Below are 55,573 nucleotides of genomic sequence, written 5' to 3' on the forward strand. Positions count from 1 at the left end.
TCCAGAACCACGGCAGCCGTGATATGGACCCGCAAGACTCCCCTCGGCTCCACCAGGCGCCCGCCTGAAATGATAGAGATTTCAGGACCTTAGTGTGCAGCTCATGGTGCCGTCCTAAGGCTCGTCCTAAAGGCTAAATTTATTAGCCGGTTTCGCCGAGATCGACGCCTGGCAGCTTCTTGATCGTCGAAAGGAATCGCCTTCACGCGCGCGCCTGTGCGTGCGTGCGTGCGTGCGTGCGCGGGGACGGCTTAAGGTGTCATTTCTCAGGCTTCCGGTGGGGATGGCGGCGCGGGATAGAAACCGCAGATCGCGCCAGATATCGTGCTCATTAGGGCCACCTCCGGACGCCTTGGGTCGTAGGGCCTGTCGTCAGTGAAATAGAGGGGCAGCGCTTGTCCATCCGGCAGAGAACTCAGCAAGCCAGTGAGCCAAGCCGCATAGCGCGCATCGTTTCCGGCTCCCTTCGCAGCGATACAGGGGAAGCGATCAATGAACTTCATCGCCAGCGCCCTCGCATCGTCATGGCTGGCGTCCGTCCAGCCGAAACAAGATGCGCCCGAGGCAGTCGAATAGACCGCGCAACTATCCAACCCGTCCTGCGCCACCATGACCCCGTGCCCGTCAAACACGTCAGAGGGACCAATCGCGACCCGCCAGGCCAGCGGGTGCAGATAGGGCATTGCCCGTATCCGCGTCAGGCCTCCGGCATGTAGCACCGAGACCATTTCCAGAACCCGGACCGATTGCCGCCAGCGGTGACAGGACCCCTCGGTCACTAACTCCATCCCTTCCCGGTCACTTCATCCGGCTATAGGCGCGGACCAGATAGACGGCAGCGGTGACGCCAACGATCAACAGCACCGTCAGCCAGAACTGTGGGTCTCGAAGAATGACTCCAAGGAGTCCGCCGAAAGCAGGGGCCACTCCCACAGCGACGCCCAGCGCCAGCAGACCAATAAAGGCGAGCAGGATCCCGCCGGCGACTCCGAGTGCAATCTTGATGCTGCTCACAAACCCCTCCGTTCGTTGGAAGGCCTCATTCTGCACCAGACTATTTCTGTTGGCTATATCCCGTGGTTTAAATCCGCGCTTCCGGCCCTGTTGGGCCCATGCGTGCCCGCGAACTTTTGGCCTGGAATCTGCGACGACTCCGCTCGGACCGGGGGCAGTCTCAGGAGCGTCTTGCGGCCGATACCGGCATTGATCGCGCCTACCTGAGCGAGTTGGAGCGGGGTCAGGGAAATGCGACACTCGACATTATCGATCGGCTGGCGGCACATCTTGGGGTCGAGCCGGTCGAGTTTTTGGCTCCCCAGGATCCCTCATCGCCGATGCCAGAAAACCTCAAACCAGGACGCAAGGCGCGGACATAGTCTGGTTCTGACTCTAAGCTGACCTTCGGAAGGTCCGGACAAAGGGCTCGTCGGCGGCTTAAGCGGGTACACCACTAACCGCGAGCCGTTATATCCGCACCGGCATGTGGCTGGCGTCCAGCCGGCGATGGATCAGCGAAACGACGCTTAGGATGTCTTCTGCATCGGCTTTGGACATCGGCCAATGAATGCGGGCTTCGTGCGCCGTCGGATTCCGAAACATCCCAAAGGCGCCCTTCACGAGGTTCGCAAACCCGCTTTGCTCGCTTCTTTCGCTAACCGTCGAGCGCGGATTGATTGCCAACATCGGTGGTTCGCCACACAGAACGCGATCGACCAGCGCCCCACCATCATCTGTCAGACCTGTTCTTTCCCGCATCTTGCTCGCGACGCTTTTGACCGCCTCTTGCACGGCGTGAAAATAGTCCTCAGCGAGCAGCTCCGCTCTGCAAAATTCGAGCACGTCCGGGTGCACGCCGCGAGCCTCAAGATCGCTGCGCAGCTCGCGAGCACGTCGCTGTGCTTCGGGCAAAGTCTGCGCAGCCTCAACCGGTGTGAGTTTGCCGGTCTGATCGACGACCAGGCCGCAGAATGCCAAGGCCTGATTCGTCAGCGCCCGCATCGGCTCGTACCGATGAGGGTCTCTGGAGTAGCGCGCTGGCCTCATCGCTAGGCGAATGAACTCGAGGATATGGGTGCGATTCTGCCGGGTGTTCTGGCTTTCCGCGAAGGCGTTGTAGATCCGATGGCGCTTCGTCATCGGCCCAGGATCGACCATCTTGGCCGCCTCGATCAGGAAGGCAATCTCCGGGTTTGTCAGGCCTCTTTCGGTATCACCCAGAGCGCCCGCGATTGCTTCGAGTTGATCCTGTGCAAACACTTTCGCCATGGTGTTTCCCCTCTACCCGCTCTGAGTTGGCTGTGGGCCGCAGGTCGGTCAACCCGGGCTGGCAAATGGTGAGCTCTCGACACCTCCTGAAATGCGTCGGTTTCATCTCAGGGTCGGCCGGCCAACTTCGTGAATCGAGGCGAGCCGTCTGCCTCCTTGCCTTCGGCAAGCCAAGCCACGCCGCATCCTTGGCAAGTTGTTGAGGCTCGGCCTTTGAGGAGTAGGGGCGTCATCGCGACACTCATCTCGCCTCGGCAGTTGGGGCATTGATATCCGAAACGCACGCCCAGGCGACAAAACCACAACGGGCACGTCCCAGCTCCCATTAACCCATCCCCTTGCGGTGGGGAGCGGTCCCCAACCACCGCCTTTTTGGAACACCTCATAGTCATGGTCGGGTATGGCGGGTCCCCCGAACTCCAAATGAACCGAGTTCATGAAGTCAGCGGTTGTCCAGATCTCTTCCCGCCAACTCATCTGGCGAATGTCCAGGAAGCGGTATCGCGTGCTGCTGCAGTGCCGATACAGCCACTGCTCTGCGATCTGAGGGTGAAAGTGGTCGATCAAAGCGCGGTTGCGGTCTGACCACGCCTCGAACCCCTCAGTTTCGAAGCCGCCGTCACCTACTGGTCGCAAGGCTTCGGGCCAGACGTCCTGATTTCTGTTTCTCAGATCCAGCATTGCCACGCTCCCACGCCGCGACCTCAGCCAGCGGGACAACCCCTCAACTGGCCTTCGGAAGGCAAAGGGGCTTGAATTTAGATGAAAAGTGCAGATTCCGACCAGGCGCCGGTGTCCGGTCACACCCCGTACTACCTTATCCGCGCTTCCCGGTTATCCGGATTCCCGGTCGTTCTACTTCTGTCAGGACGTTGACGTCCAGTTCAGGAGCGGACATACACGTCCTGTCAAACCGGACAATTCTGTCCGGTCGGCTGACCTTGAAGCCCTCGTTTCGGGAGCACATTGTCCCGACCGACGAGGAGTACTCCGATGAGCGAAGACACTACCACGATTGAAGAAGAAGTCACCCCGAAGCCTGCCGGGAAGGCGAAAGCCACCCGGTCGTCAGAGAGCAAATGGGGCGCCGAAGTTATGGCGCTGGGCTTCTGCGTCCTGCCGTCGCTGATCTTCCGCGCCCAAGCGCGTCTGGGCCTCAGTCCGACGCAACTGGCGGTGCTGCTCCAACTGGCCGACTTTTGGTGGGATTCGGGTCGCAAGCCGTTCCCGAAGAAGGCTGACCTTGCCGAACGCCTCAATCTCAGCGACCGCCAGGTCCAGCGCCACATCGCGGATCTTGAGCTCGCCGGGTTTGTGAAGCGTATCGAGCGCACCTATGGGCGCCGCGGTAAAATCTCGAATGAATATGACCTGTCGGGTCTTGTGGCGAAGCTGAAGGCGCTGGAGCCGCAGTATCGCGAGGTCGCGGACGAGGCCAAGGCCCGCAAGAAGGCTGTGTCGAAGCCCGGCTATGATCCCAAGAAGATCAAGGCCAAGGGGCGCGCCGCGTGACCGCCGCTCTGAATAAGAAGGTGCTGTGCCTCGTCGATGAATATGGGTCCGCCGGGGACGCCGAGTTCTCGCTCGGTGCGGTGCTGGTGCTCGCGCGAGATGCCGGGCGCGTTGATCGCCGGTTCACCGGTTTGCTTGAGCCCAACGCGAACGAAATCCACGCCGTGAACCTCGACGATGGCTATCTCCAAGGACTCCTCGCGCGCTTTGGCGCTGAGGCCCCGGCGGATCGGCTGGTGATGATCAATCAGAAGATCGGGGCTCGGGCCGGCTCCGGTCCGGTGATCTATGCCCAAGCGCTCGTGGAGACGGTGAAGATTGGCTTGAAGCGTTTCCAGAAGGATGTTTTGGGGCGCGAAACCATAGGAAACGTGGACGTGATCGTCGATCATAACCACCACAACAACCACGCGGACTTCCGGCGGGAAATCGAGCGGTCGCAAGGGCACGATGGCCGTTTCAAGGGGGTGAATCGCGTGGTCACGCTGGACTCGGCTGCGTCGCGGTTACTGCAGTTGGCCGACGTGGTGGCCTACTCGCGTAAGTGGGTCGATGATGGATCGTATGGCGCCAAGGCGCTTCGCGATCAGTTTGGGATCCACATCCCCTAACGAAGAAGGGCCGCCCGAAGGCGGCCCTTTAAAAGAAGAGGAAGTCTGTGGTCGGCAACCGCAGCTTTTGGCTTTGGGTAACCACGGCGCTTGCCAAACACGCGGCCGGACAAGTCGCCTGCAGGACTTCCTGCAAGGCGGAAGATAACGATGCGGCCCTAACAATTCAAGAAGGGCATGAGACACCTGTGTCCAGTGGCTTCCTTCTGTAATGCCCCGGCACTGGTGCGGGTTCAGTTGAGAATCTCACCTCGGGCCAGACGGATCTCGCGCTCGAGCAGTGGCGAGAAGCCAAAGGTCTCGATCGGCGCTGTCTGCAGCCAGGCCCGCGCCTGATCCACATCCATGTCACGGTTGTCCGCCTTGGGGGTCAAGCGGACGGCTACGACACGAGACAGGTTCATCGCCATCAGGCTCAGGGTCGTGCGATCGGATGCGCCGAGTTCGAGATATAGCGAAATCGAAGGCAGGCGTGAGAGAGCCTCCTCGTGGCCAAGGTTGCGCAGTACTTCGACCAGCACGGAACTGTAGCAACTGAACAGTCGCAAGCATTGATATCGGACCCGGTTCTCCACCAGCTTGAGCGTGTCTCGCACGACATCGCGCTCGTCGTCCTCTGCGCGTTTTCGCCGTAGTTGGTTCTGAACGATCATCGGCAAGGGCCGGCCCCGCATCCAGAACAGGCAAATCAGGGCCAGGAAACGGTGGGACCCGTTCGTGGACGGCAGGCCCAGAATGATCTGATGACAGAGCTCCAGAATGTCACGATATGAGCCGTAGGCCTCGCCGTGTCTGGGGTGCAGAGGGATCAGTTTGAGCGCGGCGTCCTTGGAGACGCTCCCCCGGTCGCACAGCGCGTCATAGAGATCCTGCTGTTTATGGGGCGAGATATTCGGGCTCCCCCGCAAGACGCTGGATGGGAGTGTTATGTCCTTGGCGGCCTTCGAGACAGCTTCGATCAAGCGCGTAGATGTCTCAAGGTCGGGATCGAAGCCCGGCACGCGTGCCAGGGTTTGCGCCAGATTGCCGTGCAGCCGGTCGTCGAGCAGGCGACCGAAAACCGCCTCAAGTGCATCGTTCTCCGTCCTGTAACCCGGGGCTCGTTCGACCAGCCCGATGAGGGCGTTAGTCTTTTGAAGAAGCCCGACATCCACGGCCGGCGTGATGGCCGCATCGCGAGGCTTGTCCAGTGGCTTCTGGCGCCAGTTCTCGTAGTCGATCAGGAAGATGTTGCCCTGAAACTCCTTCAGCAGACGCCCGGCGCGGCCCGCGAGGTTCCAGAAGTCGACCGACTCCAAAGGGATTCTCTCACCCTTGTAGGGCTTGCAGATGAAGAGGTTTTTGGCTGGAAGATTGACCCCTTGCAGTAGCGTCGTCGTACAGACCAGGTAATCGATCACGCCGCTGCGCACAGCATCCTCGATTGCCTGACGTACAGGCGTCGGCATGTTCGAATAGTGGAAGGCGACGCCCTTCCTGACGCATTTCACCAAGATGTAAGATCGATGGACGTTCTCGGCCGCGAGACGAGCAAGGGCTTCCCGTTCCGAGGTGACTTCGCGCTCCAACCGATCTGCGATCTGTTCCGCTAGGGTTTCGGCGTCTCCAGCCCCGTCGGCATAAATGATGTTCGAGGCGCCACGCCCGAGCGATGTGGAGAGGGAGACCAGTCGCTCGACACGCGTTACGCATCGTCGTCGCAAGGACACCGTGCCGACGTCGATCGTCCGCTGCTCGTCCACGGCCTGAATCAGAACATCTCCGACGTCCCCGTCTTCGATTTTCGCCTTGAGAAAGTTCTGCGCAACGGTGGGCTCGGCGCTGGGAAGACGCTCCACATCCTCGAGCCCGAACATGTCGCCGAACACATCCAGATTTCGAACGCCCGGGCTGGCGAACATCAGTTGCGCGAGTGGCCGCCGGCGCAGCAGATCATCAATCACCCATTGCAACAGCACGCCCCGCGCGCCGTCAGCGACCGAATGGGCCTCATCGACGATCACAATCTCCGCTGCGAACCCCGGGTGGGCGGACAGCATCATTCGGACGCGTTCTTGCGTCATGACGTAGACCACACGATCCGGAAGCGGATCGCCCGGCTCGATCGGCACACTGCGCACTTCGACGCTGGTCACATCGCCCTTCTCAGGTCGCCCCAACACCTTGCGCAGATCGGCGGAGACCTGAGCGATGAGCGCTCGTGTCGGTACGAGGTAGACCACGCTCATGGGCGCGGCGGCCTCAAATCGGGCGCCCAGGAAGTTTTGGAGTACGAAGGACTTGCCCGCCGAGGTCGGGGCAGCCACGGCCAAACGACGGCCAGCGGCGAGCCGCCTCCATAGTTTGTACTGGAAGTCGGTCAGAACCAGCTTTCGCTCTCGCGCCGTGACTGTGCGGAGATCGGACACAACGAGTTCTTCGGCCAGAAGGCTCACCGGCAAGTCGACGACAGCCGTGTCGATCTCACGGCGGGTCCGCATGGCGGGGAAGTTGCCTAATCGAGCCAGGACAACCCGTGCGGCTTCTGCAAGGGGGAGATGCACTGAGCCGTGAAGTTCGAAGGCGGAGGTTGCGATTCTGTAGGCGCTCTCCCGATGTGTGCGAGTTCGGGAACACGCCAAGATGGCTGAGGCCTGAACCACCTTCTGAAGCTCGGCCGGTTCCTGCGCTGTGAACGGAAGACCGAGCTCCCGACAGAGCCAGTTCTTGCGCAGACGGTCGGCCGCTTCGTGGAAGGCTGGTGTACTCCACACGCTCTCGAACAGCTCGTCCATCAAGCCTCCGTCCAGCCGATGCGGTTCTGGAACAGGGTTCGAAAGATGGCGGTGGACGGTAGGGGGAAGAGAAACAGCTCAACCTGTCGCCCTCCGAGACCCGCGTCGGTCAGGGCCTTGGCAATCGCCGGTCCCACCTTCGCCACAGCTTTCCGGGCCTCCACGGCGAACGCGACTTCTGGGTCAAGATCATTTGCCGCTGTCCCGATGGTCTCAAACGCCTCAAAGTCGAAGGCGATCAAGCACGTCACGGCCTCGACCCTCGCGTTGGACGATGTTCCGTAAGGGTTCAAATATTCCAGCAGGGCCGACTTTGCGGCGTCGTCCATGCCGGTGAAGTCGATGTGACGCTTGACGAGGCTGAGCTCGTGCGACATCTGCTCGGCGTTCAGCGCGTTGCCAATCGACTCCACTGCCGAACTGATCGCTTTGCCAAGAGACTTCTGAAGTTTGGCCTCGCCAGAGAAAATCACCAGCTTGCCGGTGGGCGCATCGTACCGAACGTGAACCCCATCCGACCCATGCGCGGGGACCTGCCGGTTCGTTTTGAGCGACATCTTGGCGATGATCTGCGGTGCGCTCAGGATCCACTCTGTCATCAGATATAGCAGCAGCTCTCCGCCCTCGCCGTTTCGATTGGACAGGCGGTTGCCGCGGATGAACAGGCTGGCGGCCTCGTGGTCGAGGCGGGTCAGTTCGAGATGGTAGTCGTCATCATCGAGCGTGGCTTTCTTCGCGTATGTCTCAGCGAGCTGCTTTCTCGGCAGACAAAAACGCGCCATGTATTTCGAGATGACTTCGACCAGATCGTTGACGGTCGATTCTCGCTCCCGGAACGCCGGAAAGTGGAGCCGCAGCGTCAACTGAGAGCACGGCGTCGTAACGTCGTGTTCAACCGTCTTGATACGAACAGCTAAGGGCTGCCAGTTGCGCTGCAGACCGGCGAGCGCCGTTTCGAGATCGTTCTGGCTCAAGTTTGCTCGCCACCGCCTTAGCTAGCACGCCATCGATCCGTGCCTTAACCGTCTAGAACACTGATAGATAATCCTGCGGCAATCCACCCCTAGGTTACCGGAGCCCATGCGGCCGCAACTCGCGCGCTAGGTTCTAACAGGAATGTCGACATCCTGATCTGGCATTGCGGGCCGCTATTGGTGCGGCTGAAGTGTCACCAGGCAGAGGTGCTTCAGCGAGGCCACTGCGGCACCGCGGCGGCTATTGGCTGCGCTTGAGCGTCTCATCTCGCCAGCTCGGCTGGTCGAGAATTTCGCCGGCTATCAGATCAACTAGATTGGCCGGCGGGGCATCAGCGCTGTGGCTGCCGACTGACGCCATAGCTCGCCATTGCAGCATCTCTTCTATCGTGGTGTGGGGAATGTCCGGTTTCTGGAGACCAGCGATAGTCCGCTCTTGGCGCTTAGTGGAAATCCCGAGACCCCGGCAGGATGCGCAAGGTTCTGGGGTGCTGCAGATGCACGAACTCATCCGCGCCGGACAGTTCGATGACCGGCTCGTGGTCTGACGAAAGGCCGTTCAATTCGACAGACCGATCAAACAATCGCTGGACCATTAGATGGACCACGCCTTCCGGACTCTTCTCAACCACGCCCTCCACGCTTAGCAGACGCGCGCTCATGACGATGCGGCGGTGGGCCTCGAACACGGGAACCCACAGGACCAGATTGGTGATGCCGGTCTCGTCTTCCAGCGTGATGAAAATGGCCTTGCCGTTGCCGGGGCGCTGACGGACCAGAACGACGCCGGCGGTGCGGACGCGCGAACCTGAACGACGCGCCTCGACCTGGGCGCAGGTCAGCAGCCCCTCGGCGTCGAAGGCCGGACGCAGGATGGCCATGGGATGGGCCTTCAGCGACAGGCGGGTGGTCTGATAGTCGGCGGCGACATGTTCGCCCAAGGCCATGCGCGGCAGGTCGGCGTCCGGCTCCTGGCCCAGCTCGCGCGCATTCGCGGCGGCGAACAGAGGCAGGGCGTCGTCGTCGGGCAGGCGGCGCGCCTCCCACAGGGCCTCGCGCCGGTCCAGGCCCAGCGAGCGGAAGGCGTCGGCCTCGGCCAGCTTGCGGATGGCGCCAACCGGCAGTCGGGCGCGGCGCATCAGGCCTTCGATACTGTCGAACGGCCGGGTGCGGGCCAGGACGATGTCGTCGGCCCAGTCCTCGCGGAAACCGTCGATCTGGCGCAGACCCAGCCGCAGGGCCAGGGCGCCCGCCGTGCCTTCCAGGGTGTTGTCCCAATACGAGTGGTTCACGTCGATGGGCCTTGCCTCCACCCCATGCGCCTGAGCATCGCGCACGATCTGGGCGGGCGCATAGAACCCCATTGGCTGGCTGTTCAGCAGGGCGCAGGCGAAGGCGGCCGGGTGGCGGCATTTGATATAGCCGGACACATAGACCAGCCGGGCGAAGCTGGCGGCGTGGCTTTCGGGAAAGCCATAGGAGCCGAAGCCCTTGATCTGTTCGAAACAGCGCCGGGCGAAATCGGGATCATAGCCGCGTTCGATCATCCGCCCGACCATGCGGTCTTCATAGGTGTGCAGCGTGCCATCGCCGCGGAAGGTGCCCATCGCCTTCCTCAGACCGTTGGCCTCCTTGTCCGTGAACTCGGCCGCGACCATGGCGACCTTCATCGCCTGCTCCTGAAACAGCGGCACGCCCAGGGTGCGTTTCAGCACCTTCTTCAGCTCGTCGGGATCATGCGGAGGGCCGGGCCGGGCCCAGGTCACCTCCTCCTGCCTGTTTCGCCGGCGCAGATAGGGATGCACCATGTCGCCCTGGATCGGGCCGGGCCGCACGATCGCCACCTGGATCACCAGATCGTAGAAGGTGCGGGGCTTAAGGCGCGGCAGCATGTTGATCTGGGCGCGGCTCTCGACCTGAAACACCCCGATGGAGTCGCCCCGGCACAGCATGTCGTAAACGTCGACCTGTTCCGGTGGGACGGTGGCCAGGTCGTGATCCACCCCTTCATGCGTCCGCATCAGGTCCAGCGCTTTGCGGATGCAGGTCAGCATGCCCAGCGCCAGCACATCGACCTTCATCAGGCCCAGTTCGTCGATGTCGTCCTTGTCCCATTCGATAAAGGTGCGCTTCTCCATCGCCGCATTGCCTATGGGGACCAGCTCATCCAGCCGGCCGCGCGTCAGGATGAAGCCGCCGACGTGTTGCGACAGGTGGCGCGGAAAGCCCAGGATGCGGGTGGCCATGCCGACGGCGCGCCGGATCATCGGATTGGCCGGGTCCAGACCGGCCTGAAGCACGTCGCGTTCCGGGATCTCCGCGCCCCAGCTTCCCCACTGGCTGGCGGCTAAACGGGCGGTGACGTCCTCGGTCAGGCCCAGGGCCTTGCCGACCTCGCGGATGGCGCTGCGGGGACGATAACGGATGACGGTGGCGGCGATGCCGGCACGCTCGCGGCCATAGCGATCATAGATGTACTGGATGATCTCTTCGCGCCGCTCATGCTCGAAATCGACGTCGATGTCGGGCGGCTCGTTGCGGTCGGCCGACATGAAGCGCTCGAACAGCAGGTCGTGATGGGCCGGATCGACACTGGTGACGCCCAGCACATAGCAGACGGCTGAATTGGCGGCCGAGCCGCGGCCCTGGCACAGGATGCGCCGGTTCTCGGCCTCACGCACGATGTCGTGGATGGTCAGGAAATAGGGGGCCAGATCGCGCTGGGCGATATAGGCCAGCTCCTTGGCCAGCAGCCCCTGCACCTTGTCCGGCACGCCGTCGGGATAGCGGACGGGCAGACGTTCGCTGACCAGATGCTCCAGCCAGCCCTGCGGCGTCCGACCGGGAGGAATCGGCTCTTCGGGATACTGATAGCGGATGTCGGCCAGATCAAAGATCGGGCGGTTCAGGAAGTCCAGCGTCTGGGCCAAAGCCTGGGGGGCATCGGCGAACAGGCGCGCCATTTCGTCGGCGGTCTTCAGGTGCCGCTCGGCGTTGGCCAGCAGGCGTCGCCCGGCCTGATCGACCGACACCCCCTCGCGGATACAGGTCAGCACATCCTGAAGATCACGCTCGGACGCCGCGTGATACAGCACGTCATTGGTGGCCAGCACAGGCGTGTCCGCCGCCTCCGCCAGGGCCTGCAGCCGCGCCAGTCGCCGCCGGTCGTCGCCGCGCCGAGGCATGGTCGCGCCCAGCCAGACCGCGCCGGGCCGCGCCGCGTTCAACCGGGCCAGAAGCGACGGCAGCTCGTCCGTCCGCCGGTCGGGCATGACGATCAGCAAAAGTCCTTCCGGGTGGGCCAGAAGGTCGGCCAGACCGAGATGGCATTCTCCCTTCTTCCCCCGACGATTGCCCAGGGTCAGCAGGCGCGTCAGGCGGCCCCAGCCCTCGCGATCCTCGGGATAGGCGACGATGTCGGGTGTCCCGTCCGCAAACACCAGCCGCGCCCCGGTCAGCAGGCGGAAGTCGGCCGCCCGCGCCTTGATCCATTCGGTCCGTTCGTCAGGGCTCAGCGGATCGGCGATCCAGCCGTATTCGCCGGGCGATCCGCCCTCGCGCACCCTTTCCGGCGGCGACCATCCGTCTTCGCGCAGGGTCTTCAGCGCCGACCAGGCGCGCACCACCCCGGCCACCGTGTTGCGGTCCGCCAGCCCCAGTCCCGCCTGTCCCAGCAGCAGCGAGGTCAGCACCAGGGTCTTGGGATGCGACGCCCCGCGCAGGAAGGAGAAATTGCTGGCCGCGACCAGTTCGGCATAGGCCGCGTCCGTCTTTGGCGCGCTCATGCGAACAGGCCATGGACATACCAGCGCGGGGCCGGCTCATCCCCGAAATGGCCGGCACGAAACAGCCAGAACCGCCGACCCGTCTCGTCCTCCACCCGGTAATAGTCGCGCACTCGCCCCCCGCCGCGCCGCCACCATTCGCCCTCGATCCGCTCGGGCCCCTCGGCCAGTTCGACCCGATGCGTCACCCGCCGCCATTTGAACCGGGCCGGCGGGCCGTCGGGGACGGGCGAAACCACCTCCACCGGCTGCGGCGGATCGAACAGATGCAGCGGCCGCAGCGGTGGGGCGCCCAACTCGGGATCGGGCCAGCGGGCGCCGTCGTCCTTTTCCGGTCGCAAGGCTGAAACCAGGCGGCTGGCCTTTTCGGGCAGATGGGACTCCACCGGCCTTATCCAGGTCACCGCCTCTGGCCCCAGCCGTGCGGTCAGCCGGTCGATCAGGGCGTCCAGGGCCTCGGTCCTGCGGTCGCGGTCATCGATGGCGGTCTGGACCGGGTCCAGCGGCTCCAGATCCAGCGCCTCCATCCTGAGCTGATCGATGCCGAAGCCGGGGTCCAGCGGCGTCGCCAAGGCCGCCAGCCGTTCGCGGAACAGCCGGGCGAGGCTTCCGGCGTCTCGGACCGGTCTGGCGACACCCACGCCGATGCGGCGCGACAGCCCATCGACCCGAAAGACCGTCAGCCTGAACCCTCTCGCGCCCGACCGCCGCGCCTCCAGCGCGCGCTCCGTCTCGGCCAGCAGATCGACGATGACGGTTTCCAGCGGCTCGGTGGTGATCAGCGGCTCCATCAGCACGCGGTCGGCGACCACCGGCGCGGGCGGCCGAACCGGCGTGATCCGCGCATCCTCCAGCCCCAGGATGCGGTCCAGGCGCGAGGAGAAATCCGCCCCAAAGCGCGCGGCCAGGGCGGCGCGGGGCCGGTCATCGACATCGCCCACCGTCTTCAATCCTGCACGTCGCAGGGCCTGTGTCTCAGCACTAGCCAGCTCAAAGGCGGCCACCGGCAGGCGGCGGACGGCGGCGCGATCCTCACCCTCGGGCGTGACCCCGCCACCACCAAAACGGGCCAAGGCGTGCGCGGTCTGGGGTGTGCGGGCCAAGGCGATGCGAGACTGAAGCCCCAACCGGCGGGCCAGAGCAGCGGCGGTTCTCGCCAGTCTCTCCTCGCCGCCAAACAGATGGGCGCAGCCGGTCACGTCCAGCACCAGCCCATGCGGCGCGTCCAGGGCCGCCATTGGGCTGAAGCGGCTGAAGGCTTCAAGCGCACGGTCAAGCAAGGCCGCATCGCCCGCCCCATCGTGCGGCCAGGCGTTGAGTTGCGGAACCTGCGCCCGCGCATCCGCAAGGGCCATGCCGGTAGTCAACCCAAACGCCAGGGCCTCACTATCGACGGCGACCAGACGCAGGGCGTTCGCCGCCTTGTCGACCAAGGCGAACGGACCCTCAGGCCGCGCGGACGCCAGCCGCTCGACGGGCAGAAACGGAAACCAGACGGCCAGATGCCTCCGGTTCGACGAACGACCGGGTTTCACGATCCCACTCCATGATCCACTCGCCCGTCGCCAGCCCCGCCCGGCTGCGCAACAGGCTCACCTTGAAAGCGGGCCGACCCGGCGCCCGCGCCTCTAACGCCCGTGACGGCGCCGCCTTTACTGACCACCGTGTCTCTGCCGCGCTGGGTTGAGGCTGGGCTCCAGCCCGGACAAGTATGGCCGTAGCCTTACCCTGCGCGGCCGCAAGAGCGAGCCGCCGACTGGCGGTTAGGGTAAAAGCCTTGGCCTCGCCCCACCCGGTCATCAATACCAGCCCCGCAGCCCCGCTGCGCAGAGCGTCTTCACCTGCCGACAACAGAGCGACAGCGTGGGGCGCCCGAACCAGTATTATGCCCCTGGTCTCCCCCCACTCCTGCAGACCGCCGCCATACAGGGCGCCGGTCTCAGAGCGACCCCGGTCTTCGTAGATCCAGACCACCGGAGACCGACCGGTCTCAAGGGCCAAGCCCAGGCCGAAGCCATCTGCGACAGAGGCATACCGGTCCGGGGCATAGACCTCATGTAGTCCCCCGGCCAACAAGGCAGTCGGTTCCTCCCGGTCAATCGGCGACGACCCGACCATGATTGGCCACGGGCGCTTACCGCCCTGCGCCGCCGCCAGGGCTGGAAGGCTATGCCGAAGATTCGATATGGAAGCGGACCGCGCCATTTGTTCCCCAAATGTTCTCTCATATGCCGCGCACCTGGTCCTAAGAGTCAAGCCTTGATGGCGACTCGCCTCGTCGGTCTGGAAGGCAGTGACCGAAGCCCCGACAGGCCCATTTTGGCCGGTCGAGGGTAATTTAGACTCTAAATCCAGGACTGAAACCGTAGCTAAGAGTCAATCTAATGCTTGATGGTGAGACGTTGTGTTTTGGGCAGGACGAACTCCCGCACCACCCCAAAAATCGACCCGGCCGAAGGCGGGGATTTCGAGGTGATGACGGAGTCCGTTCCCCAAATGCTATGCTCGACGGAGCCGACGCAGCGAATGGGCATTCGTCACCGAACAGAGCGACGAACTGGGAGCTACTTACGACGCCTGTTCGCGTCGCCGACCGCCCTCCTCCCCAGGACCGGGCTCTCCGTGATTTGGTCGATACCCACGGTTCACGAATTAGCTCTACGTCGCCCCGCCGTTAACCGACGACGACATAGCGGGCCTCAGCCGGCCGCCGCCTCATAGATGAACCGGTCGATCTCGGTGGTCAGAAACATCGTCCGACCACTGATTTTGAAGGCGGCGATCTTTTTCGCCTTCACCAGTTCGTAGAGGCGACTCCGGCTAAGCCCCGAATAGGCGGTTGCCCGGTTTACCGTGAGCGCGACGGGTTTCAGAGATTGGTCTGACACGGGCCACATCCAAAGGCATCCCAGAGCATCCGCCCTAGCCTGTCGACCGATTTGGCGCCGAATTACTACAATGTCAAACTTATCGTCGTATTATTCTGAAAGTATCACACTGTCAATACATAGCTTGGCCTTAGATTTATTGACGTGGTGATAATTCATGCGGCCATCTTCTCGACCGTTTCGCCCAAAGCGAACGCGGCCCAACGGTCCATAACCTCCCGACGCCGTTCCAGGGCGTCACCCCTACGGTAAGCACGCTCAACCTCACTTCCGACGAGGTGGGCGAGCGACATCTCGACGATTTCGCGCGGGAAGTTGGTCTGCTCGCCGGCCCAGTCACGGAACGTCGAGCGGAAACCGTGAACGCAGACGTCAGTGACGCTCATCCGACGCAGCAGCATCTCCATCGCCATACCTGACAGGCGTTCATGGGTCGGGCGTCGCAGAAACACAAAGTCTGCGGCTGCGGGCGCGGTCGCCATGACAGACTCGGTTTGAGTCCTGACTTCCTCAAGCAGCGCGATTGCCGCGACAGACAGCGGCACCCTGTGATCGCGCTTACCCTTCATGCGCTCAGCCGGAACGGTCCAGATGCGCTTGGCGAAGTCGAATTCACACCAGCGTGCGCCAAGCGCCTCGTTGCTCCTGACCGCTGTCAGGATTGTGAATTCCAAGGCCCGAGCCGAAGAAGCGGGTCGATGGCGTAGCTTGCTCATAAACGAGGCCAGATCTTCCGCAGACATTGCGGGCAGATGTCCCCGCGTCAGCTTCGGGGGCGTGGGCAGCATCAGAGCCAGATGCCCTTTCCAAGCAGCCGGATTCTCTCCTGTCCGAAATCCTCGTGCCTTCGCAGCGTCTAAGATTTTTTCGATGCGGCCCCGGCAGCGTTTCGCCGTTTCAGGCTTCACCGCCCAGATCGGCTTCAGGACCGCCAGCACGTCGTCGGTGGTGATCTTATCCACTGGGAGCCGGCGCAACTTCTCGGCGTCTATCTCGACGCTGTAGCGCCACTGACTGATGTGCTTCGCGCTTCTCCATCCCGCCTCCTGATCGTCGATGTAGCGATCAGCGAATTCTCCGAAGAGCGGCGCCGAACGTCTCGCTTTTGCACGCTCTTCAACGGGGTTCAGGCCCCCGGCAACGGTTTCTCTTGCCGATGCTGCAGCTTGGCGGGCAGAAGCCAACGGCACGCTACGGAGCGGGCCCAGACCCATCTCCTTGGGGCGGCCGTGCCACTGGAACTTAAACACCCACCGCTTCGCGCCACTCGGATCGACATGGAGGTAGAGGTTGCCTCCGTCAGCATACCGACCGGGGTCGGTCACTGTCGTCACAAAGCGGGGAGAGAGCCGATTGATCAGCTTAGGCATACAGTCCTCCTTGGGAGGCGGCCTGCACGGCGCCATCCTAAAATCCGTCCTAGAAGCGCACCGCGACAATCACGGTTTGTTCTGGATGGTTTGGGATAGCGAGACAGAAATTTAGGTCAAGTATCAGAGAGTTAGAAAACGCCTTGGGACATTATGGGATGGAGGGTTTAGCGGACCTCGGCTCCACCAGGCGTCTCATCCCTTGGATTTGATCTGGCCCTCGATTTGATCCGGCTCGCCTGAGGGGCGGGCCGCCGATCATCCCGCCGTCCCTGCGCTCAGAACGGGTCGATGCGTTGTCCGGCGGTCGGGTTGTGCAGGTAGATCAGCCTGCCCGAGGCGTCGAAATTGGCGCTCAGGACATGTTCGTCCACCGACACCCCGCGCAGGCGACGATAGCTCCAGCGCAGGATGCGGACGTTGTCGGCCGGGCGCACCGTGTCCATGTCGGGCGGGCCAAGCGCGGAAATGGCGTCTTCGGCGGTCGTGACGCCTATGCGGAACGCCTCGCTGGCGTCGCGGTCATAGACGCGGCCCTGGGTGGCGCACGCGGTCAGCAGCAGAGCCACGGACAAGGTCGCCAGCGCACCACGCATGTCCTTACGCCTCCGATCCGGGTCGAGCGTCGCCACCGTCGCTGGAGGGGCGTCCGCTGTCTATCCCGTGCAAAGGCGGATGGCCGCATGGCGGAATGAAGGCGGGATGATGGACAACCGGGCGCTTTCCTCGGACAGCTAAGACCTCGCACGCGGCGTGGCGATTCGAGGCGGACGGAATGAGACGGCTGGCGATTGTGGGGGCCGGAGGGCATGGGCGGGTCGTCGCCGACGCGGCGGAGGCCGCCGGCTGGACCGTGCCCGGCCTGTTCGACGATCAAGCGCCGACCGACAGCCCCTGGCCGATCCTGGGCGACATCGCCGCCGCCGTTGATCAGGCGGCCGGTTTCGACGGCGTCGTCGTGGCCCTGGGCGACAATGGGCGGCGGCTGGAGCTGACCCGGCGGCTGGCGGCGCAGGGGGCGCCCCTGGCCCTTGTCGTGCATCCGACCGCCTGGATCAGCCCGCGCGCCACGGTCGGCGCCGGATCGGTCATCCTGGCCGGGGCCCTGGTGGGGACCGGCGCCCGGCTGGGCCGGGGCGTCATCGTCAACACCGGCGCCAGCGTCGATCATGATTGCCGGCTGGAAGACGGGGTGCATGTGTCGCCCGGCGCGCGGCTGGCCGGCGGGGTGACGGCGGGCGAAGGCGTCTGGATCGGCATCGGCGCCGTGGTGCGCGAAGGCCTCACCCTCGGCGCGGGCGCGCGGGTCGGCGCCGGGGCCGCCGTGGCCGCCCCGGTGGCGGCGGGGGTCACCGTGGTCGGGGTTCCGGCCCGGCCGATGGAGGACCGGGCATGCTGAACGGCCCCTTTTCGCCCTGGCCCGCCTATTCGCCCGAAGAGATCCAGGCCGTGGCCGAGGTTCTGGCCTCGAACCGGGTCAACTACTGGACCGGCGACCTGTGCCGGGATTTCGAGCGCCGCTTCGCCGGCTGGGTCGGCGTGCCCCACGCCGTGGCTCTGTCGAACGGGACCACGGCGCTGGAGGCCTGTCTGCACGCCCTGAAGATCGGGCCGGGGGACGAGGTGATCACCACGCCGCGCACCTTCGTGGCCTCGGCCTCATGCGTGGCCATGGCCGGGGCGACGCCGGTGTTCGCCGATGTGGACGCCGACACCCAAGGCCTGTCGGCCGATACGATCCGCGCCGTGACGACCCCCCGCACCCGCGCGGTGATCTGCGTCCATCTGGGCGGCGTTCCCTGCGACATGGACCCGATCCTGGCCCTGGCCGACCAGCACGGCTTCAAGGTGATCGAGGACTGCGCCCAGGCGCATGGCGCGCGCTATCGCGGGCGCAACGTGGGGTCGATCGGCCATATCGCCGCCTGGTCCTTCTGCCAGGACAAGATCATGACCACCGGCGGCGAAGGCGGCATGGTCACCACCGACGATCCGACCCTGTGGGACTCGGTCTGGTCGTGGAAGGATCACGGCAAGACCTGGGAGGCCATGTACGAACGCGACCATCCGCCCGGCCCGCGCCTGGTCCATGACCGGCTGGGGACCAACGCCCGGATGATCGAGATGCAGGCCGCCATCGGCCTGATCCAGCTGGACCGGATGGCCGACTGGACCGCGCGACGCACCGACAACGCCGGGCGCATCCTGGAGGCCTGCGCCCGCTGGCCGGCCCTGCGGGTTCCGTCAGTGGCGCCCGATGTGATCCCGGCCTGGTATCGCGCCTACGCCTTCGTCAGGCGGGATCGTCTGGCGGCCGGCTGGAGCCGCGACCGGATCGTCGACGCCATCCAGGCCAGGGGCGTGCCCTGCATGGTCGGCACGGCGCCCGAGGTCTATCTGGAACAGGCGTTCGACGCCGTGGGGCGGCCGGCCCAGCGCCTGCCGATCGCGCGACAGCTGGGCGAGACCGGCCTGTGCTTCCTGACCCACCCGACCCTGACCGATGACGAGGTCGCCCGGACCGTCGCGGCGATCGACGCCGTCATGGCCGAGGCCTCAGATGGCTGAGAGGGATCCGATAGATCAGCTCTATGACGCCGAAGGCGATCAGGCCTTCGACAACGAGGCTGAGGATCGGCGGGGCAATCCGTGGGTGATCGCCGCGTGGGTCGGCTTCGTCGGGCTGTGGATGCAGATCGCGGCGCCTGTGGAATCGTCGGTCTGGTTTCGGCTCGTCAACCTTGGCTTTATGGTTGTCTTGGGCGTCTGGGCCTGGACGCTTCATCGATATTGGGAGCCCGTCCTGCGTAGCCTCTGGCGTGGCGGCTGGGCGCGCATTCGGCCCCGACAGAAAAGGCCCCGGCGTTCCCGCCGGGACCCCGATCTCTAGCGATCCGTTCCGCGCCTATTCGCGGCTGCCCATGAAGGCCAGCAGGAACTGGAAAAGGTTGACGAAGTTGATAAACAGGCTCAGCGCGCCGAAGCCGGTGGCCACGCCCATCGCCGCCTGTTCGCCGCCCAGGGCGTAATAGGTCATCTTCAGCCGCTGGGTGTCATAGGCGATCAGGCCCGAGAATATCAGCACGCCCGCGCCCGAGATGATCAGGTACATCACGCCCGACTGCATGAACATGTTGACCACCGAGGCGATGATCAGGCCGATCACCCCCATGATCAGGAAGGTGCCCATGCCCGACAGGTTCTTCTTGGTCGTATAGCCGACCAGGCTCAGCGCGCCGAAGGCGGCCGCCGTGACAAAGAAGGTCGAGGCCAGCGAACCGTTGGTGTAGCGCAGGAACAGCAGGCCCAGGCCGGCGCCGATGGTCGCCACCACGGCCCAGTACAGCAGGTTCACGCCCCCGGCGGTCGGGTTCTTCATGAAGAACATCGAGCCGAACAGCAGCACCAGCGGCGAGAACTGCACCACCATGCCCAGCATGGTCAGGCCGACACGGCCGTCCGGCCCCACGGCGAACAGCATCTGCTGCACCGCCGGCACATTGCCGGTGACGTAGGCCAGGGCGCCGGCGACCACCAGGCCCAGGGCCAGCTTGTTATAGACGCCCAGCATGAAGGCGCGCAGCCCCGCGTCGACCGACATGTCGAGGCTGGCGGGCGCTGGGCGGGCGTATCCGTCGTTTCTGAAATCGCTCATCGGCGTCTTGTCTCCCTTGAGGGACGCCATCGGCGCCCGCTTTGATGACGAATATCGGGGCCGGCTTGCTTCGGCGCAAGCAAATCCGGGCTTTCGGGACCTGACCGGGGCCGCTACCAACGGTCGCATGGTCCGTCTGTTCGCCGCCCTGACCCTGCCGCCCGACGTGGTCGAGACGCTGCAACGGCGCCAGTCGGGCCTGCCCGGCGCCAAATGGCGGCCGCCCGAGGGCCTGCATGTCACCCTGGCCTTCTATGGCGAGATGGACGAGCGCCGGGCCGACGAGGTCGCCTCGGAACTGACGCGCGTTTCGTCTTCGCCGTTCGACATCGAACTGACCGGAACCGGCGCGTTCGGGGAGGGCCACCGCACCCACGCCGTCTGGGCTGGGGTGGCGCCGAACGACCGCCTGGACGTCCTGGCCGGGCGATGCCGGGCGGCGGGCGAACGGGCGGGCCTGACGCTGGAGAAGCGCGCCTATCGCCCGCATGTGACCCTGGCCTATCTGAAGCCCCAGGCCGATCCGGCGCGGATCGCCGCCTGGATCCAGGGGCACAATCTGCTGCGGTCGCCGCCGTTCCGCATCGACCGGTTCGGCCTGTATTCCAGCGTGCTGAGCGACGCCGGCAGCCACTATGCGCTGGAACGGGAGTATCTGCTGTGAGCCACACGCCCCCCAGCGGACTGATGGGTGAAGGCCCCGTCCTTCAGACGCCGCGCCTGATCCTGCGCCCGACCCGGATGGAGGATTTTCCGCGCTGGGCCGAAAGCATGGCGCATCCGTCGGCCCGTTTCATCGGCGGCCCCCAGACGCCCGAGGCCGCCTGGCGCGGCCTGATGACCATGGCCGGGGCCTGGTCCCTGACAGGGGTGGCCATGTTCAGCCTGATCGAACGGTCCAGCGGCCTGTGGATGGGCCGCATCGGCCCGTGGAAGCCCGAGGGCTGGCCGGGCAACGAGGTCGGCTGGGGCGTCCATCCCGAGGGGGCGGGGCGCGGCTATGCGCTGGAGGCGGCGGCGGCGGCCATGGACTACGCCTTCGACGTTCTGGGCTGGGACGACGTCATCCACTGCATCGACCCGGACAACATCCCATCCCAGCGCCTGGCCCAGAAGCTGGGATCGTACAACCAGGGGCCGACCCGCCTGCCGCCGCCGTTCGAGACGGCCACGGTCGACAAATGGGGCCAGTCCCGCGACGACTGGCGCATCAACCGCCAGACGCTGCCGCCGGGTGTCTTCTAGAGCCAGGGTCTAGACGCGGATGTCCAGCAGGGCGCCGGGCCGCTGTTCGCGGATCGGCTGGGCCTGAACCTCGGCCGGCGACAGGGTTTGCGCCTGCACCGACGCCGGCGAGGCGGCCGGCGCCTGGGCGCGATCCAGGGCGGCGCGGAAGAAGGCGGCCTGGGCGGCCTTGATCCCGGCGTTCGGCGCCGCTGCGCCCGCCGGGGCGGGCATGAAGGGCAGATCGGGGCGCACGGCGGTCATGCCGGCGAAGGTTAACGCTCAGGGTTGATGAACCGTTAAGGCCCCAGAAACGTCCAGAAACACTAAGGCTGCAGCGCCGCCGCCAGCCGGTCCGCCTCGGCCGGATCGATCAGCGGGCCGGACGCCTTGGCCACCACCTTGCCATAGGCGTCCACGGCGAAGCTTTCCGGCACGCCCGACACGCCCAGGTCCAGCCCCGCCCGCCCCTCGCGGTCCACCAGCACCATGCGGTACGGATCGCCCAGTTCGTCCAGAAAGGCGCGGGTGGCGGCCGGGTCGTCCTTATAGGCCACGCCGACGACGGCGACTCCTTGGGCCTGCAGCCGCATCAGCTGGGGATGCTCCAGCCGGCATGGCGCGCACCAGCTGGCGAAGACATTGACGATCATAGGCCGGCCGACGCCCGCCGTCTTCAGGTCCAGATGCCCGGGCCCGGCGACCTCGCCGGTCAGGAGCGGCAGCACCGTCTCGGGGATAGGGCGGCCCACCAGGGCGTCGGGCCGCGCCGCCGGATCGCGCTTCAGCGACCAACCGACGAACAGCACCGTCAGCCCCACCAGCACCGCCAGCGGGATCAGGGTCAGCCAGCGATTCATGCGTCGTCTTCCGGCTGGATCGCCTTCAGGGCGCGGGACCAGCGCCGCGCCGCGACCAGAGTGCGCAGGACCACGGCGCCCAGCACCAGGGCGCTGATGCCCCAGGCGGGCCAGACGAAGGCGGCGTAGGGGCTCATGTCCAGATCAAACATGGGATCAGGCCTCCAGGGCGGCGCGGGCGCGCAGGGCCAGGACCCGGCGGCGCGTCACCTCGGTGCGGATGGCGGTCACCCAGACGGCGGCGAACAGCACCCCATAGGCCGCCATCATGGTCAGCAGCGGCCAAAGATAGGCCGGGTCCAGGCTGCTCCCCTCGGCCCGCAGCAGCGAGGCGGGCTGATGCAGGGTGTTCCACCAGTCGACCGAAAATTTGACGATCGGCAGGTTCACCAGACCCACCAGGGCCAGGATGGCCGCCGCCCGCCCGGCCTTGTGCTCGTCGTCGATGGCGGCGCGCAGGGCCATATAGCCGACATAGAACAGCATCAGCACCAGAACGCTGGTCAGGCGCGCGTCCCAGACCCACCAGGTTCCCCACATGGGCTTGCCCCACAGGCTGCCGGTCACCAGGGCCAGAAGGGTGAAGGCCGCGCCCGGCAGAGCCGCCGCCCGCGCCGCCGCATCGGCTAAGGGGTGACGCCACACCAGGGCGAACAGGCTGGCGATGCCCAGGGCGGCGTAGGCGGCCAGGCCCAGGGTCGCGGCCGGCGCATGCACGAACATGATCCGCACCGTGTCGCCCTGCTGGTAATCCTCGGGCGCGGTGAAGGCCATCCAGATCCCGGCCGCCAACAGCCCGGCGGCCAGCAGCCACAGCACGGGCGCCAGGGGGCGGGTGAAGCGCATGAAACGCTGGGGATTGGCCAGGCCGAACATCGTGGAGCGCTGTTTAGACGGCGCATGACGAAAGCGTAAGTGGCGCCGCGCGGCGCCGCGTTCTTTAACGGTCGCGACGGAGGGACGCGAGATGACGACACGCACGATCCTGGCCCCGATGGCGACCCTGGCCCTGCTGGCGGGCGCCGCCCAGGCCGAACCCCAGACCCCGGCCTATCTGGATGTTCCGGCCTGGATGACCGAGACGCGCGACTGGTCCGCCACCCTGGAACAGGACGCCCGCGCCCTGCACGCCATCGTCATCGACAGCCACCCGGGCGTGCATGACGCCCTGAACCCCCAGTTCCGGGCGCGGGTCGACGCCGGCCTGGCCCAGGCGCTGGAGCGGGCGCGGGCCACCACCGATGCGGGCGGATACTGGTGGGCCATGCGGGCCTTCGCCGCCTCGTTCCAGGACGGCCATCTGGCCATCGCCCTGAAGCCTCAGGGCGGTCTGCCGGTGCGCTGGCCCGGTTTCCTGACCGCCTATCGCGGCGACGATCAGGTGGTGGCCGACCGCGACGACCAGGACGCCGACGCCCCGCCGCTGGGCGCGCGGCTGGTCGACTGCGACGGAACTCCGGCCCCGGCCCTGGCGGAGCGCCGGGTGGGCGAATACCGCGGTCGCTGGTTCCTGGAGGCCCAGCGGGCCTCGAACGGCGACTGGATGTTCATGAACGCCAACAATCCCTGGGCGCCCGAGATGCGCGAATGCCGGTTCCAGGTCGGCGACCAGACCCGCGCCTACGCCCTGAACTGGCGGCCGATCGCCTCCACCGAACTGGGTCCGCGCCGCACGCGGGCGCAACAGCGGGCGACGCCGGATTTCGGCCTGACCCGGCTGGACGACGGCGGCGTGTGGATATCCACGCCCAGCTTTGACGGCGACCCGAACGGCTCGTCCCATCGCGCCCTGACGGCCCTGACCGAACAGATGCAGACGGATCAGGCCGCCTTGCGCGCCGCCCCCTATGTGGTGCTGGACGTGCGCGGCAACGGCGGCGGCTCGTCGCACTGGTCGCGCAATATGGCGCGGGTGCTGTGGGGCGAGGACTGGATGGCCGACCACGCCCTGCCGCCCATCGAAAGCATCGACTGGCGCGCCTCCGACGACAATCTGGCCGCGATCCAGGGCTATCTGGACGAATGGACCGCCGCCAACGAAGACGAAGCCCGCATCAACTGGGCGCGCGAGATCGTCGACGGCATGACCGCCGCTCGCGCCGCCGGTGAACCCTTCTGGCGCGACATGAACACGCCGCGCACCCCGCGCGAGGGTCCGGCGGCGGCGCAACGGATGGCGGGGCGGGTCTATGTGCTGACCGATTCCGTCTGCGCGTCGGCCTGTCTGGACGCGGTGGACCTGTGGAAGGCGATGGGGGCGATCCAGATCGGGCGCGAGACCTCGGCCGACACCGTCTACATGGACGTGCGCTCCACCGACCTGCCCAGCGGGGTGACGCGGCTGGTGCTGCCGATGAAGGTCTGGCGCGGCCGGGCGCGCGGCAATAACGAGCCCCAGCGACCGGCGCATCCGTACGACGGCGACATGGCCGACGAGGCGGCGCTGAGGGCCTGGGTGCGCGGCCTCTGATTGAGGGTCAGTCCAGGGCCGACCGCACCGCGGCGGCGCCTGCCAGGGGCGCGACCACGGCGGCGAACAGGCCATAGGCCGCCAGCAGGGCCACGGCCGGCCAGGGGTCGCCGCCCTCGGCCGCGCGCGCCAGGGCGCCGGCCCCGAACACAGCGGGCGGGATATAGAGGGGCAGCACCACCACGGCGATCAACAGCCCCCCGCGCCGCGACCCCAGGGCCAGGGCCGCGCCCAGCGCCCCGGTCAGCGCAAAGCCGAACGCTCCGATCAGGGCCGTCAGCAGGGCCAGCGGCGCCAGATGGACCGGCAGGCCCAGGGCCATCGCCCCCACCGGCGCGATCAGGGCCAGGGGCGCCCCCACCGCCAGCCATTGCGCCTTGGCCTTGGCCAGGACCACCAACTCCAGCGGGACCGGCCCCAGGGCGATCAGGTCCAGCGAGCCGTCCTCCAGATCACGCTCGAACAGCTTCTCCAGCGACAGGGTCGAGGCCAGGGCCAGGCCCAGCCAGGCGACCCCGCCCGCCAGCGGCCCCAGCGCCTCGGGCGCCGCCCCGACCGTCAGCGGAACCAAGGCCGTCAGCGTCAGGAAGAAGCCGCAGGCCAGCAGCGGCCCGCCGCCCCCGCCCCAGGCCAGGGCCAGCTCGCGCCGCCACAGGCTCATCAGGGCCGTCATGCCAGACCCCCCAGGTCCAGAGGCTGCAGATCAAGGGTCAGGGCCGCGACCGGCAGCGGATCATGCACCGCCGCGACCACCAGGCCGCCGCCGGCCAGATGCTCGGCCATGACCGCGCCGATGCGGGCGCGCCAGACGGCGTCCAGCGGCGCGAACGGTTCGTCCAGCAGCCAGACCGGGCGCGGCGCCGCCAAAAGGCGGGCGAAGGCCAGCCGCCGCCTCTGGCCCGCCGACAGCTTGCGCACCTCCAGCGCCAGGAGAGGTTCGAGGCCCAGCCGTTCGACCGCCGCCGCCACGGTGGCGGGGCTTCCGCCCAGGAAGCGCGCCTGAAAGGCCAACTCGTCGCCCGCGCGCCGGGCGCCCTTCAACCCGTCCAGATGCCCCATCAGATGCAAGCCATGCGCGCGCGCCGCTTCGGGCGCCGTTTCGCCGAAACCCACCGACCCCGCTTCGGGCCGCACCAAGCCGGCGATGACGCGCAGCAGGGTGGTCTTGCCGGCCCCATTGGCCCCGGTCAGGGCCAGGGCCTGGCCCGCCGCCAGATCGGACGACAGGTCGCGGAACAGCACCCGCTCGCCGCGGCGCACGGTCAGCCCATTCAGGGTGAGGCGATCAGGCGTCACCGGCTCAACCCATTGAGAATCATTCGCACCTTTCGCGCGACATGGACGCGATGCGCGACCGGGGCTATATGCGCCATCGCCGCAGCAGGCGTTCGCCGCGCGCGTCGGGGACCTGTGCGCCCCGCCGTCCAGCGCGCGACCGCGCAACCGGATTGTCGGGCGGCAATGACCAGAGGAACCTCCCATGCCGTCGATCGACAGCCTCAAGACCCGTCAGGATCTCTCCGTCGGGCGCAAGAAATACGCCTATTACAGCCTTCCGGCCGCCGAGGAAGCGGGTCTGGCCGGGATTTCCCGCCTGCCGCGCTCCATGAAGGTGCTGCTGGAGAACCTGCTGCGCAACGAGGACGGGGTTTCCGTCACCGAGGCCGACCTGAAGGCCGTGGCCGCCTGGATCGACAACAAGGGCGCCGTCGAACACGAGATCGCCTTCCGTCCGGCCCGCGTGCTGATGCAGGATTTCACCGGGGTTCCGGCCGTGGTCGACCTGGCCGCCATGCGCGACGCCATGACCAGCCTGGGCGCCGACCCGACCAAGATCAATCCGCTGAACCCCGTCGATCTGGTCATCGACCACTCGGTGATGGTGGACCATTTCGGCGATTCCAAAGCCTTCGCCCAGAACGTCGAGCGGGAGTACGAGCGCAACATCGAGCGTTACCGCTTCCTGCGCTGGGGCTCGTCGGCCTTCAACAATTTCCGCGTCGTGCCGCCGGGCACCGGCATCTGCCACCAGGTCAACCTGGAGAACCTGGCCCAGACGGTCTGGACCGCCGACGAGGGCAAGAAGACCGTCGCCTATCCCGACACCGTCGTGGGCACCGACAGCCACACCACCATGATCAACGGCCTGGCCGTTCTGGGCTGGGGCGTGGGCGGCATCGAGGCCGAGGCCGCCATGCTGGGCCAGCCCATCCCCATGCTGATCCCCGAGGTCGTCGGCTTCAAACTGACCGGCGCCCTGCCCGAGGGCACGACGGCCACCGACCTGGTGCTGACCGTCACCCAGATGCTGCGCAAGAAGGGCGTGGTCGGCAAGTTCGTGGAATTCTTCGGCCCGGCCATCGCCGGCATGACCATCGAAGACCAGGCGACCATCGCCAACATGGCCCCCGAGTATGGCGCGACCTGCGGCTTCTTCCCGGTGTCGAAGGCGACCATCGACTATCTGACCGCCACCGGCCGCGACAAGGCGCGCGTCGCCCTGGTCGAAGCCTACGCCAAGGCGCAAGGCCTGTGGATCGACGAGACCAGCGAAGACCCGGTCTTCACCGATGTGCTGGAACTGGACATCTCGACCGTCGTGCCGTCGCTGGCGGGTCCCAAGCGTCCGCAGGACCGGGTGCTGCTGACCGAGGCCGCGTCCTCGTTCCAGACCTGCCTGGCCGACATGTTCGCCCGTCCGGCCGAGGCCGAGCGGGTTCAGGTCGAAGGTGAGAAATTCACCGTCGGCGACGGCGACGTCGTGATCGCCGCCATCACCAGCTGCACCAACACCTCCAACCCGTCGGTCCTGATCGCCGCCGGTCTGGTGGCGCGCAAGGCCAACGCCTTGGGTCTGAAGGTCAAGCCGTGGGTCAAGACCTCGCTGGCGCCCGGATCTCAGGTGGTCACCGACTATCTGACCGACGCGGGCCTGCAAAAGGATCTGGACGCCCTGGGCTTCAACCTGGTCGGCTATGGCTGCACCACCTGCATCGGCAACTCCGGCCCGCTGGACCCGGCCATCTCCAAGGCGATCAACGACGCCGATCTGGTGGCCTGTTCGGTTCTGTCGGGGAACCGCAATTTCGAAGGCCGGGTGAACCCGGACGTGCGCGCCAACTACCTGGCCTCGCCGCCGCTGGTGGTGGCCTACGCCCTGGCCGGGTCGATGCACATCGACCTGACGACCCAGCCGATCGGCCAGGACAAGAAGGGCAAGGACGTCTTCCTGAAGGACATCTGGCCCACCAGCCAGGAAATCGCCGACATCCAGAAGAAGTCGGTCACCCCGGCCATGTTCGCCAAACGCTACAAGGACGTGTTCAAGGGCGACAAGCACTGGCAGGCCATCAAGGTCGAGGGCGGCCAGACCTACGCCTGGGACGACGCCTCGACCTATGTTCAGAACCCGCCCTATTTCGACGGCCTGTCGATGACCCCGGCGCCGGTGACCGACATCGTGGAGGCCCGCATCCTGGGCATCTTCGGCGACAGCATCACCACCGACCACATCAGCCCGGCCGGTTCGATCAAGAAGGCCTCGCCCGCCGGGGCCTATCTGACGGCGCACGATGTGGACGCTCTGGACTTCAACAGCTACGGCGCGCGCCGCGGCAACCACGAAGTCATGATGCGCGGCACCTTCGCCAACATCCGCATCCGCAACAAGATCACGCCGGACATCGAGGGCGGGGTGACCCGGCATTTCCCGTCGGGCGACACCATGTCGATCTATGACGCGGCCATGCGGTATCAGTCGGAGGGGCGTCCGCTGGTCGTCTTCGCCGGCAAGGAATACGGCACCGGCTCGTCGCGCGACTGGGCGGCCAAGGGCACGCGTCTCCTGGGCGTTCGCGCCGTCATCGCCGAAAGCTATGAGCGCATCCACCGGTCGAACCTGATCGGCATGGGCGTGGTGCCGCTGCAGTTCAAGCAGGACGGCTGGCTGAAGCTGGGCCTGACGGGCGAAGAGATCGTCACCATCCGCGGCCTGACCGACGCCAACATCGGCAAGCTGAAGCCGCGCCAGGATCTGTGGGTCGAGATGTTCCGTCCTTCGGACGGCAAGATGGCCCGCTTCCCGGTCCGCTGCCGCATCGATAACCAGACCGAGCTGGACTATCTGAAGGCCGGCGGCGTCATGCCCTACGTCCTGCGCAACCTGGCCGGCGGCCCGGTCGCGGCCGAGGCAGCGGAGTAATCGGCCTCAAATAGCGAGCCGCCGCGCGGCGAGCGTTAGGCCAAGAACACGGCCTTAAGCCGCGAGGCTCCGCGAGCCGAGCGATAGGCCAGGAACACGGCCTCAAGCGAGCCGCGAAGGCCAAACAAAGAAGCCCCGACGGAGCGATCCGCCGGGGCTTTTTTCTGTGCTTGGCTTCATAGGCGACACCAGCAGAAAGGGCGGGCCCGTCGCCGGACCCGCCCTTCCCTTGGTCTCAACCTGAACGGCTGGCTGACCGGACGTCTGATGGACTTCCTTAGAAGTCCATGTCGCCAGCTGGATCGGCGCAAGACCGACCCAGCCGGGTTTCTCGATGGGCGTCGTATGGACTTCCTTAGAAGTCCATGTCGCCCATGCCGCCCATACCGCCGCCCGGCATGCCGCCGGCGCCGCCGGCCGAGGCCTTCTTCGGCGCATCGGCCACGGCCGCTTCGGTGGTGATCAGGATGCCGGCCACCGAGGCCGCATCTTGCAGGGCGGTGCGCACGACCTTGGCCGGGTCGATGACGCCCATCTTGACCAGGTCGCCGTACTCTTCGGTCTGGGCGTTGAAGCCGAACGAAGCGTCCTTGTTCTCCAGCACCTTGCCGACCACGATCGAGCCTTCGACCCCGGCGTTTTCCGAGATCTGACGGATCGGGGCCTGCAGGGCGCGGCGCACGATGGCGACGCCGGCGTTCTGGTCGGCGTTGTCGCCGGTCACGCCGTCCAGCTTGGCCGAGGCCTTCAGCAGGGCGATGCCGCCGCCCGGAACGATGCCTTCATCGGCCGCCGCGCGGGTGGCGTTCAGGGCGTCGTCGACGCGGTCCTTCTTCTCCTTGACCTCGACCTCGGTCGAACCGCCGACGCGCAGCACCGCCACGCCGCCGGCCAGCTTGGCCAGGCGTTCCTGCAGCTTCTCCTTGTCGTAGTCCGAGGTGGTGTCCTCGATCTGCTTCTTGATTTGGCCGACGCGGGCTTCGATGCCCTCCTTGTCGCCCGAGCCTTCGACGATGGTGGTGTCGTCCTTGGTGATCTGGACCTTCTTGGCCTTGCCCAGCATGTCCAGGGTGACGGTCTCCAGCTTGATGCCCAGGTCTTCCGAGATCACCTGGCCGCCGGTCAGGACGGCGATGTCCTCCAGCATGGCTTTGCGGCGGTCGCCGAAGCCCGGCGCCTTGACCGCCGCGACCCGCAGGCCGCCACGCAGCTTGTTGACCACCAGGGTGGCCAGGGCCTCGCCCTCGATGTCCTCGGCCACGATGACCAGCGGGCGGCCCGACTGGACCACCGCTTCCAGCACCGGCAGCATCGGCTGCAGGCTGGTCAGCTTCTTCTCGTGCAGCAGGATCAGAGGCTCCTCGAGGACGGCCTCCATCTTGTCGGCGTTGGTGATGAAGTAGGGCGACAGATAGCCGCGGTCGAACTGCATGCCCTCGACGATGTCGACGGTGGTTTCGGCGGTCTTGGCTTCTTCGACGGTGATGACGCCTTCATTGCCGACCTTCTGCATCGCCTCGGCGATCAGGGCGCCGACTTCGGCGTCGCCATTGGCCGAGATGGTGCCGACCTGGGCGATTTCCGAGTTGTCCGACACCGGCTTGGAGCTGGACTTGATCTCTTCCAGAACCACGGTCACGGCCTTGTCGATGCCGCGCTTCAGATCCATCGGATTCATGCCGGCGGCCACGGCCTTCAGGCCTTCCTGGACGATGGCCTGGGCCAGGACGGTGGCGGTGGTGGTGCCGTCGCCCGCCTTGTCATTGGTCTTGGAGGCGACCTCGCGGATCATCTGGGCGCCCATGTTCTCGAAGGCGTCTTCCAGCTCGATCTCCTTGGCCACCGAGACGCCGTCCTTGGTCGAGCGCGGGGCGCCGAAGGACTTCTGGATCACGACGTTGCGGCCCTTGGGGCCCAGGGTCACCTTGACGGCGTTGGCGAGGACGTTGACGCCGCGCAGCATCTTGTCGCGCGCGTCGGTGTTGAACAGTACGGTCTTGGCGGCCATTGCGGGCTGCTCCTTAAATGTCTGAATTCGTGGAAAAGAAAGTCAGGCGTCGGGTGCTTAGGACAGCACGCCCAGGACGTCCGATTCCTTCATGATGATCAGGTCTTCACCGTCGATCTTGACCTCGGTGCCCGACCATTTGCCGAACAGGATGCGGTCGCCGGCCTTCAGTTCCAGGGCGTTGACCTTGCCGGAGTCATCGCGGGCGCCGGGGCCGACCGAGACCACTTCGCCTTCCTGCGGCTTTTCCTTGGCGGTGTCGGGGATGATGATCCCGCCCTTGGTCTTGGACTCTTCTTCAACGCGCTTGACCAGCACGCGGTCGCCGAGCGGACGAAACGCCATCTGTCTTCTCCCTTTGGGGTCTTCGAATGAAACCTTGGCCTTCAGGGGCGCAGCTTTGGCAGCCGCTGCCCCCGAGTGCTAATGCGGCCGGGAGTTAGGCAGCGGGGGCGGGGGCGTCAAGGGCTCAGGAGCGTCAAGGGCGACCGGTGCGGCGAATGAACCGAAAATGAACGACCGCCCCCGGCTTCGTTCAAGCGCGGCGGTTCACAAGGGTCATCAACGCCCGACATCCCGGGCGACGCGAACCCAGAGGAGATGCGTCATGAAGATCGTTAAAAGCATGGGTGTCCTGTCCGCCGGCGCCGTCGCCCTGACCCTGGGCCTGGCGGCCGCCGCCCCGGCCGAGGCCCAGTCGTACCGCGACTATCGCGACCGCGACCGTGATCGGTCCAGCAGCTCCAGCGACGTTCTGGTCGGCGCCGTGATCGGCGCGGTGGCCGGCGCCGCGGCGGGCAATGGCGACGGCTCCTACATCCTGGGCGGCGCCCTGGCGGGTGCGGCCATCGGCGCCGCCACCAGCAACGACCGCGACGACTGCAACTATTACCGCGGCGGCCGCTGCTATCGGAACCAGGGCCACTGGGAACGCGATCACGGCATCAACAGTCGCGACCGGGGCTATGACCGCCGCGACCACCGCCGCTATGGCGGGGACCGCGACCGTTACCGCGACCGCCGCGACTATCGCTACGAACGCCGCTGGTAAGGCGCGTTCGTGATCTGAAAAGAAAGGCGGGCGCATCCAGCGTCCGCCTTTTTCATTGCCCCGCCAGGGTCCAGGCCGTGCGGACCTGAAGGCCGAACACCCGCCGCCCCCGGTCCAGGGCCGGCACGCTCTCGCCGCCCTGACGCGCCGCATCCAGGCGCGAGCGCACCGCCTCGCCGGTCTGGCGGATCAGGGCCATCGCCTCGCTGTCCCGACCCGTGTCCAGGCGGTTCTGTGCCATATCGTTGGCCCGGCGCACCCGGTCGGGATGGGCGGGCGACAGCCGCGCCTCGCTCAGCGCCAGGGCGCGCACATACAACGGCTCCGCCGCCGCCGGGCCTTGCAGGGCCGCCGTGGATCGCGCCAGGGCGTTGACCGTCCAGGCGGTCTGCACATGGTCGGCGCCGATGCTGCGTTCATAGCGGCCCAGAGCGTCGCCCAGCACCGTGGCCGCCTCGGCGTGGCGCTCCATGTCCTGCAGGGCGCCGGCCAGATTGGCCCAGGCCCCGGCGGTGTCTTCATGCTCGGCGCCCAGCAGGGCCTCAACCTCCTGGGCCGCCTGGCGCAGGGTCGGCTCGGCCTCGGCGGCGCGGCCCTGCTGGTGAATGACCCGGCCCAGGTTCGAGCGGATGGCCGCCGCGGCCGCGGCCCGGCCTTGAGCCTCGGCGATCTTCAGCGCCCGGCGATGCAGGCGTTCCGCATCGTCGAACCGCCCCTGCGCATCGCGCAGCGCGCCCAGGGCGTTCAGGCTGATGGCCACCGGATAGGCGTCGGCGCCATACAGCCGCTCCTTCAGCGCCACCGCCTGGGCCAGCACGGTTCCGGCGCGGTCGTAGCGGTGCGTCTCCTGATAGACCAGGCCCAGTTCGTCCAGCACCGGCGCCGCCGCGTCCGCATCCGGCCCGCCCAGCTGGGCCAGGGCCTGAACCAGCACCGTCTCAGCCTCGGCGTAGTCGCCCTGTTCGACCAGGCTGAGGCCCAGCGCGCGGCGCGCCTGGCCCTGGGCCGCCGGATCGCCGGACCGGTCGGCATGGGTCACCGCCAGCCGCGCCAGTCGCAGCGCCTCGGGCCAGTCCGAGCCATTGCCGTGGTCGATGGCCGCCGCCCCGGCCGCAGCCGCCGCCCGCGCCCAGTTCTGGTTGGCCTCGAACACCGCCAGAGCCTCGGCCCACAGGCTCCAGGCGTCGTCGCCCGGCGTGCGCGACCGGGCATAGGCCAGGGCGTACAGGGCCTCGCCCACCGCGTCCGTTCCCGGCGTCTCAGCGCGCGTCAGGGTCAGCGCCTCTTCATAGGCCGCCTCGGCGTCGGCCCAGCGCCGTTCCGCCATCGCCGCCGCGCCGCGATCGCGCGCCGCCTGCGCGTCAGAAACCTGGCCCCAGGCCGGGGCGGCGGCCAGCATCGCCGCTGCGCCCATCACCAGAACGGACAGGCCGCCCCCCCTCATGACAGGCGCTGCATCAGGGCCGCCGTGGACGGGTCCAGTCCGGCCGAGGGCGCGCCCGCCGCCACGTCGTTCAGGATCGCCTTGGCCAGCACCTTGCCCAGTTCGACCCCCCACTGGTCGAAACTGTTGATGTCCCACACCACGCCCTCGACGAAGGTCTTGTGCTCATAAAGGGCGATCAGGGCGCCCAGGCTTTGGGGCGTGATCCGGTCCATGACGATGGCGGTGGACGGCCGGTCGCCCACAAAGGCCCGGTGCGGCGCCAGCCGGTCCGCCTCGGCCGCATCCATCCCTCCGGCGACCATCTCGGCCCGCGCCTGATCCGCCGTCTTTCCGACCATCAGGGCCTGCATCTGGGCCAGGGCGTTGGCCCACAGGGGGCTTTCGCTGTCTTCGCCATGCGTCCGGGCCACGATCACGAACTCGGCCGGAACCACCTCTGGCCCCTGATGGATCTGCTGGAAGAAGGCGTGCTGGCCGTTGGTGCCCGGTTCGCCGAACACGACCGGACAGGTCCCGTGCGTCACGCCCGATCCGTCGCGCGTCACCCGCTTGCCGTTCGATTCCATCTCCAGCTGCTGCAGGAAGGCCGGCAGGCGGCGCAGGGCGTGGGCATAGGGGGCCACGGTGCGCGCGCGCCGTCCGCGCCCATCGACATTATAGACCTGGGCCAGGGCCAGCAGCACCGGCGCATTGCCCTCCAGCGGCGCGGTCAAGAAATGTCCGTCCATCGCCGCCGCCCCGTCCAGAAGGCCCTGGAACACCTCCCAGCCCAGGCCGATGGCGCACGACAGCGACACCGCCGACCACAGGGAATAGCGCCCGCCGACCCAGTCGCGGAACGCAAAGGTCCGCCCGCATCCGAAGGCTTCGGCCCGGTCCGGCGCCGCCGTGACGCCGATGAAATGCGGCGCGATGGCCGCCCCCTTCAGCCCCGCCGCCAGCCAGGCCCTGGCCGCCTGGGCGTTGGCCAGCGTCTCCTGCGTGGTGAAGGTCTTGGAGACCACGATCACCAGGGTCGTCTCGGGGTCCAGCCCGGTCAGGGCCTCGGCCATGTCGCGCGGGTCGATATTGGCCACGAAGCGCAGATCGATGGCCGGCTCCAGCGGTCGCAGGGCGTCCCACACCAGGCGCGGCCCCAGGTCCGATCCGCCGATGCCGACATGGACCACGGCCCGGAACGCCCGGCCCGTCGCCCCGGTCGCGGCGCCCGAGCGCACGGCGGCGGCGTAGTCGGCCATGGCGGCGCGCACGGCCTGGACCTCGCCCGACACCGGTTCGCCCAGGGCCCGGAAATCCGCCCCGTCCGGCGCGCGCAGGGCGGGGTGCAGCACCGCCCGCCCCTCGGTCCCGTTCACCGCCTCGCCCGCGAACAGGGCCGCGCGCCGCCCCGCGACGTCCGCCGCCCGCGCCAGGTCCAGCGCCGCCTGCATCCCCTCCAGGCTCCAGGCCTGTTTCGACAGGTCCAGCGTCAGACCCGCCGCCTCGACCGTCATCCGCGCCAGGCGGTCCGGCTCGGCCGCAAACCGGTCGGCGATGCGCCCGCCCGCATCGCGCGTCGCCACGACCTTCAGGGCGTCCCAGGCGGCGGCGGTCGCATCGGTCATGGCGCGGTCTCTCATGGTGAACCCTTCGTTTACGGGCCGGGCGTATGCCGGTTCAACCGCGAATCCGTGTCGGAGCCTTCGTCCATGTCCTGTGGTCTCGCCCTCGCCGCCGCCCTGATGCTGTCCAACCCCGATGTGGCGGCCGCCGCCCTGGTCCCGCCGCCCGCGCCCGACGCGCCGGTGTCGGTGGCGGGCGAGCCCCTGTTCGCCGACATCGTGGCCCGGTCGATCCGGCTGAAGGGGCTGGTCGACGGCTGGGGCGGGGTGCGCCCGGCGGCCGAAGCCTTCGCCGCCTTCCGGCTTGAGGCCGAGGCCCTGGCCGCCCTGGATCTACAGGGGCATCTGGTGCTGAAGGAGCGCGGCGTGGACGGCGACCTGAAATGCATCCTGCGCGGCATTTCCGAAGACATGCCCAAACGTCTGGACGCCCTGCAGGCCGCGACCTCGGCCGACGAACAGGCCGTCGCCGCCTCGGAGCTGGCCTATCTGCTGGACGACAACGCCGCCGTCATCACGGCGCCGCCCCAGCCGGAGGTTTAGGGACGGTCCTGATTGCGAGCCGCGCCGGGATTCCGCGAGACCCCATGATGCTTGAACAGGTGAAGCAAGTCTTGCAGGCAGCCCACCGTCACTGGCTGGGCCGATTCGCAGGAACGGCGTTTCTGCCAGGCTGGTTGCTCGTCCTGGCTTCGATGCAGCATGGCCCTCCCGAGTTGATTTCAGCCCTGTCGCCATTCGTGTTGGGCGTCATAAATGCTGGCGCCCTTCTGGTGGTCGGTCTCACTCTATGGGTCATGAGCGACCAAGACCGGTCGCAACGGCTGAGGGAATTTCGCGTCGCCGAAGCCCCCGTCAGCTCGTCGCTTCAGAAGGGGTTGAGGTTCGTTGGCGCCGCCGCCTTTCTGGCAGGCGCCTACCAGGCAGTGATGGATTTCGATGTATTCCACCCACTGCTTCAGTCCCTGGCTCGCACAACGTCCCTAGACCTGTCGTCGTGGGAAGCGTTGCTCGTACTATGCGCCTTCCAGTTCATCGTCTCTCTCGCGGAAGCCTTCCTGCCGCCGCGTGACTAATTCCAGAACGGCCTACGTCTGCTCATCCGCATACTTCACCGCACAGCCATAGGGCTGGGCAAAGGCCGTGCGCACGGCGCGACCGGCCTTCAGGTCGTTCAGGGCGGCGCGGACGAAATTGTTGGCGCCCTCCAGATCCTCGACCTTGTTGGTCGGGCGGTCGTCTATGCCGCCGACGAAGACCAGGCGCCCTTCAGGATCGATCACCCGCATGTCGGGCGTGGTCTTGGCGTCGTACAGACGGCCGATCTGACCGGTGGGGTCCAGCAAAAGGTGGGTGGCCGCGCCATTGGTGCGGCTGGTCCAGTCGCGGGCCTCCTGCCCCTCGACAAACCCTTGCGTGCCCGGCGCCGAGGAGATGATGGTCAGCCACACGATCCCGTCGGCCACGGCCTGGCGCTGCAGGGCCTGCATGGCGCCGGTGTAGTGTTTCTTCACATAGGGGCAGCCCTCGTTGGTCCATTCCAGGACCACCGTCTTGCCGCGGAAATCGGCCAGGGACCGCTGGACCCCTTGGGCGTCCACCAGGGTGAAGTTCGGCGCCATGGCCCCCGGCTGGCCGCCCGATCCGGGCGCGGCGGCCACGGCGGCGGCGGGCGTGGGTTCGGTCTTGACGTCCGTCTTGTCGGCGGCGGGCTGGCAGGCGGCCAGGGTCAGCGCCGAAGCGGCGATCAGGGTCAGGCGGATCATGGGCGTCTCCCTCTGTTCGACCGCCAGTATGCGCGCAAACCGGGGGATGTCGCTGCGACCATCTGCGTCACAAGCCGGCATTGCCGATTCACGCCCTGCCCTGCGTGACCTGGCGACACCCGACTTGTTCTGGATCAATTAATAATCGATCCTGGTTCGAGGATCGGCGATAGACTGCTGTTCTGTCTTATAAATCATGGTGCGAGTGCGGCGCAGCCGCCCTGCGAGGAGGGGAAACCCATGGAAGGCAAGATACTTGGGATCAACGCCGCAGACGGTTCGGGCGCGATTTCCGGCGACGATGGCCAGCGTCATAATTTTTCCATGAGCGACTGGCGCGGCGACCGCCCGCCCGCCGTGGGCATGAAGGTCGATTTCGAGAGTGAGGGCGGCATAGCCCGGGACATCTACCCCCTCGGCGTCGCAGCGTTCGCAGGACCGGCCAAGGTCTTTTCGGGCGGTTCGGCGGCCCCTGCAGCCTCCGGTTCCGGTTCTGGTTCCGGGGGCCCGGTCGGCGGTTCGATCGTCGACAAGCTGAAATCTCAGCTGACGACGACGCTGGCCTTCCCCCTGGCCCTGATCGTGGTCATCGCCTTCTTCCTGCCCGCCATCTCGGGAATGGACGAATCGTTCAACCAGTTCGACCTGGGCAAACAGGCCAAGGCGGTGGGCGCCCAGATTGCGGATACCGACATCAACGCCCGCACGGCGCAGATGGATCAGGACCTGCAAAACATCGACCAGGATATCGCGCGCCAGAGAAACGCGGCGGCGAACGATATCTATGGCATGCCCTTCGCCTCATACGACGTCAGCCACCTCGAAGAACGCAAGACCCAGATCCAGCAGGAACGGGCCGCCCTGGCCAAATCCGCCGGATCGATCGGCATGCTGAAAACCACCATCAGCGCCTTCATGCTCCGGTTCGGGGCTCTGGCCGCGGCGCTGGCGCTTCTGTGGATGAGTTGGTCGTCCCACCGCCTGACCTCCAAATGGTCGCTGGTGACGGGCGGTCTGTCCCTGGTCACCGCCGCCCTGGTCTTCGCCTTCGAGTCTGGAACCAAGGCCGCCATGCGCATCGACGAAGTCGTGACCATGCTTGACGATGCTCAGATCGACGCGGCCATTTCGGTGGGGATCGGGACCTGGCTCATCATCGCGGCCGGTGTCGCGCTGATCGCCTCGGGCCTGGGCTTCATCCGCAATCCTCTGGCGGGACGATAGGGTCAGACCCGCACCGGCGCGTGGCCCCTGCGCGGGTCACGCGCCGTCCATGGCGGACGTTCAGGCCGCCGCATCACGGCTTCAGCTGATCCATCACCAGCCCATCGGTCAGCAGTTGCGGCAGGATGCGCGGCTCGGCCTGGCCCGGCCGATACAGCAGATACAGCGGCACGCCCGAACGGCCGTGACGTTCCAGCTCGCGGGTGATGGCGTCGTCGCGGCGGGTCCAGTCGCCGACCAGATAGACCGCGTTCGCCTGCTCCATCGCCCTCGCCAGGCGCGGCGACGACAGGGCCGTGCGCTCATTGATCTTGCAGGTCACGCACCAGTCGGCGGTGAAGTTGACCAGCACCGGCCGCCCCTCGCTCAAGGCCGCCTGAACCGCCTGGGGCGACCAGGGTTGCGACGCCAGGGCGGCCCCTGAGGTCGCGGTCTCGGCGGCCGGATCTGGCGCGATACGGGCGGCGACGGCGGTCACCGCGACGGCGGCGATCAGGCTCAGGGCCGCCGCGACGGCGCTGACGACGGCGGTTCCGCCCTCGGCCCGGCGCGCCTGGTTGATCCCGACCAGCCACAGGCCGAAGGCCGCGAACAGGGCGCCGATCAGCAGCAGGCCCAGGGCCTCCGCCCCCGTCTGGCGGGCGAACACCCACAGAAGCCAGGCCGCCGTGGCGTACATCGGAAAGGCCAGGACGCCGCGCAGCCGCTCCATCCACGGCCCCGGACGCGGCAGCCGATCCAGCAGGCCGGGCGTCAGGCTGACCGCCAGATAGGGCAGGGCCAGGCCCAGGCCCAGCATCAGGAACACCGCCATGGCCGCCGGCCACGGCATGACCAGGGCCGCCCCCAGGGCCGCGGCCATGAAGGGGGCGGTGCAGGGCGCGGCCACCACCACCGCCAGCACCCCGGTGAAGAAGGCGCCGGTTCCGCCCGGCAGGCGGCTGAACCGTCCGCTCCCTGCGGCCTGCAATCCCGCGCCCATGCCGAAGACCCCCGACAAGTTCAGCCCGACCGCCAGCATCAACAGAGTCAGGGCGCCGGTCGCCATCGGGCTTTGCAGCTGGAAGCCCCAGCCCACCGCCTGACCCGCCGCCCGCAGGCCCAGCAGCACGCCCGCCAGAACGGCGAAGGCGACCAGAACCCCGGCCAGGAACATCACCCCATCGCGCCGCGCCTCGGCCCGGTCATGGGCGCCGCGCGCCAGCGCCGCCGCCTTCATGGCCAGCACCGGAAACACGCAGGGCATCAGGTTCAGCACCAGCCCGCCCAGCAGCGCCAGCAGCGCCGCCTGGAGAAGGCCGCCCAGGCTCCAGGCGCCCGATGTCGTCTTGGCTTCGGGATCGGCCAGGGCCGCGCCGCCCGACGCGCCCTCAAGCGCCGGTCCGGCCTGGGCCGTCACAGACCAGGCGCCGCGATCGGTCTGCAGCAGACCCTCGATCCCCTGGGCCAGAACCTCCGGCGTCAGGCCGCGCCCGGCGGTCAGTGTCAGGCTCAGCCCGTCCGGCCCCGCCACACCCGGCTGGACCGCCGCATGGTCGATGACCCCGCCCTTGAACGGAAAGAACCAGGCCCAGGCCACCGGCCCTTCGGCCAGGGGGCCGCCGGTCGCCGACAGTGTCAGGGCCTGGCCCTCCTGCGTGATCCGCGCCTGGATCGGCGCCGGGCGCGGGGCCTGGGTCAAGGTGCGCTCCACCGCCGCCCCGTGCGCGGCGTCCAGCGGCGCCGCCCCCTCGCGCACCGGCAGGTCCAGCGCCAGGGTCAGCGGTTCGGGCACGCACATTTCGTCGCTGCACACCAGGAACAGGGCCTCGACCTTCAGCGGCAGCACGCTTCCCGGCCGGGCCGAGGCCGGAACCTCGATCGGGACCGGCAGATAGACGACATCGGAATAGCCGTAGTTCATCAGCGACATCAGCCGCTGGCGTTCCGGCGCGGGCCAGACGATCTCGCCCGCCGTCGCGCCGGACGGCAAGGTCCAGTCCAGGCTTGTCGCCCCGCCGGAATCGCCCGGATTACGCCAGTAGGTGTGCCAGCCCGGCGCGATCTTCTGGCGCACGGCCACCACGGCGGTCGATCCCGGCGCGGCCCAGGCGCTCATGGCCACCAGTTCGGCCTCGATCCGCTCGGTGCGCTGGGGGCCGAACCCGACCGGGGCGCGGATCGCCGCCGGGCTCTGTTGCGGCGCCCGGGCCTGGGCGGCATCAGCCGCTCCCGACAAACCCAGCACCAGGATCAGAACGGACAACAGGGCGGCGAACGGGCGCAAGGGGCGAACCTCGTCGGGAAACAGGATCAGGCGCCGGAACCTTAGTCGCCCGGCCCCGTCGCCGCCATCCGGCGCAGGCCCGCCATCTCGCCGCAGCCGGGGCGGCTCAGCGCGGTTCGGCCTCGACGATCACCTCGGTGCGGCGGCGCAGGGGTTCGTTGATCCCGCCCGCTGCGGCCCCCGTGTCGCCCGCGGCGCCCACGTCGAACGCCGGCGCCGGCCAGCCCTGCGCCTCCAGCGCCTCGACCACCGCCATGGCGCGGCGCTGCGACAGGGTCAGATTGCTCTGGGCCGTGCCGCTGCGGGCGTCGGCCAGGCCGGTGACCCGCACATGTTTGATCCGGCACGGCTGCAGCTGCGTCGCCGTCAGCGCCATGGCCTGGCGCGCGGCCGACGTCAGCCGCGCCTCGTTCTCGTCGAAATAGACTTCGAACGTCCGCGTGCCGCAGGCGCCGGGCGTGGTCACCAGCGCCTCCCGATCCCGAAACACGCCGTTGGCCGCCCCGCACCCCGAAACCGCCACGGCCGCCAGCGTCGCCGCGACCATCCAGATCCTGCCCATGCCTGAACCCTCCTGAAACTCAGCCCGCGCTCACTAAACCCCGCCCCGGCGCGCATGAAAAGGGCGGCGCACCCTGATGCGCCGCCCCCTTCGAGAATGTGATCGGGATCAGTAACGGCGCTGGCCGTTCTCCCAGTAACATTCGGTCTGCCGGTTATCGTAGCAGTAGTAATAGCGGCCTTCGCGATCGCGATAGCGCTGCTGGTTGTTGCGGTCCTGGGCCGAACCACGGATGGCGCCGGCGGCGCCGCCCACGACGGCGCCGATGGCCGCGCCCCGGCCGGCGTTGCCGCTGCCGGTGTTGTTGCCGATGATGGCGCCCACGACGGCGCCCGCAGCGGCGCCGGCCGCGCCCTGACGGACGGTTTCGTTCGGGCCGCTGTTGTAGCCGTAAGGATCGCTGGCGCAGGCCGAAGCCAGCAGACCGGCGCCGGCGATGGCGATGATGGCCTTGTTCATGGTGATTTCCTTATCCCTCGGGTTCGCCCCGGAGGAGAGAACGCTGGATTACGGCTCAGGTTCCCACGCCTATGATCGCGGTTAAGGCTGTATTAAGCTGCCGGCCGGGCATGACGCCCTGTCCGGCGTCGCATTGCGTAACGAGGGGGTTTCCTGATGCGTTTTCCTGAACCGGTCCGCATGGCGGACGGAGACAGCGGTCCGGTGTGGGCCCGCAAGGGCCGTCGCTCCAGCGGCAATCCGATCGTCGGCGTCCTGATCACCCTTCTGGCCCTGTTCGGCGCCATCAGCATGGTGATGGGGATCAAGGAACGGTCCTTCTCGGCCGGCGGCGCCGTGATCGACGGCTGGGTGTCGGGCGCCTGGAACGGCGCGCGCCAACTGGCGGGTCAGGCCCCCGAAGCCGCCGAAAAGGCCGCTGACGAAGCCGAACAGACCGCCGCCAAGGCCGGCGACGCGCTTCAGGCCGGGGCGGCCACGGCCGCCGAGGAAATCAAGAAGTCCTGACGCGGGCGGGCGACGCGGAACATCGCCGCCCCGCAGGCGTTGGGGCGGCATGTCCGCAACCTTGACCGATGGGGGGCCGGTCGCCGAAACGTCCGCCGACGCGCCCGATGATACGAACGCCGCCGCCTCTGGCGCCGCAGTGCTGACGCCGCATGTTCCGCTGACCAAGGCGGTGCTGCTGTTCAATCCGGCGTCCGGCAGCGTGGGCCCGAACGTAGAGGCCGAGGCGCGGGCGATCTTCGACGCCTATGGTCTGGCCGCCGAACTGCAGGCGCTGTCGGGCGATTTCGACGCGACGCTGGACGCGGCCTTCGCCGCCGAACCGGATGTGATCTTCGTGCTGGCCGGCGACGGCACCGCGCGGTCGGTCGCCTCGCGCGCCGGGCCGGACGGGCCGCTGGTCGCACCCCTGCCGGGCGGCACCATGAACATGCTGCCCAAGGCGCTTTACGGCACCACCGACTGGCAAGCGGCCCTGCGGTCGGCGCTGGAGGCGGGCGAGGCGCGCTTCGTCGCCGGCGGGCGGGTGGGCGCCGAACCGCCCTTCTATTGCGCGGCCATCCTGGGTTCGCCCGCCCTGTGGGCACCGGCGCGCGAGGCGGTGCGCAGCGGCCGACTGGGCCTGGCCTGGGCCCATGCCCGCCGGGCGTTGAAGCGCGCCTTCTCGGGCCGCATCCGGTTCAGCCTGGACGGCTCGCGCCCGCGCCGGGCCGAGGCTCTGGTGCTGATCAGTCCGATGATCTCGCGCGCCATGGACGAGCCGGTGGGCCTGGAGGCCGCCGCCATGGACCCCGGCCACGCGGCCGACGCCTTCCGACTGGCGGCGCATGCCCTGTTCGACGACTGGCGCCACGATCCGGCCGTCACCGCCCGCCCGGCCAAGCGCGCGGTGGTCAGCGCCCGCTCGCGCATTCCAGCGGTGATCGACGGCGAGCCGGTGATGCTGGACCGCGAAGAGGCCATCAGCTTCGTGCCGCGCGCCTTCCGCGCCCTGGCGCCGCGCCCGCCCCAGACCCCGCCGCCCGTGGGCGAAGGCGTCCTGTGACGGGTCGCGTCCTGCAATTCTCGGACGTGCATTTCGGCTGCGAGCATCCGAACGCCTGCGCCGCCGCCCTGAACTACGCCCACGCCAACCCGGCGGATCTGGTGCTGATCACCGGCGACATCACGCAAAAAGGCTTTCCCGACGAATTCGCCGCCGCCGGGGCATGGATCCGCGCCATGCCCGAGCCGGTGTTCGTCACCGTGGGCAATCACGACGTGCCCTATTGGGATGTGGCGGCGCGTCTGTTCTGGCCGTGGCGCGCGTTCGAGGCGGCGACCGGTCACCCGGCGCACGATCATCAGTTCCTGTCGGACGCCGTCATGGTGCGTGGCGTGACCACCGCGCGCGGATGGCAGGCGCGGATGAACTGGTCCAAGGGGGTCATCGACCTGGACCAGACCCGGCGCGCGGCCGAGGCGTTGCGGAATGCGCCGGTGGGCGCCCTGCGCATCCTGGCCTGCCACCACCCGCTGATGGAGATGATCGGCGCGCCCATGACCGGCGAGGTCAAGCGCGGCGACCAGGCGGCCCTGATCTTCGCCGAGGCGGGGGTCGATCTGGTGATGACGGGTCATGTGCATGTGCCCTTCGCCCTGCCGATCGATCTGTCGGACCGATGCTCCTACGCCATCGGCTGCGGGACGCTGTCGCGGCGTGAACGGGGCGCCCCGCCCAGCTTCAATCAGATCGACTGGGACGCAAAAGAGATCACGGTGACGGTGATGGCCTGGATAGACGGCGCCTATGGTCCGCATCAGACCTGGTGCCTGCCGCGTCGTCAGGACACCCGGCGCGCCGCCACCGCCCCCGATCCGGCCCAGCCCGGCGACCTGGAAGCCGCCGTCCGCTGACGCCCCCTTCGGACCAAGGAAAAGGCCGCGACCTTTCGGATCGCGGCCTTGTCGTTTCTATCGCGCGATTGCGCTCGTCAGACGGGCGGGCCGCCGCGCTTCAGGCCGCCGGTCAGGAACGACACGACCAGCAGGATCAGGAAGACCACGAACAGAACATAGGCGATGTTCATGGACAGTCCGGCCACGCCGCCTGCGCCCAGAGCGCCGGCGACAAGGGCCAGGACCAGAAAGATAAGAGCCCAGCGAAGCATGGAATTTTCCTCCGTTCATTGATGCCTGATCAACGTCTGGAGGAGCCGGGCGTTCCGACGATTCAGCGGCGCCGGCCGTGCGGTTTTTCGGTGAAGGCGGCCGCCACCATGGTGGCCAGGGCCGGATTGCGCAGGAAGATGAACCCCCCCGCCAGCGCCGCCACCGCGCCCAGGATCGGCCGCTGACGGAACAGGTGGAAGGCGCGTTCGCCCAGGCCCATGGGTTCGTCCTCGACCACCGGCTCGTCGTCCTGGCGGGCGGCGAAGATCACGGCGGCGACGACGCCGATGACCGCAAAGGTCAGGGCCGTCAGGGCCGCGGCCGCCAGGGGCGGCAGGACCAGACACAGGGCGTAGAATTCGGTCGCGCCCAAAGAGACCACGACAACGATGGCGCAGGCCGCCGCCACCGCGGCGGCGGCCGCCTTCTTCACCAGCCCCCGGCCCAGCATCAGCGGCGCCGACCGGCCAGAAGCAGACCCAGGATCACACCGACGCCCAGGGCGATTCCGGTCGACTGCAGCGGACGCTCCTGAACCCGTTCGGTCAGATAGCGCTGGGCCTCGTCCAGGCGCTCGGCGGCGTCGTCGTAGTATTCGCGGCCGCGCACGCGGGCCTCGTCATAATATTCGCGGGCCTGCTGGCGGGCCTGTTCGCTGCGGGCGCGCAGCTCGGCGCCGGCTTCGGACGCCTTCTGGCGCACGCGGGCCTCGGCCGCGCTGGCCTTTTCGCGCAGACGCTGGGTCTCTTCGCGGGCTCCGACCTTCAGATCCTCCTTGAGGGTCTTCAGATCGTTCTTGATGTCTTCTCTCGCCTTGGTCGTGGCCATGATGCGCGCTCCGGTCTTAAGCTTGACGGTTAGATAGGCAACCCCGCACGAAAACGCCACACCACCGCTGCGGTTCCCGCAATGCACCATGGGGCGGCGGATTGACACAAGGGGCGGCCGTGGCCACTCGTGACGGCCATGACCTGGCTTTATCCGCCCGCCGAGACCCCGTCCCTGCCCATCGCGGGGCGGATCGAACGGTTCGCGGTGCGCCGCATCCTGTGCGTGGGCCAGAATTACGCCGCCCACGCCCGCGAAATGGGCCATGAGCGGGCCGAACCCTTCTTCTTCTCCAAGCCGGCCGACGCCCTGGTCGCCGACGGCGCCGATCCGGCCTATCCGCCCGCCACCAACGATCTGCATCACGAGGTCGAACTGGTCTGCGCCATCGGGCCGGGCGGGTGCATCGTCGGCTGGGCCGTGGGCTGCGACCTGACCCGGCGCGATCTTCAGGCGGCGGCCAAGGCCAAGGGCCGACCGTGGGACGCGGCCAAGGGGTTCGACCAGTCGGCGCCGTGCGGCCCCCTGACCCTGGGCGACCTGCCCGATCCTGCGGCCGAGATCGCCCTCAGCGTCAATGGCGAGCGGCGCCAGGCGGGGCGGCTGGACGACATGGTCTGGCGGCCGGACGAGATCGTTCAGAAGGCCGGGACGCTGTGGACCCTCCAGCCTGGCGATCTGATCTTCACCGGCACCCCCGAAGGCGTCGGTCCCCTGGTCGCCGGCGACCGGGTGATGGCCACCATCGGCGGTCTGCAACCCCTGAGCTTCATGGTGCGATCATGATCCTGCATGGCTACTGGCGGTCGGGCACCAGCTATCGCACCCGCATCGCACTGAATCTGAAGGGCCTGGCCTATGAACAGCGCGGGATCGACCTGCGCCAGGGCGATCAGAAGGCCGACGCCTATCTGGCCCTGAACCCGCAGGGGCTGGTTCCGGCGCTGGAGGTGGAGGGCGCCGTCCTGATCCAGAGCCCGGCGATCCTGGAATGGCTGGAAGACACGCATCCCATGCCGCCTCTGCTGCCGGCCGATGCTCTGGGCCGGGCGCAGGTGCGGGCCATGGCGGCAGTGGTCGGCTGCGACATCCATCCGCTGAACAATCTGCGGGTGCTGAAGGCGTTGCGCGAAGGCTTCAGCGCCGATCAGGGCGCGACCGACGCCTGGGCCGCGCGGTGGATCGCGCCAGGGTTCGACACGCTGGAGGCCCTGGTGGCGCGCCATGGCGACGGCTGGTGTTTCGGCTCGGCCCCGACCGTGGCCGACTGTTATCTGATCCCCCAGATCTATTCGGCCCAGAGGTTCAATCTGGACCTGGCCCCCTGGCCGCGCCTTCGGGCCGTGGCGGCGGCGGCGGACGCCCACCCCGCCTTCCAGGCCGCCCACCCCGACCAACAGCCCGACGCCGACTGACACCCCCGACCGCCGTTCGCCCGGTAAGGGTTCGTAAGGGTCTCGCAGACGGTCCCTTAAACATTGTCGGTCAGGGTCGCAGGGTGAGCTTCCCGTCCTCGCCCTCTCCCGTCGACCGCCTGGCTCTGGCGGTGGTGACCGAGCCCGAGCGTGCGCTGCCGGCGCCGGCCGGGGCGCGCGAGGACGCCATGCGTCATCTGCTGTCCACCGCGGCCGAGGCCGGGGTCGGGCTGATCGCCACCCGCCCCGACGGCGACGGCGAACGGCTGCTGGGCCAGGCCTGGCCCTTCCCCTCGCCCTTCCAGGTCACGGTGCGCACGGTGTCGGCCCTTGAAGGCGTGGACCGGGTCGAGGCGCGGGCGCGCCGGTCGCTGGAGCGGCTGGGCCTGCCGCGCGGCGATGTGCTGCTGGTGTCCAATCCGTGCGATCTGGCGGGGTCGGAGGGCCGCGCCCTGTGGGACCGGCTGAAGGCGCTGAAGGATCGGGGCCTGTTCCGCCGCATCGGCCTGTGCGCCGAGATCGACGATGATCCGGTCGCCCTGGCGCGGCGCCTGTCGCCCGATGTGGTGCAACTGCCGTGCAATCTGCTGGACCAGCGGGCGGCGCGCGACGGCGTCATCGCCGACCTGGCCGAGGCCGGTTGCGCCGTGCATCTGTCGTCCGTCTTCGCCGGGGGCGTCCTATTCGCCGACAGCGAGGGTCTGCCGCCGGTTCTGAACGGTCACGCCCAGGCCCTGTCGCGCACGCGCCGACGCCTGGCCGAGGCGCGGATGGACCCCATGCAGGCGGCCCTGGCCTTCACCCTGGGCCTGCCGGGCGTCGCCGCCGTGGTGGCCAGCGTGGCCTCGGCGGCCGAACTGCGCGCCATCCTGGCCGCCGCCCATGCGCCGGCGCCGGACCTGGACTGGGCCGCCCTGGGGCTGGAGGCGCCGGCGGCCTTCGCCGCCGACGCCCGCCGCCGCATCAGTACCGCAGCCTGACGCCCACATAGGCCGTGCGGCCCGGCTCGCCATAGCCGAACACCTGCTGATAGTGCTCGTCCGCCAGGTTCTCGATCCGCGCGGTCAGAACCACATGGTCGTTCAGCGCATAGGCCGCGTTCAGATTGGCGGTGACGAAACCGTCCTTGGCCACGGTGACGCCGTTGTCGGTGTCGTCCTGGTCGCCCTCGGCCCGCACGGTCAGGGCCCCCGACAGCCGTTCGCCGGTCCAGCCCAGGGTGGCCGAGGCCGCATGTTCCGGCACGCGCAGCAGGCGCAGGCCCGTGCCCCGGTCCTTGGCGTCGGTCCAGGCGTAGGCGACCGTCAGGTCGAAGCCGCCGCCCAGCCGCGCCCGGCCCTCCAGCTCGAAGCCGTCGGTGCGGGTGCGGTCGATGTTGATGTACTGGCCGCTGCGATAGAAGATCTGATCCTCGATGTTCAGCCGGTACAGGGTCGCCCGCCCGTCGATGCGGCCGTCGGACGAGGCCCAGCCCAGGGCGATCTCGATGCTGTCGGCCGTTTCCGGCGTCAGATCGGGCCATGGCAGGGGCGCATAGCACCAGTCGCACAGGGCCTGGCTGACGGTCGGCGCCTTGAAGCCCGTCCCATAGGCGCCCGACAGGATGAAGCCGCCCGACAGATCATAGGCGGCCGAGATCCGCCCCGTGGTCTTGCCGCCGAAATCGTCGGTGTCGTCATGACGCAGGCCCGCGGTCAGGTTCAGCGCCCCGGCCTCGTACTGGATCACGCCGAAGGCCGAGGTGATGGCCAGGTCGGCCGACAGGCCCGACGACAGGTCGCCGTGCGATTCGTCGCGCTCGATCCCGAAGGCATAGGTCGCATCGCCCGCCGCGCCGTCCGCCTGCCAGCGATAGACCTGGCGGTCGCCGGTGAAGGTGGAGCCGAAGCCGCCGCTGTAGGAGGTGCGTTCGATCTCGGATCCCGAGACGCTGAACTGGTGATTCAGGCCAAAGGCGGCGGCCTTCAGCCGGGCGAAGCCGGACCACTGTTCGCGGTCCTGAGTGTCGGCGGTGTCGGCCAGGGTGTAGGCCGGGGCCGGGAAGCCGTCGATGTCGGCGTGGTTGTCGGTCCAGCGCAGCGACCCGTCGATGCTGACCGCGTCGGACAGGGCCACGCGGCCGCGCGCCCCGACCGTGGTGCTGCGCAAGCCGTCCGGTTCGGGATTGCCGTCCGCCTCGTCGGCCGCCGAAACGCCGTCGGTCTGGAAGCGCGAGACATAGGCGCTGAAGGCATAGGCGTCATTGGCCACGCCCGCCGACAGGCGGCCGCGCCGGGTGTCCAGGCTGCCCGCCTCCAGCTGGGCCTCCAGACCGTCCAGTTCGCGAGTGGTGAAAGCGATCACGCCGCCGATGGCGTCCGATCCCCACAGCGAGGATTGCGGGCCGCTGAGCACCTCGATCCGCTCGATCCCGGCCAGTTCGAAACCGGCGAAGTCGAAGGCGCCGTTGATCTCGGCCGGGTCGTTGACCGGGGCGCCGTCGACCAGGACCAGGGTCTTGCCCGGCGTGGCGCCGCGCATCCGCACCTGGGCCACGCCGCCGAAGGCCCCGGTGCGGGTCACCGACAGGCCGGGCACGTCGGCCAGGATGTCCGAGGCGAAGACGGCGCCGCGCTGGGCGATGGCCGTCTGATCGATCACCCGCGCGCCGGGCGTGTCGGCGACGATGGCCGGAAGCCGCGTGGCGGTGACGATCACCTCCTCCAGCGTCTGGGGGGCGGTTTGGGCATGGGCGGCAAGGGGGAAGGCGGCCGCAAAGGCGACCGTGGAAAGCAGGATGGACCGCATGGGTCAGTCTCCGTCGAGGTCGGAGCACGGCGCGCGCCCGGACCGAAGGATGCGACCGATCCGCCGGTCCCCGAGGCGGGGCCGGACGACGCCGGATCGGGTCGCCTCAACGGAGAGTACCGCGCCACCTGTCTGGTCCCGGACAGCGGACGAGCGACGTCGGCGGCCAGGTCTCCTGGCTTGCGGGTCAACCGCCGCCGTTCCCGCCTTCCCGGTCGCCCCGATGGGGTCTCCAGTGACGCCGGGGCCATAAGCCCCGGATCGAACGACGGCGTCGCCGCCTACAGTTGCGGGCACAGCCGCGGTGTCTGACCGCGTTCCCTTAACCGCCTGGGCGGGCTTGTCGCAGGGGCGACCAAGCTGTGCAAGACCGATCAGACGGCGCTTGAGCCGGACGGTCCGATCCGTCACCCTGCGATCACGCCATGAACGCCCCGATCACCCATCCGCCGGTTCCCGTCGCCGACGCCCAGACCACGCCGGTCATGGCGCAGTATCTGGCGGCCAAGGCGGCCCAGCCCCAGGCGCTGGTCTTCTTCCGCATGGGCGATTTCTACGAACTGTTCTTCAGCGACGCGGAACAGGCGGCGGCGGCCCTGGGCATCACCCTGACCAAGCGGGGCAAGCACGGCGGCGACGACATTCCCATGGCCGGGGTGCCGGTCCATGCGGCCGAAGGCTATATCGCCCGGTTGATCCGCCAGGGCTTCCGCGTCGCCGTCTGCGAACAGATGGAAGACCCGGCCGAGGCCAAGAAGCGCGGCTCAAAGGCCGTGGTCCGGCGCGACATCGTGCGGGTCATCACGCCCGGCACCCTGACCGAAGACACCCTGCTGGATGCCCGCGGGGCCAACCGGCTGGCGGCGGTCGCCCTGCGCCGGGGCCGGGCGGCGGTGGCGGTGGTGGAGCTGTCGTCCGGGGCGGTCGACAGCGTGGCCTGCGCGCCCGAAGACCTGGCCGCGACCCTGGCGGCCTTCCGCCCGTCCGAGGTTCTGGTTCCCGACCGGCTGTTCGCCGACGATACGGCCCGCGCGGCGCTGGACGCCTCGGGCGGCGTGGCCCAGGCCATGCCCGGCGCCCTGGCCGAACCAAGCGCCGCCCGCGACCGGGTGCAGCGGCTGTATGGCGTCGCGGCTCTGGACGGCTTCGGCGCCTTCGAGGAGGCCGAGGTTTCGGCCCTGGGCCTGATCGCCGCCTATCTGGAGACGACCCAGGCGGGCCGCGTTCCGGCTCTGGCGCCCCCGCGTCGGGCGGGCGAGGCGGGCTGGCTGGCCATCGATCCGGCCACGCGCCAGAGCCTGGAGATCGACCGCACCCAGAGGGGCGAACGCGAGGGGTCTCTGCTGGCCTGCATCGACCGCACGGTCACCTCGGGCGGCGCGCGGGCCCTGGCCGAACGCATCGCCCGGCCCCTGACCGACCCGGCCGCCATCAACCGCGCCCTGGACGGGGTGGAGTGGATGCTGGCCCGCCGCGACCTGAGGCGCGATCTGCGCGAGGCCCTGCGCGCCTCGGCCGATGTGGCGCGGGCGGTGTCGCGCCTGGCGCTGGGCCGGGGCGGGCCGCGCGACCTGGCGGCCATCCGCGCGGGGCTGCTGACCGCCCAGACGATCTCGGGCCTGTTCGCCGGGGCGGGCGATCCGCTGGACGGACCGCCGGAACGCATCAAGGAGGCCCTGGCCCGACTGACGCCCCCGGTCGAGGCCCAGCATCTGCTGGAATCCCTGATCGCCGGCCTGGTGGATGAACCGCCGCACCTGGCGCGCGACGGCGGCTTTGTCGCGCCCAACCACCGGCCCGAACTGGACGAGACGCGCCGCCTGCGCGACGACAGCCGCCGGGTGGTCGCCGATCTGGAGGCCCGCGCCTGCCGCGAGGTCGGGGTGGCCTTCAAGGTGCGGCACAACGCCGTGCTGGGCTATTTCCTGGAGACCACGGCCAAGGCGGCGGAACCGCTGATTCGGACGGGCCCGGACAGCCCCTTCATCCATCGCCAGACCCTGGCCAATCAGGTGCGGTTCACCACCGTCGAACTGTCCGAACTGGACGCGAAAATCAGCCAGGCGGGCCACCGCGCCCTGGCGATGGAGCAGGAGACGTTCGAGACCTGGCGCCGGGCCGTGCAGGATCAGGCGGGCCCCCTTCAGGCCGTGGCCGAGGCCCTGGCGATGCTGGACGTCGACACCGCCTTGGCCGAGTGGGCGCAAGAGGCCGGGGCCGTGCGGCCGGTGGTGGACGCCTCGCTGTGCTTCTGTGTCGAGGCCGGGCGTCACCCGGTGGTCGAGGCGGCGGTCAAGGCGGCGGGCGATCCCTATACGCCCAATGACGCCCGGCTGGACGGGGCGGGGGGCGAGGGCGCGCGCCTGGCCATCGTCACCGGGCCGAACATGGCGGGCAAGTCGACCTTCCTGAGGCAGAACGCCCTTCTGGTCGTGCTGGCCCAGGCGGGCTGTTTCGTGCCGGCCCGGTCGATGCGGCTGGGGGTGGTCGACCGGCTGTTCAGCCGCGTGGGCGCGGGCGACGATCTGGCGCGCGGCCGCTCCACCTTCATGATGGAGATGGTCGAGACCGCCGCCATCCTGACCCAGGCGACGGACCGCAGCTTTGTCGTGCTGGACGAGATCGGGCGCGGCACCGCCACCTATGACGGCCTGGCCATCGCCTGGTCGGTGGCCGAGGCCCTGCACCAGACCAACCGGGCGCGCACCCTGTTCGCCACCCATTATCACGAGCTGGCGCGGCTGGAGACGCGGCTGGACCACGTCTGCAACCTGTCGATGAAGGCGCGCGAGTGGAACGGCGATCTGGTCTTCCTGCATGAGGCGGCGCCTGGGGCGGCGGATCGCAGCTATGGCGTGCAGGTGGCGAAACTGGCAGGGGTGCCCGGCGCCGTGGTGACGCGGGCGCGCGAAGTGCTGGAGCGGCTGGAGGGCGAAAAGGCCGCGCCCGCGCGTCTGGACGATCTGCCGCTGTTCTCGCTTGCCGAACCGGCCGCGCCGCCGCCGTCCTCGGCGGTGGAGGACGCTCTGGCCGACATCCAGCCCGATGATCTCAGCCCGCGCGAGGCGCTGGAAGCGCTGTATCGCCTGAAGGGGCTGATGACATGATCCCGCCCCGCCCGGCGGGGGAGGATTCTCTGGACGCCCGCCTGGACCGGGCCGTGCGCCAGGGTGACAGCCGCGCTGCCGTGGCCGCCATGCTGCGCGACCATTGGGACGCCGCGCGCGCCGCCGCCGCGCAACGGTTGACGGCGGGCCTGGGCGGGGTCGAGACCGCGCGCCTTTACGCCGCCGCCGCCGACACGGCGCTGGCGGCTCTTTGGCGGGTGACGACCGAGACGCTGTTTCCGGCGCCCAATCCGACCGAGGCGGAGCGGCTGGCCCTGCTGGCGGTCGGGGGTTATGGGCGCGGTGTGCTGGCGCCGCATTCGGACCTGGACCTGCTGTTCCTGCGACCCTGGAAACCGACGCCGCGCATCGAACAGGTGACCGAATTCGTCCACTATGTGCTGTGGGATCTGGGGCTGAAGATCGGCTCGGCCAGCCGCTCGCAGGACGAGGCCCTGGGTCTGGCGCGGCGCGACATGACGGCGCGAACGGCCCTGCTGGAGGCGCGGTTCCTGGCGGGCGACGCGGCCCTGTCCGACGCGCTTCTGACCCGGTTCCGCAAGGAGGTCGGCGGCGGCGACGCCCGGCCCTTCATCGCCGCCAAGCTGGACGAACGCGAGGTGCGCCATCGCAAGGCGGGGGCCTTCCGCTATTCGGTCGAGCCGAACGTCAAGGACGGCAAGGGGGGATTGCGCGACCTGAACACCCTGTTCTGGATCGCCCGCGCCCTGGCGCCGGACAGCCCGCTGGGGCGCGCGGCCCTGGACGATCTGCTGACCCCGCGCGACGTGCGGGCGTTCGAACAGGCGTTCGATTTTTTGTGGCGGGTGCGCATCCATCTGCATCTGGTCGCGGGTCGGGCCGAGGAGCGGCTGACCTTCGACCGCCAGCCCGAGATCGCCCGGCGCATGGGCTGGCGCGGACGCGGCGACGAGCCGGCGGTGGAGCGGTTCATGCGCCGCTATTTCCAGCATGCGCGCGACGTCGGCGCCCTGACCCGCGCGGTCTCGGCCCAGCTGGAGGCGCGCCAGCAGAAGAAGGCCCTGACCCTGTCGCGCCTCTTGCCCGGACGCCGCAAGCGGCTTCAGACGCCGGGCTTCCTGATCGACCAGGGGCGGCTGTCGGTGACCGGGCCTGAGGTGTTCGACCAGGACCCGACGCGGCTGCTGACCCTGTTCGTCGCCGCCGACGATCGCGACCTGGATTTGCATCCCGACGCCTTCGCCGGCGTGCGGCGGTCGCTGCCGCTGGTGACGCCGCGCCTGCGCCGTGACCCGGTCGCCAGCCGCGCCTTTCTGGACGTCCTGGCCCAGGGGCAGAGACCCTATCGGGTGCTGTCGATCATGAACGAGACGGGGCTTCTGGGCCGGTTCCTGCCCGAATGGGGCCGGATCGTGGGCCAGACCCAGTTCAACATGTACCACGCCTATACGGTCGACGAGCACACGCTGCAGGCCATCGGCCTGATCAACGACATCTGGCGCGGCAAGCTGACGGCCGACCATCCGCTGGCCAGCGACATCGTGCATCGGATCGACGATTTCGAATCCCTGATGCTGGCCATGCTGCTGCACGACGTCGGCAAGGGCGGGGATCGGGGCCAGCTGGAGGACGGGGCCGTGGCCGCGCGCCGGGCCTGCGAGCGGCTGGGGATTCCGGCGCGACGTATCGAACTGGTCTGCTGGCTGGTGCGGCATCACCTGGTGCTGTCCGACTACGCCCAGAAGCGCGACGTGTCCGATCCGGCCACGGTGCGGGCCTTCGCCGACATCGTGGGCGACCCCGAGCGGCTGCGGATGCTGCTGGTGCTGACGGTGGCCGACATTCGCGCCGTGGGGCCGGGGGTCTGGAACAGCTGGAAGGGCCGGCTGATGCGCGACCTGTACGACCGCACCCAGGCCCTGTTCCGGGGCGAAGACCTGAAGGGGCTTGAGACGCAGCCGGAGGCGGAACACGCCGCCCTGGTCGCCACCGCCCTGCGCGACGGCGCGGCGGTGCAGGCGATGGCGGTTTCGGACGACCAGGCCGCGACGCGCCTGGCGGTGGCGGCGCCGGATCGGCCGGGCCTCTTCGCCGCCTTCGCCGCCGTTCTGGCCGCCGCCGGGGCCGATGTCGTCGGGGCGCGGGTGGCCACTTCGGGCCAGGGGTTGGCGCTGGATGTGTTCGATCTTCAGGACGGGGCGGGCCTGCCCTATGGCCAGGCCGAACCCCGGCGGCTGGAGGGGCTGGTCCAGGCGCTTCAGGCCGTGGCGCGCGGCGGCGACGCGCCCGCCCTGCCTGCGCCTGCGCCCGTCAGCGCGCGCCGGGCGGCCTTTGACGTGGCGCCGGTGGTGATGGTCTTGCCCGAAGGCGGCGAAGGGGCGGCGGTGATCGAGGCGGCCGGGCCGGATCGGCCGGGGCTGCTGGCGGAACTGGCGGCGGCCCTGACCGGCGCGGGCCTGTCGATCCGTTCGGCCCATGTCGCCGGCTTCGGCGCCCGCGCGGTCGACAGCTTCTATGTCACGGCCATGGACGGCGGCCCGCCCGCGCCTGAGCGTCTGGCCGCCGCGCATGACGCCCTGATCGCCGTTCTGGATCGCAAGGCCCCCGCCCCCCCGGTGACCTCGGCCCGCGCCAGCGCGCGCGACGTGTCCGACCTGTCGGCGTCCGGCCGGCCCCCGTATCGTCCCGACCGGAAGCGCGCTAGAGCGAAATAGGTTCAGTTGGACACGTCCAACTGAACCCAGATCTTCGCTCCAGCGAATTCTGGACCATTGTTCTGGGTTCAGTCGATTCCGACTGAACCGAAAATGGTCTAGGGCTGAATGTCCTTCCTCTGCGGCGTCCCCGAATGAGCCTTGCGCGAAACACCCTGGTCCAGTCGGGCCTGACCCTGGGCAGCCGCCTCTTGGGGTTTGCGCGCGACATGGTTCTGGCCGCGCGCTTCGGCCAGGGGCCGATGATGGACGCCTTCACCACCGCCCTGATGCTGCCCAACCTGTTCCGGCGCCTGTTCGCCGAGGGCGCCTTCGCCCAGGCCTTCGTGCCCGTCTATGGCGGGGTGCGGGAGCGCGAAGGCGAAGAGGCGGCGGCGGTCACGGCGTCCGAGGCCCTGTCCTTCATGCTGGCGGTGGTGGCGGGCTTCTGCATCGTGTTTCAGCTGCTGACGCCCTGGATCATGCCCTGGCTGCTGTCGGCCTATCGCGACCAGCCGTCGGTTCTGGCCCTGGCGGTCACGGCGACCCAGCTGGCCATGCCCTATCTGGTGTGCATGACCATCGCCGCCCTGCTGTCGGGGGTGCTGAACACCGGCGGGCGGTTCGCCCTGTCGGCGGGGGTGCCGGTGTTGCTGAACCTGTGCACCCTGGCGGCCCTGACCGCGCCGGTGGTCATGCCCGGTCTGTCGATCGAGACCCTGCTGCTGGTCACCAGCGCGGCGGTGACGGTGTCGGGCGTGCTTCAGGCGGCCCTGCTGTGGCGCGGCGTGCGGCGGCTGGGAGTGCGGCTGAAGATCGGCCTGCCGCGCCTGACGCCCTCGGTGCGGCGGACCCTGGCCCTGGCGGTGCCGGGCGCCCTGGCCGGCGGGGCCATGCAGATCAACTCGGTCGTCAGCCAGGTGCTGACCGGATCGGACGAGGGCGCCCGTTCGGTGATCTACAACGCCGACCGCCTGTATCAGCTGCCGCTGGGCCTGGTGGGGGTGGCGATCGGCCTGGCCCTGGTGCCGCGCCTGACCCGCGCCTTCGTGGCGGGTGACGAGGCGGGCGGGCGCAAGACTCTGGACGACGGCATCGCCCTGGCCATGGCCTTCACCCTGCCGGCGGCG

53 protein-coding genes and 1 riboswitch (1 of these 54 cut by a window edge) are annotated in these 55,573 nt (G+C 68.3%); of the genes, 23 read left to right on the top strand and 30 right to left on the bottom strand.

From position 1 onward, the window contains the following. Positions 1-266: 266 nt before the first annotated feature. Both Q0581_RS14335 and Q0581_RS14340 read right to left on the bottom strand, forming a co-directional pair. Complete coding sequence (locus Q0581_RS14335; protein WP_298701134.1) at positions 267-683, bottom strand: hypothetical protein; 417 nt, start codon at positions 681-683, stop codon at positions 267-269. Positions 684-798: 115 nt separating this feature from the next. Further along, the gene (locus Q0581_RS14340; protein WP_298701135.1) at positions 799-1,014 is read right to left on the bottom strand and encodes a hypothetical protein; all 216 of its coding nucleotides are present in this window, start codon (positions 1,012-1,014) and stop codon (positions 799-801) included. A gap of 98 nt (positions 1,015-1,112) precedes the next feature. Between Q0581_RS14340 and Q0581_RS14345 the strand changes: the two genes are divergently transcribed. Next, positions 1,113-1,376, top strand: a complete 264-nt coding sequence (locus Q0581_RS14345; protein WP_298701136.1) for a helix-turn-helix transcriptional regulator — start codon at positions 1,113-1,115, stop codon at positions 1,374-1,376. Between the two features lie 88 nt (positions 1,377-1,464). Here Q0581_RS14345 and Q0581_RS14350 read toward each other — a convergent pair whose 3' ends face one another. Continuing rightward, complete coding sequence (locus Q0581_RS14350) at positions 1,465-2,265, bottom strand: TIGR02391 family protein (RefSeq protein WP_298701137.1); 801 nt, start codon at positions 2,263-2,265, stop codon at positions 1,465-1,467. 993 nt (positions 2,266-3,258) lie between these two features. Here Q0581_RS14350 and Q0581_RS14355 point away from each other — a divergent pair. Both Q0581_RS14355 and Q0581_RS14360 read left to right on the top strand, forming a co-directional pair. Then, entirely contained in the window at positions 3,259-3,777 is a 519-nt protein-coding gene (locus Q0581_RS14355; protein WP_298701138.1) for a helix-turn-helix domain-containing protein, read from the top strand. Next, positions 3,774-4,388 (top strand): DUF3800 domain-containing protein, encoded by a 615-nt coding sequence (locus Q0581_RS14360; protein WP_298701139.1) that lies wholly within the window; start codon positions 3,774-3,776, stop codon positions 4,386-4,388. Before Q0581_RS14355 ends, Q0581_RS14360 begins: the two co-directional genes overlap by 4 nt. Before the next feature lie 233 nt (positions 4,389-4,621). On the opposite strand, the gene Q0581_RS14365 is transcribed toward Q0581_RS14360, so the two are convergent. From Q0581_RS14365 to Q0581_RS14395, 7 genes are all read right to left on the bottom strand, one after another. After that, entirely contained in the window at positions 4,622-7,162 is a 2,541-nt protein-coding gene (locus Q0581_RS14365) for a DEAD/DEAH box helicase (RefSeq protein ID WP_298701140.1), read from the bottom strand. After that, positions 7,162-8,136, bottom strand: coding sequence for a DUF1837 domain-containing protein (locus Q0581_RS14370; protein WP_298701141.1), 975 nt, complete (start codon positions 8,134-8,136; stop codon positions 7,162-7,164). Before Q0581_RS14370 ends, Q0581_RS14365 begins: the two co-directional genes overlap by 1 nt. 443 nt (positions 8,137-8,579) lie before the next feature. Beyond that, positions 8,580-11,921, bottom strand: coding sequence for an error-prone DNA polymerase (locus Q0581_RS14375; protein WP_298701142.1), 3,342 nt, complete (start codon positions 11,919-11,921; stop codon positions 8,580-8,582). Then, the gene (locus Q0581_RS14380) at positions 11,918-13,456 is read right to left on the bottom strand and encodes a DNA polymerase Y family protein (RefSeq protein WP_298701143.1); all 1,539 of its coding nucleotides are present in this window, start codon (positions 13,454-13,456) and stop codon (positions 11,918-11,920) included. The genes Q0581_RS14375 and Q0581_RS14380 overlap by 4 nt, the downstream gene beginning before the upstream one ends. Before the next feature lie 1,164 nt (positions 13,457-14,620). Further along, a complete protein-coding gene (locus tag Q0581_RS14385) occupies positions 14,621-14,809 on the bottom strand; it encodes a helix-turn-helix domain-containing protein (RefSeq protein WP_298701144.1) in 189 nt (62 codons plus the stop codon). 155 nt (positions 14,810-14,964) lie between these two features. Next, entirely contained in the window at positions 14,965-16,179 is a 1,215-nt protein-coding gene (locus Q0581_RS14390) for a site-specific integrase (RefSeq protein ID WP_298701146.1), read from the bottom strand. A gap of 278 nt (positions 16,180-16,457) precedes the next feature. Beyond that, positions 16,458-16,748, bottom strand: a complete 291-nt coding sequence (locus tag Q0581_RS14395) for a hypothetical protein (RefSeq protein ID WP_298701147.1) — start codon at positions 16,746-16,748, stop codon at positions 16,458-16,460. Positions 16,749-16,954: 206 nt separating this feature from the next. Between Q0581_RS14395 and Q0581_RS14400 the strand changes: the two genes are divergently transcribed. Genes Q0581_RS14400 through Q0581_RS14410 form a run of 3 tightly spaced genes read left to right on the top strand, consistent with a single transcriptional unit; the run spans position 16,955 to position 19,069 of the window. Then, positions 16,955-17,578, top strand: a complete 624-nt coding sequence (locus Q0581_RS14400; RefSeq protein WP_298701148.1) for an acetyltransferase — start codon at positions 16,955-16,957, stop codon at positions 17,576-17,578. Next, on the top strand, positions 17,572-18,747 hold the full coding sequence (locus Q0581_RS14405; RefSeq protein WP_298701149.1) for a DegT/DnrJ/EryC1/StrS family aminotransferase: 1,176 nt from the start codon (positions 17,572-17,574) through the stop codon (positions 18,745-18,747). Before Q0581_RS14400 ends, Q0581_RS14405 begins: the two co-directional genes overlap by 7 nt. Next, the gene (locus Q0581_RS14410; RefSeq protein WP_298701150.1) at positions 18,740-19,069 is read left to right on the top strand and encodes a hypothetical protein; all 330 of its coding nucleotides are present in this window, start codon (positions 18,740-18,742) and stop codon (positions 19,067-19,069) included. The genes Q0581_RS14405 and Q0581_RS14410 overlap by 8 nt, the downstream gene beginning before the upstream one ends. 15 nt (positions 19,070-19,084) lie before the next feature. Here Q0581_RS14410 and Q0581_RS14415 read toward each other — a convergent pair whose 3' ends face one another. Then, the gene (locus Q0581_RS14415; protein ID WP_298701151.1) at positions 19,085-19,834 is read right to left on the bottom strand and encodes a Bax inhibitor-1/YccA family protein; all 750 of its coding nucleotides are present in this window, start codon (positions 19,832-19,834) and stop codon (positions 19,085-19,087) included. A 127-nt stretch (positions 19,835-19,961) separates the two neighbouring features. On the opposite strand from Q0581_RS14415, the gene thpR reads away from it, so the two are divergent. Both thpR and Q0581_RS14425 read left to right on the top strand, forming a co-directional pair. Next, a complete protein-coding gene (thpR, locus tag Q0581_RS14420; protein ID WP_298701152.1) occupies positions 19,962-20,498 on the top strand; it encodes an RNA 2',3'-cyclic phosphodiesterase in 537 nt (178 codons plus the stop codon). A gap of 23 nt (positions 20,499-20,521) precedes the next feature. Beyond that, positions 20,522-21,079, top strand: coding sequence for a GNAT family N-acetyltransferase (locus Q0581_RS14425; protein WP_298701203.1), 558 nt, complete (start codon positions 20,522-20,524; stop codon positions 21,077-21,079). A 9-nt stretch (positions 21,080-21,088) separates the two neighbouring features. Here Q0581_RS14425 and Q0581_RS14430 read toward each other — a convergent pair whose 3' ends face one another. The 4 genes from Q0581_RS14430 to Q0581_RS14445 form a co-directional block, all read right to left on the bottom strand. After that, the gene (locus Q0581_RS14430; RefSeq protein ID WP_298701153.1) at positions 21,089-21,322 is read right to left on the bottom strand and encodes a hypothetical protein; all 234 of its coding nucleotides are present in this window, start codon (positions 21,320-21,322) and stop codon (positions 21,089-21,091) included. A 62-nt stretch (positions 21,323-21,384) separates the two neighbouring features. Further along, complete coding sequence (locus Q0581_RS14435) at positions 21,385-21,918, bottom strand: DsbE family thiol:disulfide interchange protein (protein WP_298701154.1); 534 nt, start codon at positions 21,916-21,918, stop codon at positions 21,385-21,387. Beyond that, positions 21,915-22,070 carry a heme exporter protein CcmD gene (ccmD, locus tag Q0581_RS14440; RefSeq protein WP_298701155.1) on the bottom strand — a complete coding sequence of 52 codons (156 nt, stop codon included), beginning with the start codon at positions 22,068-22,070 and terminating at the stop codon, positions 21,915-21,917. Before ccmD ends, Q0581_RS14435 begins: the two co-directional genes overlap by 4 nt. 4 nt (positions 22,071-22,074) lie before the next feature. Then, positions 22,075-22,794, bottom strand: coding sequence for a heme ABC transporter permease (locus tag Q0581_RS14445; RefSeq protein WP_298701156.1), 720 nt, complete (start codon positions 22,792-22,794; stop codon positions 22,075-22,077). 91 nt (positions 22,795-22,885) lie between these two features. Here Q0581_RS14445 and Q0581_RS14450 point away from each other — a divergent pair, with 91 nt between their 5' ends. Then, positions 22,886-24,388, top strand: a complete 1,503-nt coding sequence (locus tag Q0581_RS14450) for a S41 family peptidase (RefSeq protein ID WP_298701157.1) — start codon at positions 22,886-22,888, stop codon at positions 24,386-24,388. A gap of 7 nt (positions 24,389-24,395) precedes the next feature. Here the strand turns inward: Q0581_RS14450 and ccmB are convergent, their stop codons facing one another. Beyond that, positions 24,396-25,061 carry a heme exporter protein CcmB gene (gene ccmB / locus Q0581_RS14455; RefSeq protein ID WP_298701158.1) on the bottom strand — a complete coding sequence of 222 codons (666 nt, stop codon included), beginning with the start codon at positions 25,059-25,061 and terminating at the stop codon, positions 24,396-24,398. Continuing rightward, on the bottom strand, positions 25,058-25,684 hold the full coding sequence (gene ccmA / locus Q0581_RS14460; protein WP_298701159.1) for a heme ABC exporter ATP-binding protein CcmA: 627 nt from the start codon (positions 25,682-25,684) through the stop codon (positions 25,058-25,060). Before ccmA ends, ccmB begins: the two co-directional genes overlap by 4 nt. A 184-nt stretch (positions 25,685-25,868) precedes the next feature. Between ccmA and acnA the strand changes: the two genes are divergently transcribed. Beyond that, the gene (acnA, locus tag Q0581_RS14465; protein ID WP_298701160.1) at positions 25,869-28,589 is read left to right on the top strand and encodes an aconitate hydratase AcnA; all 2,721 of its coding nucleotides are present in this window, start codon (positions 25,869-25,871) and stop codon (positions 28,587-28,589) included. 355 nt (positions 28,590-28,944) lie between these two features. On the opposite strand, the gene groL is transcribed toward acnA, so the two are convergent. Further along, the gene (groL, locus tag Q0581_RS14470; RefSeq protein ID WP_298701161.1) at positions 28,945-30,597 is read right to left on the bottom strand and encodes a chaperonin GroEL; all 1,653 of its coding nucleotides are present in this window, start codon (positions 30,595-30,597) and stop codon (positions 28,945-28,947) included. Between the two features lie 57 nt (positions 30,598-30,654). Then, a complete protein-coding gene (groES, locus tag Q0581_RS14475) occupies positions 30,655-30,942 on the bottom strand; it encodes a co-chaperone GroES (RefSeq protein WP_123288102.1) in 288 nt (95 codons plus the stop codon). A 262-nt stretch (positions 30,943-31,204) separates the two neighbouring features. Here groES and Q0581_RS14480 point away from each other — a divergent pair, with 262 nt between their 5' ends. Further along, entirely contained in the window at positions 31,205-31,648 is a 444-nt protein-coding gene (locus Q0581_RS14480; RefSeq protein ID WP_298701162.1) for a hypothetical protein, read from the top strand. Positions 31,649-31,700: 52 nt separating this feature from the next. On the opposite strand, the gene Q0581_RS14485 is transcribed toward Q0581_RS14480, so the two are convergent. Together Q0581_RS14485 and pgi are read right to left on the bottom strand one after the other, a co-directional pair. After that, positions 31,701-33,092, bottom strand: a complete 1,392-nt coding sequence (locus Q0581_RS14485) for a tetratricopeptide repeat protein (protein ID WP_298701163.1) — start codon at positions 33,090-33,092, stop codon at positions 31,701-31,703. After that, entirely contained in the window at positions 33,089-34,699 is a 1,611-nt protein-coding gene (gene pgi / locus Q0581_RS14490; RefSeq protein WP_298701164.1) for a glucose-6-phosphate isomerase, read from the bottom strand. Before pgi ends, Q0581_RS14485 begins: the two co-directional genes overlap by 4 nt. Positions 34,700-34,783: 84 nt before the next feature. On the opposite strand from pgi, the gene Q0581_RS14495 reads away from it, so the two are divergent. Both Q0581_RS14495 and Q0581_RS14500 read left to right on the top strand, forming a co-directional pair. Continuing rightward, a complete protein-coding gene (locus tag Q0581_RS14495; protein WP_298701165.1) occupies positions 34,784-35,239 on the top strand; it encodes a hypothetical protein in 456 nt (151 codons plus the stop codon). 47 nt (positions 35,240-35,286) lie between these two features. After that, positions 35,287-35,772, top strand: coding sequence for a hypothetical protein (locus tag Q0581_RS14500; protein WP_298701166.1), 486 nt, complete (start codon positions 35,287-35,289; stop codon positions 35,770-35,772). A gap of 12 nt (positions 35,773-35,784) precedes the next feature. On the opposite strand, the gene Q0581_RS14505 is transcribed toward Q0581_RS14500, so the two are convergent. Beyond that, a complete protein-coding gene (locus Q0581_RS14505; protein ID WP_298701167.1) occupies positions 35,785-36,462 on the bottom strand; it encodes a redoxin domain-containing protein in 678 nt (225 codons plus the stop codon). Between the two features lie 138 nt (positions 36,463-36,600). Continuing rightward, complete coding sequence (locus Q0581_RS14510) at positions 36,601-36,777, bottom strand: hypothetical protein (RefSeq protein ID WP_298701168.1); 177 nt, start codon at positions 36,775-36,777, stop codon at positions 36,601-36,603. Between the two features lie 9 nt (positions 36,778-36,786). On the opposite strand from Q0581_RS14510, the gene Q0581_RS14515 reads away from it, so the two are divergent. Continuing rightward, a complete protein-coding gene (locus tag Q0581_RS14515) occupies positions 36,787-37,686 on the top strand; it encodes a hypothetical protein (protein ID WP_298701169.1) in 900 nt (299 codons plus the stop codon). Positions 37,687-37,759: 73 nt separating this feature from the next. Here Q0581_RS14515 and Q0581_RS14520 read toward each other — a convergent pair whose 3' ends face one another. The 3 genes from Q0581_RS14520 to Q0581_RS14530 all read right to left on the bottom strand — a co-directional run bounded on the left by Q0581_RS14520 (position 37,760) and on the right by Q0581_RS14530 (position 40,973). Continuing rightward, positions 37,760-39,952 (bottom strand): thioredoxin family protein, encoded by a 2,193-nt coding sequence (locus tag Q0581_RS14520; RefSeq protein WP_298701170.1) that lies wholly within the window; start codon positions 39,950-39,952, stop codon positions 37,760-37,762. A gap of 106 nt (positions 39,953-40,058) precedes the next feature. Next, positions 40,059-40,514, bottom strand: a complete 456-nt coding sequence (locus tag Q0581_RS14525; RefSeq protein ID WP_298701171.1) for an OmpA family protein — start codon at positions 40,512-40,514, stop codon at positions 40,059-40,061. 108 nt (positions 40,515-40,622) lie between these two features. Continuing rightward, entirely contained in the window at positions 40,623-40,973 is a 351-nt protein-coding gene (locus Q0581_RS14530; RefSeq protein WP_298701172.1) for a YMGG-like glycine zipper-containing protein, read from the bottom strand. 156 nt (positions 40,974-41,129) lie between these two features. On the opposite strand from Q0581_RS14530, the gene Q0581_RS14535 reads away from it, so the two are divergent. Genes Q0581_RS14535 through Q0581_RS14545 form a run of 3 tightly spaced genes read left to right on the top strand, consistent with a single transcriptional unit; the run spans position 41,130 to position 43,376 of the window. After that, the gene (locus tag Q0581_RS14535) at positions 41,130-41,480 is read left to right on the top strand and encodes a hypothetical protein (protein ID WP_298701173.1); all 351 of its coding nucleotides are present in this window, start codon (positions 41,130-41,132) and stop codon (positions 41,478-41,480) included. Between the two features lie 49 nt (positions 41,481-41,529). Next, positions 41,530-42,525 carry a diacylglycerol kinase family protein gene (locus Q0581_RS14540; RefSeq protein WP_298701174.1) on the top strand — a complete coding sequence of 332 codons (996 nt, stop codon included), beginning with the start codon at positions 41,530-41,532 and terminating at the stop codon, positions 42,523-42,525. Further along, complete coding sequence (locus Q0581_RS14545) at positions 42,522-43,376, top strand: metallophosphoesterase (RefSeq protein ID WP_298701175.1); 855 nt, start codon at positions 42,522-42,524, stop codon at positions 43,374-43,376. Before Q0581_RS14540 ends, Q0581_RS14545 begins: the two co-directional genes overlap by 4 nt. 77 nt (positions 43,377-43,453) lie before the next feature. Here the strand turns inward: Q0581_RS14545 and Q0581_RS14550 are convergent, their stop codons facing one another. The 3 genes from Q0581_RS14550 to Q0581_RS14560 all read right to left on the bottom strand — a co-directional run bounded on the left by Q0581_RS14550 (position 43,454) and on the right by Q0581_RS14560 (position 44,459). After that, positions 43,454-43,630: a DUF1328 family protein gene (locus tag Q0581_RS14550; RefSeq protein ID WP_298701176.1), complete on the bottom strand. Its 177-nt coding sequence runs from the start codon at positions 43,628-43,630 to the stop codon at positions 43,454-43,456. 62 nt (positions 43,631-43,692) lie between these two features. Next, positions 43,693-44,082, bottom strand: a complete 390-nt coding sequence (locus Q0581_RS14555) for a hypothetical protein (RefSeq protein WP_298701177.1) — start codon at positions 44,080-44,082, stop codon at positions 43,693-43,695. Continuing rightward, complete coding sequence (locus Q0581_RS14560; RefSeq protein ID WP_298701178.1) at positions 44,082-44,459, bottom strand: DUF883 domain-containing protein; 378 nt, start codon at positions 44,457-44,459, stop codon at positions 44,082-44,084. Before Q0581_RS14560 ends, Q0581_RS14555 begins: the two co-directional genes overlap by 1 nt. 138 nt (positions 44,460-44,597) lie before the next feature. Between Q0581_RS14560 and Q0581_RS14565 the strand changes: the two genes are divergently transcribed. From Q0581_RS14565 to Q0581_RS14575, 3 genes are all read left to right on the top strand, one after another. Continuing rightward, positions 44,598-45,245: a fumarylacetoacetate hydrolase family protein gene (locus Q0581_RS14565; protein ID WP_298701179.1), complete on the top strand. Its 648-nt coding sequence runs from the start codon at positions 44,598-44,600 to the stop codon at positions 45,243-45,245. Next, positions 45,242-45,874: a maleylacetoacetate isomerase gene (gene maiA, locus Q0581_RS14570; protein WP_298701180.1), complete on the top strand. Its 633-nt coding sequence runs from the start codon at positions 45,242-45,244 to the stop codon at positions 45,872-45,874. Before Q0581_RS14565 ends, maiA begins: the two co-directional genes overlap by 4 nt. An 83-nt stretch (positions 45,875-45,957) precedes the next feature. Next, complete coding sequence (locus tag Q0581_RS14575; protein WP_298701181.1) at positions 45,958-46,854, top strand: aldo/keto reductase; 897 nt, start codon at positions 45,958-45,960, stop codon at positions 46,852-46,854. Here the strand turns inward: Q0581_RS14575 and Q0581_RS14580 are convergent. Then, on the bottom strand, positions 46,838-48,661 hold the full coding sequence (locus tag Q0581_RS14580) for a TonB-dependent receptor (protein WP_298701182.1): 1,824 nt from the start codon (positions 48,659-48,661) through the stop codon (positions 46,838-46,840). The genes Q0581_RS14575 and Q0581_RS14580 overlap by 17 nt on opposite strands. 168 nt (positions 48,662-48,829) lie before the next feature. Further along, positions 48,830-48,985, bottom strand: a riboswitch (cobalamin riboswitch). Positions 48,986-49,086: 101 nt separating this feature from the next. Between Q0581_RS14580 and mutS the strand changes: the two genes are divergently transcribed. The 3 genes from mutS to murJ all read left to right on the top strand — a co-directional run. Beyond that, on the top strand, positions 49,087-51,768 hold the full coding sequence (gene mutS, locus Q0581_RS14585; RefSeq protein ID WP_298701183.1) for a DNA mismatch repair protein MutS: 2,682 nt from the start codon (positions 49,087-49,089) through the stop codon (positions 51,766-51,768). Next, entirely contained in the window at positions 51,765-54,464 is a 2,700-nt protein-coding gene (glnD, locus tag Q0581_RS14590) for a [protein-PII] uridylyltransferase (protein WP_298701184.1), read from the top strand. Before mutS ends, glnD begins: the two co-directional genes overlap by 4 nt. A gap of 134 nt (positions 54,465-54,598) precedes the next feature. Next, on the top strand, positions 54,599-55,573 hold the 5' portion of the coding sequence (murJ, locus tag Q0581_RS14595; protein WP_298701185.1) for a murein biosynthesis integral membrane protein MurJ. The gene runs 642 nt beyond the window's last position; the window shows 975 of its 1,617 coding nt (coding positions 1-975); its start codon is at positions 54,599-54,601; its stop codon lies beyond the right edge, outside the window.

The organism is uncultured Brevundimonas sp., assembly GCF_937863155.1.
Classification (GTDB): domain Bacteria; phylum Pseudomonadota; class Alphaproteobacteria; order Caulobacterales; family Caulobacteraceae; genus Brevundimonas.

What these genes read in the sequence shown, in the direction of transcription:
- Q0581_RS14540 (WP_298701174.1), top strand. Translation starts at nt 41,530, where the DNA reads ATGTCCGCAACCTTGACCGATGGGGGGCCGGTCGCCGAAACGTCCGCC.
- Q0581_RS14480 (WP_298701162.1), top strand. Translation starts at nt 31,205, where the DNA reads ATGAAGATCGTTAAAAGCATGGGTGTCCTGTCCGCCGGCGCCGTCGCC.
- Q0581_RS14515 (WP_298701169.1), top strand. Translation starts at nt 36,787, where the DNA reads ATGAGCGACTGGCGCGGCGACCGCCCGCCCGCCGTGGGCATGAAGGTC.
- Q0581_RS14410 (WP_298701150.1), top strand. Translation starts at nt 18,740, where the DNA reads ATGGCTGAGAGGGATCCGATAGATCAGCTCTATGACGCCGAAGGCGAT.
- Q0581_RS14555 (WP_298701177.1), bottom strand. Translation starts at nt 44,082, where the DNA reads ATGCTGGGCCGGGGGCTGGTGAAGAAGGCGGCCGCCGCCGCGGTGGCG.
- acnA (WP_298701160.1), top strand. Translation starts at nt 25,869, where the DNA reads ATGCCGTCGATCGACAGCCTCAAGACCCGTCAGGATCTCTCCGTCGGG.
- Q0581_RS14430 (WP_298701153.1), bottom strand. Translation starts at nt 21,322, where the DNA reads ATGACCGCCGTGCGCCCCGATCTGCCCTTCATGCCCGCCCCGGCGGGC.
- Q0581_RS14495 (WP_298701165.1), top strand. Translation starts at nt 34,784, where the DNA reads ATGTCCTGTGGTCTCGCCCTCGCCGCCGCCCTGATGCTGTCCAACCCC.
- Q0581_RS14335 (WP_298701134.1), bottom strand. Translation starts at nt 683, where the DNA reads ATGCCCTATCTGCACCCGCTGGCCTGGCGGGTCGCGATTGGTCCCTCT.
- Q0581_RS14500 (WP_298701166.1), top strand. Translation starts at nt 35,287, where the DNA reads ATGCTTGAACAGGTGAAGCAAGTCTTGCAGGCAGCCCACCGTCACTGG.
- pgi (WP_298701164.1), bottom strand. Translation starts at nt 34,699, where the DNA reads ATGACCGATGCGACCGCCGCCGCCTGGGACGCCCTGAAGGTCGTGGCG.
- Q0581_RS14355 (WP_298701138.1), top strand. Translation starts at nt 3,259, where the DNA reads ATGAGCGAAGACACTACCACGATTGAAGAAGAAGTCACCCCGAAGCCT.
- Q0581_RS14445 (WP_298701156.1), bottom strand. Translation starts at nt 22,794, where the DNA reads ATGTTCGGCCTGGCCAATCCCCAGCGTTTCATGCGCTTCACCCGCCCC.
- Q0581_RS14390 (WP_298701146.1), bottom strand. Translation starts at nt 16,179, where the DNA reads ATGCCTAAGCTGATCAATCGGCTCTCTCCCCGCTTTGTGACGACAGTG.
- glnD (WP_298701184.1), top strand. Translation starts at nt 51,765, where the DNA reads ATGATCCCGCCCCGCCCGGCGGGGGAGGATTCTCTGGACGCCCGCCTG.
- groL (WP_298701161.1), bottom strand. Translation starts at nt 30,597, where the DNA reads ATGGCCGCCAAGACCGTACTGTTCAACACCGACGCGCGCGACAAGATG.
- Q0581_RS14525 (WP_298701171.1), bottom strand. Translation starts at nt 40,514, where the DNA reads ATGGGCAGGATCTGGATGGTCGCGGCGACGCTGGCGGCCGTGGCGGTT.
- Q0581_RS14345 (WP_298701136.1), top strand. Translation starts at nt 1,113, where the DNA reads ATGCGTGCCCGCGAACTTTTGGCCTGGAATCTGCGACGACTCCGCTCG.
- Q0581_RS14415 (WP_298701151.1), bottom strand. Translation starts at nt 19,834, where the DNA reads ATGAGCGATTTCAGAAACGACGGATACGCCCGCCCAGCGCCCGCCAGC.
- Q0581_RS14535 (WP_298701173.1), top strand. Translation starts at nt 41,130, where the DNA reads ATGCGTTTTCCTGAACCGGTCCGCATGGCGGACGGAGACAGCGGTCCG.
- Q0581_RS14405 (WP_298701149.1), top strand. Translation starts at nt 17,572, where the DNA reads ATGCTGAACGGCCCCTTTTCGCCCTGGCCCGCCTATTCGCCCGAAGAG.
- Q0581_RS14435 (WP_298701154.1), bottom strand. Translation starts at nt 21,918, where the DNA reads ATGAATCGCTGGCTGACCCTGATCCCGCTGGCGGTGCTGGTGGGGCTG.
- maiA (WP_298701180.1), top strand. Translation starts at nt 45,242, where the DNA reads ATGATCCTGCATGGCTACTGGCGGTCGGGCACCAGCTATCGCACCCGC.
- Q0581_RS14510 (WP_298701168.1), bottom strand. Translation starts at nt 36,777, where the DNA reads ATGACGCTGGCCATCGTCGCCGGAAATCGCGCCCGAACCGTCTGCGGC.
- Q0581_RS14400 (WP_298701148.1), top strand. Translation starts at nt 16,955, where the DNA reads ATGAGACGGCTGGCGATTGTGGGGGCCGGAGGGCATGGGCGGGTCGTC.
- ccmD (WP_298701155.1), bottom strand. Translation starts at nt 22,070, where the DNA reads ATGTTTGATCTGGACATGAGCCCCTACGCCGCCTTCGTCTGGCCCGCC.
- Q0581_RS14530 (WP_298701172.1), bottom strand. Translation starts at nt 40,973, where the DNA reads ATGAACAAGGCCATCATCGCCATCGCCGGCGCCGGTCTGCTGGCTTCG.
- Q0581_RS14450 (WP_298701157.1), top strand. Translation starts at nt 22,886, where the DNA reads ATGACGACACGCACGATCCTGGCCCCGATGGCGACCCTGGCCCTGCTG.
- Q0581_RS14425 (WP_298701203.1), top strand. Translation starts at nt 20,522, where the DNA reads ATGGGTGAAGGCCCCGTCCTTCAGACGCCGCGCCTGATCCTGCGCCCG.
- ccmB (WP_298701158.1), bottom strand. Translation starts at nt 25,061, where the DNA reads ATGACGGCCCTGATGAGCCTGTGGCGGCGCGAGCTGGCCCTGGCCTGG.
- mutS (WP_298701183.1), top strand. Translation starts at nt 49,087, where the DNA reads ATGAACGCCCCGATCACCCATCCGCCGGTTCCCGTCGCCGACGCCCAG.
- Q0581_RS14560 (WP_298701178.1), bottom strand. Translation starts at nt 44,459, where the DNA reads ATGGCCACGACCAAGGCGAGAGAAGACATCAAGAACGATCTGAAGACC.
- Q0581_RS14350 (WP_298701137.1), bottom strand. Translation starts at nt 2,265, where the DNA reads ATGGCGAAAGTGTTTGCACAGGATCAACTCGAAGCAATCGCGGGCGCT.
- Q0581_RS14505 (WP_298701167.1), bottom strand. Translation starts at nt 36,462, where the DNA reads ATGATCCGCCTGACCCTGATCGCCGCTTCGGCGCTGACCCTGGCCGCC.
- groES (WP_123288102.1), bottom strand. Translation starts at nt 30,942, where the DNA reads ATGGCGTTTCGTCCGCTCGGCGACCGCGTGCTGGTCAAGCGCGTTGAA.
- Q0581_RS14365 (WP_298701140.1), bottom strand. Translation starts at nt 7,162, where the DNA reads ATGGACGAGCTGTTCGAGAGCGTGTGGAGTACACCAGCCTTCCACGAA.
- Q0581_RS14565 (WP_298701179.1), top strand. Translation starts at nt 44,598, where the DNA reads ATGACCTGGCTTTATCCGCCCGCCGAGACCCCGTCCCTGCCCATCGCG.
- Q0581_RS14550 (WP_298701176.1), bottom strand. Translation starts at nt 43,630, where the DNA reads ATGCTTCGCTGGGCTCTTATCTTTCTGGTCCTGGCCCTTGTCGCCGGC.
- Q0581_RS14485 (WP_298701163.1), bottom strand. Translation starts at nt 33,092, where the DNA reads ATGAGGGGGGGCGGCCTGTCCGTTCTGGTGATGGGCGCAGCGGCGATG.
- Q0581_RS14375 (WP_298701142.1), bottom strand. Translation starts at nt 11,921, where the DNA reads ATGAGCGCGCCAAAGACGGACGCGGCCTATGCCGAACTGGTCGCGGCC.
- Q0581_RS14580 (WP_298701182.1), bottom strand. Translation starts at nt 48,661, where the DNA reads ATGCGGTCCATCCTGCTTTCCACGGTCGCCTTTGCGGCCGCCTTCCCC.
- thpR (WP_298701152.1), top strand. Translation starts at nt 19,962, where the DNA reads ATGGTCCGTCTGTTCGCCGCCCTGACCCTGCCGCCCGACGTGGTCGAG.